The 53,498-nt window shown below is 73.6% G+C and carries 42 protein-coding genes and 5 pseudogenes; 27 read left to right on the top strand and 20 right to left on the bottom strand.

The window, feature by feature from the left end; genetic code table 11:
- The 12 genes and pseudogenes from ACFWP3_RS25890 to ACFWP3_RS25945 all read left to right on the top strand — a co-directional run.
- Nucleotides 1-1,145: pseudogene (locus tag ACFWP3_RS25890) on the top strand (hypothetical protein); the annotation flags it as partial.
- Nucleotides 1,130-2,740: an NAD-dependent epimerase/dehydratase family protein gene (locus tag ACFWP3_RS25895; protein WP_384225350.1), complete on the top strand. Its 1,611-nt coding sequence runs from the start codon at nucleotides 1,130-1,132 to the stop codon at nucleotides 2,738-2,740. The pseudogene ACFWP3_RS25890 and the gene ACFWP3_RS25895, both read left to right, overlap by 16 nt.
- Nucleotides 2,737-7,581, top strand: a complete 4,845-nt coding sequence (locus tag ACFWP3_RS25900) for an AMP-binding protein (RefSeq protein WP_384225352.1) — start codon at nucleotides 2,737-2,739, stop codon at nucleotides 7,579-7,581. The genes ACFWP3_RS25895 and ACFWP3_RS25900 overlap by 4 nt, the downstream gene beginning before the upstream one ends.
- Nucleotides 7,578-8,282, top strand: a complete 705-nt coding sequence (locus tag ACFWP3_RS25905; protein WP_384225355.1) for a formyltransferase family protein — start codon at nucleotides 7,578-7,580, stop codon at nucleotides 8,280-8,282. Before ACFWP3_RS25900 ends, ACFWP3_RS25905 begins: the two co-directional genes overlap by 4 nt.
- A gap of 10 nt (nucleotides 8,283-8,292) precedes the next feature.
- Nucleotides 8,293-8,496 (top strand): annotated as a pseudogene (locus ACFWP3_RS25910) (helix-turn-helix domain-containing protein); the annotation flags it as partial.
- A gap of 38 nt (nucleotides 8,497-8,534) precedes the next feature.
- Complete coding sequence (locus ACFWP3_RS25915; RefSeq protein ID WP_384225358.1) at nucleotides 8,535-10,109, top strand: ATP-binding protein; 1,575 nt, start codon at nucleotides 8,535-8,537, stop codon at nucleotides 10,107-10,109.
- 123 nt (nucleotides 10,110-10,232) lie between these two features.
- Nucleotides 10,233-10,787, top strand: coding sequence for a hypothetical protein (locus ACFWP3_RS25920; RefSeq protein WP_384225361.1), 555 nt, complete (start codon nucleotides 10,233-10,235; stop codon nucleotides 10,785-10,787).
- Between the two features lie 177 nt (nucleotides 10,788-10,964).
- Nucleotides 10,965-13,277, top strand: coding sequence for an FdhF/YdeP family oxidoreductase (locus ACFWP3_RS25925; RefSeq protein WP_384225363.1), 2,313 nt, complete (start codon nucleotides 10,965-10,967; stop codon nucleotides 13,275-13,277).
- Between the two features lie 173 nt (nucleotides 13,278-13,450).
- On the top strand, nucleotides 13,451-14,404 hold the full coding sequence (locus ACFWP3_RS25930; RefSeq protein ID WP_384225365.1) for a L,D-transpeptidase: 954 nt from the start codon (nucleotides 13,451-13,453) through the stop codon (nucleotides 14,402-14,404).
- Nucleotides 14,405-14,576: 172 nt separating this feature from the next.
- Nucleotides 14,577-15,398, top strand: a complete 822-nt coding sequence (locus ACFWP3_RS25935; RefSeq protein WP_384225368.1) for a M15 family metallopeptidase — start codon at nucleotides 14,577-14,579, stop codon at nucleotides 15,396-15,398.
- Between the two features lie 438 nt (nucleotides 15,399-15,836).
- A pseudogene (locus ACFWP3_RS25940) lies at nucleotides 15,837-16,097 on the top strand (hypothetical protein); the annotation flags it as partial.
- A gap of 219 nt (nucleotides 16,098-16,316) precedes the next feature.
- A complete protein-coding gene (locus ACFWP3_RS25945; protein ID WP_384225370.1) occupies nucleotides 16,317-17,615 on the top strand; it encodes a GNAT family N-acetyltransferase in 1,299 nt (432 codons plus the stop codon).
- A gap of 519 nt (nucleotides 17,616-18,134) precedes the next feature.
- Here ACFWP3_RS25945 and ACFWP3_RS25950 read toward each other — a convergent pair.
- Nucleotides 18,135-19,739, bottom strand: coding sequence for a phospholipase (locus ACFWP3_RS25950; protein ID WP_384225373.1), 1,605 nt, complete (start codon nucleotides 19,737-19,739; stop codon nucleotides 18,135-18,137).
- 427 nt (nucleotides 19,740-20,166) lie between these two features.
- On the opposite strand from ACFWP3_RS25950, the gene ACFWP3_RS25955 reads away from it, so the two are divergent.
- The 3 genes from ACFWP3_RS25955 to ACFWP3_RS25965 all read left to right on the top strand — a co-directional run bounded on the left by ACFWP3_RS25955 (nucleotide 20,167) and on the right by ACFWP3_RS25965 (nucleotide 22,278).
- On the top strand, nucleotides 20,167-21,231 hold the full coding sequence (locus ACFWP3_RS25955; RefSeq protein WP_384225376.1) for an MFS transporter: 1,065 nt from the start codon (nucleotides 20,167-20,169) through the stop codon (nucleotides 21,229-21,231).
- On the top strand, nucleotides 21,228-21,665 hold the full coding sequence (locus tag ACFWP3_RS25960) for a hypothetical protein (protein WP_384225378.1): 438 nt from the start codon (nucleotides 21,228-21,230) through the stop codon (nucleotides 21,663-21,665). Before ACFWP3_RS25955 ends, ACFWP3_RS25960 begins: the two co-directional genes overlap by 4 nt.
- A 196-nt stretch (nucleotides 21,666-21,861) precedes the next feature.
- The gene (locus tag ACFWP3_RS25965; protein WP_384225380.1) at nucleotides 21,862-22,278 is read left to right on the top strand and encodes a hypothetical protein; all 417 of its coding nucleotides are present in this window, start codon (nucleotides 21,862-21,864) and stop codon (nucleotides 22,276-22,278) included.
- 10 nt (nucleotides 22,279-22,288) lie between these two features.
- Here ACFWP3_RS25965 and ACFWP3_RS25970 read toward each other — a convergent pair whose 3' ends face one another.
- The 3 genes from ACFWP3_RS25970 to ACFWP3_RS25980 form a co-directional block, all read right to left on the bottom strand.
- Nucleotides 22,289-23,923, bottom strand: coding sequence for an alpha/beta fold hydrolase (locus ACFWP3_RS25970; protein WP_384225383.1), 1,635 nt, complete (start codon nucleotides 23,921-23,923; stop codon nucleotides 22,289-22,291).
- A gap of 135 nt (nucleotides 23,924-24,058) precedes the next feature.
- On the bottom strand, nucleotides 24,059-24,559 hold the full coding sequence (locus ACFWP3_RS25975; RefSeq protein WP_384225385.1) for a nuclear transport factor 2 family protein: 501 nt from the start codon (nucleotides 24,557-24,559) through the stop codon (nucleotides 24,059-24,061).
- Between the two features lie 29 nt (nucleotides 24,560-24,588).
- Entirely contained in the window at nucleotides 24,589-25,368 is a 780-nt protein-coding gene (locus ACFWP3_RS25980) for an SDR family oxidoreductase (RefSeq protein ID WP_384225388.1), read from the bottom strand.
- A gap of 165 nt (nucleotides 25,369-25,533) precedes the next feature.
- Between ACFWP3_RS25980 and ACFWP3_RS25985 the strand changes: the two are divergent.
- Nucleotides 25,534-26,367 (top strand): annotated as a pseudogene (locus ACFWP3_RS25985) (helix-turn-helix transcriptional regulator).
- Between the two features lie 51 nt (nucleotides 26,368-26,418).
- Here ACFWP3_RS25985 and ACFWP3_RS25990 read toward each other — a convergent pair.
- Nucleotides 26,419-26,967, bottom strand: coding sequence for a hypothetical protein (locus ACFWP3_RS25990; RefSeq protein WP_384225391.1), 549 nt, complete (start codon nucleotides 26,965-26,967; stop codon nucleotides 26,419-26,421).
- A gap of 156 nt (nucleotides 26,968-27,123) precedes the next feature.
- On the opposite strand from ACFWP3_RS25990, the gene ACFWP3_RS25995 reads away from it, so the two are divergent.
- The 5 genes and pseudogenes from ACFWP3_RS25995 to ACFWP3_RS26015 all read left to right on the top strand — a co-directional run.
- Nucleotides 27,124-27,555, top strand: coding sequence for a hypothetical protein (locus ACFWP3_RS25995; protein WP_384225394.1), 432 nt, complete (start codon nucleotides 27,124-27,126; stop codon nucleotides 27,553-27,555).
- 213 nt (nucleotides 27,556-27,768) lie between these two features.
- A complete protein-coding gene (locus ACFWP3_RS26000) occupies nucleotides 27,769-28,236 on the top strand; it encodes a hypothetical protein (RefSeq protein ID WP_384225397.1) in 468 nt (155 codons plus the stop codon).
- Nucleotides 28,237-28,359: 123 nt separating this feature from the next.
- The gene (locus tag ACFWP3_RS26005) at nucleotides 28,360-28,692 is read left to right on the top strand and encodes a helix-turn-helix domain-containing protein (RefSeq protein ID WP_384225400.1); all 333 of its coding nucleotides are present in this window, start codon (nucleotides 28,360-28,362) and stop codon (nucleotides 28,690-28,692) included.
- 451 nt (nucleotides 28,693-29,143) lie between these two features.
- The gene (locus ACFWP3_RS26010; RefSeq protein ID WP_384225402.1) at nucleotides 29,144-30,532 is read left to right on the top strand and encodes a hypothetical protein; all 1,389 of its coding nucleotides are present in this window, start codon (nucleotides 29,144-29,146) and stop codon (nucleotides 30,530-30,532) included.
- A gap of 124 nt (nucleotides 30,533-30,656) precedes the next feature.
- Nucleotides 30,657-31,031 (top strand): annotated as a pseudogene (locus ACFWP3_RS26015) (DUF721 domain-containing protein); the annotation flags it as partial.
- A 128-nt stretch (nucleotides 31,032-31,159) separates the two neighbouring features.
- Here ACFWP3_RS26015 and ACFWP3_RS26020 read toward each other — a convergent pair.
- The 4 genes from ACFWP3_RS26020 to ACFWP3_RS26035 form a co-directional block, all read right to left on the bottom strand.
- The gene (locus ACFWP3_RS26020; RefSeq protein WP_384225405.1) at nucleotides 31,160-32,494 is read right to left on the bottom strand and encodes an acyltransferase domain-containing protein; all 1,335 of its coding nucleotides are present in this window, start codon (nucleotides 32,492-32,494) and stop codon (nucleotides 31,160-31,162) included.
- A gap of 98 nt (nucleotides 32,495-32,592) precedes the next feature.
- Nucleotides 32,593-33,363, bottom strand: a complete 771-nt coding sequence (locus ACFWP3_RS26025; protein WP_384225408.1) for a 3-oxoacyl-ACP reductase family protein — start codon at nucleotides 33,361-33,363, stop codon at nucleotides 32,593-32,595.
- Nucleotides 33,360-34,379: a 3-oxoacyl-ACP synthase III family protein gene (locus tag ACFWP3_RS26030; RefSeq protein ID WP_384225410.1), complete on the bottom strand. Its 1,020-nt coding sequence runs from the start codon at nucleotides 34,377-34,379 to the stop codon at nucleotides 33,360-33,362. The genes ACFWP3_RS26025 and ACFWP3_RS26030 overlap by 4 nt, the downstream gene beginning before the upstream one ends.
- The gene (locus tag ACFWP3_RS26035) at nucleotides 34,376-34,651 is read right to left on the bottom strand and encodes a phosphopantetheine-binding protein (protein WP_384225413.1); all 276 of its coding nucleotides are present in this window, start codon (nucleotides 34,649-34,651) and stop codon (nucleotides 34,376-34,378) included. The genes ACFWP3_RS26030 and ACFWP3_RS26035 overlap by 4 nt, the downstream gene beginning before the upstream one ends.
- Nucleotides 34,652-34,950: 299 nt before the next feature.
- Here ACFWP3_RS26035 and ACFWP3_RS26040 point away from each other — a divergent pair, with 299 nt between their 5' ends.
- Nucleotides 34,951-36,972: an AAA family ATPase gene (locus tag ACFWP3_RS26040; protein ID WP_384225415.1), complete on the top strand. Its 2,022-nt coding sequence runs from the start codon at nucleotides 34,951-34,953 to the stop codon at nucleotides 36,970-36,972.
- A 3,030-nt stretch (nucleotides 36,973-40,002) separates the two neighbouring features.
- Here ACFWP3_RS26040 and ACFWP3_RS26045 read toward each other — a convergent pair.
- From ACFWP3_RS26045 to ACFWP3_RS26090, 10 genes are all read right to left on the bottom strand, one after another.
- Nucleotides 40,003-40,719 carry an indole-3-glycerol-phosphate synthase gene (locus ACFWP3_RS26045; RefSeq protein ID WP_384225418.1) on the bottom strand — a complete coding sequence of 239 codons (717 nt, stop codon included), beginning with the start codon at nucleotides 40,717-40,719 and terminating at the stop codon, nucleotides 40,003-40,005.
- Complete coding sequence (locus tag ACFWP3_RS26050; protein ID WP_384225421.1) at nucleotides 40,719-41,429, bottom strand: N-(5'-phosphoribosyl)anthranilate isomerase; 711 nt, start codon at nucleotides 41,427-41,429, stop codon at nucleotides 40,719-40,721. Before ACFWP3_RS26050 ends, ACFWP3_RS26045 begins: the two co-directional genes overlap by 1 nt.
- Nucleotides 41,426-42,562 carry an acyl-CoA dehydrogenase family protein gene (locus ACFWP3_RS26055; RefSeq protein WP_384225422.1) on the bottom strand — a complete coding sequence of 379 codons (1,137 nt, stop codon included), beginning with the start codon at nucleotides 42,560-42,562 and terminating at the stop codon, nucleotides 41,426-41,428. The genes ACFWP3_RS26050 and ACFWP3_RS26055 overlap by 4 nt, the downstream gene beginning before the upstream one ends.
- Nucleotides 42,563-42,587: 25 nt before the next feature.
- Nucleotides 42,588-42,962 carry an ectoine synthase gene (locus tag ACFWP3_RS26060; RefSeq protein ID WP_384225424.1) on the bottom strand — a complete coding sequence of 125 codons (375 nt, stop codon included), beginning with the start codon at nucleotides 42,960-42,962 and terminating at the stop codon, nucleotides 42,588-42,590.
- Nucleotides 42,963-43,017: 55 nt separating this feature from the next.
- Nucleotides 43,018-43,827: a tryptophan synthase subunit alpha gene (gene trpA, locus ACFWP3_RS26065; RefSeq protein WP_384225427.1), complete on the bottom strand. Its 810-nt coding sequence runs from the start codon at nucleotides 43,825-43,827 to the stop codon at nucleotides 43,018-43,020.
- Entirely contained in the window at nucleotides 43,824-44,891 is a 1,068-nt protein-coding gene (locus ACFWP3_RS26070; protein WP_384225428.1) for a hypothetical protein, read from the bottom strand. Before ACFWP3_RS26070 ends, trpA begins: the two co-directional genes overlap by 4 nt.
- Nucleotides 44,892-44,894: 3 nt before the next feature.
- Nucleotides 44,895-45,155, bottom strand: coding sequence for an acyl carrier protein (locus ACFWP3_RS26075; RefSeq protein ID WP_384225430.1), 261 nt, complete (start codon nucleotides 45,153-45,155; stop codon nucleotides 44,895-44,897).
- Nucleotides 45,152-46,708 (bottom strand): AMP-binding protein, encoded by a 1,557-nt coding sequence (locus ACFWP3_RS26080; RefSeq protein ID WP_384225433.1) that lies wholly within the window; start codon nucleotides 46,706-46,708, stop codon nucleotides 45,152-45,154. The genes ACFWP3_RS26075 and ACFWP3_RS26080 overlap by 4 nt, the downstream gene beginning before the upstream one ends.
- A gap of 71 nt (nucleotides 46,709-46,779) precedes the next feature.
- On the bottom strand, nucleotides 46,780-47,325 hold the full coding sequence (locus ACFWP3_RS26085) for a DUF1772 domain-containing protein (RefSeq protein ID WP_384225436.1): 546 nt from the start codon (nucleotides 47,323-47,325) through the stop codon (nucleotides 46,780-46,782).
- A 185-nt stretch (nucleotides 47,326-47,510) separates the two neighbouring features.
- On the bottom strand, nucleotides 47,511-48,344 hold the full coding sequence (locus ACFWP3_RS26090) for an NmrA family transcriptional regulator (RefSeq protein ID WP_384225439.1): 834 nt from the start codon (nucleotides 48,342-48,344) through the stop codon (nucleotides 47,511-47,513).
- A gap of 82 nt (nucleotides 48,345-48,426) precedes the next feature.
- Between ACFWP3_RS26090 and ACFWP3_RS26095 the strand changes: the two genes are divergently transcribed.
- The 5 genes from ACFWP3_RS26095 to ACFWP3_RS26115 all read left to right on the top strand — a co-directional run bounded on the left by ACFWP3_RS26095 (nucleotide 48,427) and on the right by ACFWP3_RS26115 (nucleotide 52,751).
- On the top strand, nucleotides 48,427-49,368 hold the full coding sequence (locus tag ACFWP3_RS26095; protein ID WP_384225442.1) for an AraC family transcriptional regulator: 942 nt from the start codon (nucleotides 48,427-48,429) through the stop codon (nucleotides 49,366-49,368).
- A 117-nt stretch (nucleotides 49,369-49,485) separates the two neighbouring features.
- Nucleotides 49,486-50,982 (top strand): FAD-binding protein, encoded by a 1,497-nt coding sequence (locus tag ACFWP3_RS26100; protein ID WP_384225445.1) that lies wholly within the window; start codon nucleotides 49,486-49,488, stop codon nucleotides 50,980-50,982.
- Nucleotides 50,983-51,036: 54 nt separating this feature from the next.
- Nucleotides 51,037-51,411, top strand: a complete 375-nt coding sequence (locus ACFWP3_RS26105) for a YybH family protein (protein WP_384225448.1) — start codon at nucleotides 51,037-51,039, stop codon at nucleotides 51,409-51,411.
- Between the two features lie 12 nt (nucleotides 51,412-51,423).
- On the top strand, nucleotides 51,424-51,852 hold the full coding sequence (locus ACFWP3_RS26110) for an acyl-CoA thioesterase (RefSeq protein ID WP_384225450.1): 429 nt from the start codon (nucleotides 51,424-51,426) through the stop codon (nucleotides 51,850-51,852).
- A 119-nt stretch (nucleotides 51,853-51,971) separates the two neighbouring features.
- Entirely contained in the window at nucleotides 51,972-52,751 is a 780-nt protein-coding gene (locus tag ACFWP3_RS26115; protein ID WP_384225452.1) for a 4'-phosphopantetheinyl transferase family protein, read from the top strand.
- A gap of 180 nt (nucleotides 52,752-52,931) precedes the next feature.
- Here ACFWP3_RS26115 and ACFWP3_RS26120 read toward each other — a convergent pair whose 3' ends face one another.
- On the bottom strand, nucleotides 52,932-53,192 hold the full coding sequence (locus ACFWP3_RS26120; RefSeq protein WP_384225454.1) for a hypothetical protein: 261 nt from the start codon (nucleotides 53,190-53,192) through the stop codon (nucleotides 52,932-52,934).
- Nucleotides 53,193-53,498: the final 306 nt, after the last annotated feature.

Consider the following 53,498-nt stretch of genomic DNA (forward strand, 5'->3'; position numbering starts at 1 on the left):
CCCATGGGCCCGGCGCCCATGGGCCCGGCGCCCATGGGCCCGGCGCCCATGGGCCCGGCGCCCATGGGCCCGGCGCCCATGGGCCCGGCGCCCATGGGACCGGCGCCTATGGGCCCGGCGTCCACGGGCCTGACGCCCACCGGCCTGACGCCCACCGGCCTGACGCCCACCAGCCCGGCGGCGCCGCCGTCCGCGGCACCGCCGTCCGCGCCGCCGCCGGCGAAGGGACCTGCGTCGGCCGGCCCGTCCCCGGCACCCGCGTCCTCATCGCCCCCGTCACCGACGGCCCGCTCGCCCGCCTGGACTCCACGACCGCCCTGCCCGCCGGGCGCGTCGGCGAGATCCTGGTCCACGGCGACTCCGTCAGCCCGCGCTACCACCGCGCACCGCACTCCGACGCCGCGCACAAAGTGACCGAGGAACGCCCCGAAGGCGAAGCCCCCCGGCTCTGGCACCGCACCGGCGACCTCGGCCGTCTCGACGACGAGGGGCGGCTCTGGTTCTGCGGGCGCGCCGCGCAGCGGGTCCGCACCGCCTACCGGGACCTGCACACCGTGCGCTGCGAGGGGGTCTTCAACGCCCACCCCCTCGTCCGGCGCACCGCCCTGGTCGGCATCGGCCCGTCAGGAGCACAACAGCCCGTCGTCTGCGTGGAGTTGGAGACCGGTACCGGGACGACCGGAACACCTCCCGACGACGCCGCGGCATGGACGGAACTGGTCGCCGAACTCCGCACGATGGCCGAGGCCCACGCCCCGACCACCGGCCTCCAGGAGTTCCTGCGCCACCCCGGGTTCCCCGTCGACATCCGGCACAACGCCAAGATCGGCCGCGAGGAGCTGGCCCGCTGGGCCGAGCGCCGGCTGACCCGGCCCGCGTCGTCCCCCGGCCGGCGGGCGCTGCGGATCGTACCGCTCGCCGGATGGGCGTACCTCGTCGGCGGGGCGGTGTGGGCGGCCACCGCGGGAGTACCCGACCTCCCGGTGCTGACGTGGCTTTGGTGGGCCGACGCCTTCCTCAGCGTCGGCGTCCACGCCGCACAGATCCCGCTCGCGCTGCCGCGCGGCCGGGCCGCGGGACACGGCACCGCCCACGTGGTCGGACGCACCATGCTCTACGGCGCGACCTGGTGGCGGTCCCTGTGAGGATCCTGGTCACCGGGGCATCCGGATTCCTGGGCGGGCACCTGGTCGACGGCGCCCTGCGCGAGGGCCATCAGGTCCGCGCCCTCGTACGGCCCGGCGGCGACGCCGTACGGCTGCGCGGCCTGCCCGGCGTCGAGGTTGTCACCGGCGACCTCACCGACGGCGGTTCGCTGGGGCGGGCGGCCGACGGCTGCGAGGCCGTGCTGCACAGCGCGGCGCGGGTCGTCGACCACGGCAGCCGCGCGCAGTTCGAGGCCGCCAACGTCACCGGCACGCTGCGGCTGCTGGCGGCCGCGCGGTCGGCCGGGGCGCGGCGGTTCGTGTTCGTCTCCAGCCCGAGCGCGCTGATGCGGGTACGGGAGGGCGACCGGCTCGGCATCGACGAGAGCGCCCCGTACCCCGAGCGCTGGTTCAACCTCTACTGCGAGACGAAGGCGATCGCCGAGCAGTACGTACGGGCCTGGGACGGGCCGGAGTTCACCACGTGCGCCGTGCGCCCGCGCGGCATCTGGGGGCCGCGCGACCACGCCGGATTCCTGCCGCGCATGGTCGCCGCGATGCGCGCGGGCCGGCTGCCGGACCTCTCCGGCGGCAAACGGGTCCTGGTGTCGCTGTGCCACGTCGACAACGCGGTGGACGCCTGCCTGCGGGCCGCGCTCGCCCCCGCCGGGCGGGTCGGCGGCAGGGCCTACTTCGTCGGGGACCGGGAGGAGACGGACCTGTGGCCGTTCCTGGCCCGGGTCGGCGCCCTCTTCGACTGCCCGCCGCCCGCCCCGCGCATCCCGCTCGTCCTCGGCCGCGCGATGGCCGCGGCGGTCGAGACGGGCTGGCACCTGCGCCGCCGCGGGTCAGCGGGCGGCCGTACGGACGAAAGCCCGCCCCTGAGCCGCTACATGATGGCGCTGCTGACCCGCTCGGCGACGTACGACACCACCGCCGCCCGCACGGACCTCGGCTACGCGGCCCCGCGCACCCAGGCCGACGGGCTGCGCGCACTGCGCGAGTGGGTGACGGCGACGGGCGGCGTGACGGCCTGGACCGCCGGTCCGGCCGCACGGCCCGCCCACCGGGCGGCGCGCCCCGCGGCCCGGTCCGCGTGGCCCGCCGCCCGGTCCGCTCCGGCCGGTTCCGGCGGCCCGGCCTCTTCCGGCGCACCGGCCTCTTCCGGCGCACGGGCCTCTACCGGCGGTCCGGCCTCTGTCGGCGGCCCGGCCTCTTCCGGCGGCGGCCCGGTGTCTGTCGGCGCACAGCCTTCTTCCGGCGGCCCGGCCGGTCCCGGGTCACCGGCCTCTTCCGGCGGTGGCCCGGTGTCTGTCGGCGCACAGGCCTCTTCCGGCGGACCGGCCTCTTCCGGCGGACCGGCCTCTTCCGGCGGCCCGGCCTCTTCCGGCGGACCGGCCTCTTCCGGCGGCCCGGCCTCTTCCGGCGGCCCGGCCTCTTCCGGCGGTCCGGCCGGTTCCGGGTCACCGGCCTCTGTCGGCGGAGCGGACGCCTCCGCCGCCTCCGCCACCACCACCGATTCCGCTGAACCCTCCTGCTCCGCACTGCCACGCACCGCACCCGACCCCACCGAACAAGGGACCACGCAGCCATGACCTCCCGTCAGGCGGGCACCGGCGCCGACACCGCCGCCACCCCCTACCGGCGCCCGGTGTCGCCCACCGAGCGCCTCTACCTCGCCGCCGGCGACGCCCGAGGGGCCATGGCCCTGCGCATCGTCGTCGAGGGCGACGGGGTGCCCGACCGCCGGCACTTCCAGGCGGCCCTGGCCCAGGCCGCCGAGGCCTGCCCGGGTTCGCGGCTCGTGCGCACCGGGGCGGTGTGGACCGCCGAGGGCCCGGTGCCGAGGGTGCGGTACGACGCACCACGCGCCGGCGACACGTCCACCGACTCGGCGCCGGGCACGGTCCAGTCACCCGCCGGACCCTCACGCCGAACGGAACCGCCGGGCTGCGAAGTCCTGATCGTGCCCGGCACGGACGCGAGTCCGACCACCCTCACCTTCAGCGCCTCGCACGCGGTGATGGACGGCCACGGCGCGCTGACCTGGGTCCGGGAGGTCTTCCGCGCCCTCCGCGGCGAACCGCCCCGCCCCGCCCTCGACCCGACCACCGACACCGACCTCCTCCACCACCTCGCCCACCCCACCCACCCCACCCACCGCCCTACCCCGACCCCGCCCCGCCGCTCCCCGCTCGGCCCGCCGAACGGCGGCCGGGCGCCCGGCGCCGCGTACGGCGGCGATGCCGACAGCGACGGGCTCGCGCGCGTACCTGCGGACGGCAGCGGCGCCCCCGCCCCCGCCAGTGGCGCCGGCGCGGCCGACTCCGCGCAGGGTGTCGCCCTCCCGCCCGCCCCCGCCAGGGGCGTCGGCGACGCGCTCGGCGTGGCCAACGGCAGCAGCCGCGCACTCACCCCCGCGGACGGCGACGCCCCCCCGCCCGGCCCCGCCGACGGCGACAGCCTCCCGCCCGCCCCCGCCGACGGCGACAGCCTGCCGCCCGACCCAGTCAGGGGTGTCGGCACTGCCAACTCCCCGCACGGCGCCGCCCTCCCGCCGGGCCCCGCCAGGGGCGTCGGCGGCGCGCTCGGCATGGCCAACGGCGGCGGCCGCGCACTCGCGCCCGCTGACGGTGGTGCTCGCGCGGCCGGCCCCGCCGAGGGCGACAGCCTCCCGCCCGACCCGGTCAGGGGCGTCGGCGGCGTGCCCGGCATGGCCAACGGCGGCGGCCGCGCACTCGTCCCCGCGGACGGTGGCGCCCGCGCGGCCGGCCCCGCCGACGGCGACAGCCTCTCGCCCGACCCCGCCAGGGGCGTCGGCGGCGCGCTCGGCGCGGCCAACGGCGGCACCCGCGCACTCGTCCCCGCGGACGGTGGCGCCCGCCCGCCCGGCACCGCCGACGGCGACGGCGACAGCCTCTCGCCCGACCGCGTCAGGGGCGTCCGCGGCCTGCCCGGCACGGCCAACGGCGGCAGCCGCCCACTCGCGTCTGCCAGCGGTGGCGGCCGCCCGACCCGCCCCGCCAAGCGCAGCGGCGGCGGCAGCCGCGCCGTGCGGACGCTGTGGCTGCGGCGTACGCTGCCCGGCCGGTACCCCGCGCTCACCGCCCGGCTCGCCCAGGCCCTGGCCGACGCCGCCCGGCTCGACACCCGGGTCATGGTCCCGGTCGACCTGCGCCGCCACCGCCCCGGGATCGCCGCCACCGGCAACCTGAGCCTGCCGCTGTTCCTGGACCTGCGCCCCGGCGAGGACTGGACGGCAGCGCACAGCCGCCTGCTGACCGCGCTGGCCGAGAACCGCGAACTGGCCGTCGGGTTCGAGTCGGCGCTCGCCCCGCTGCCGCTGCCCGTGACCGCCGCCCTGCTGCGCGCCGCCCAGGCCGCGGCGCTCCGTACCGACCGCCACCTCGCCTCGGCCGTCGTCTCCCACCTCGGCCGCCTGGACCCGGCGGACTTCTCCGGCGGCGGGTTCACCGCGTCCACGGTGTACGCGCTCCCGGTGCACGCCCCGCTGGTCCCGCTCTCCCTGGTCGCCGCCGAGACCGGCGACGCCACCGAGATAACGCTCGGCGTCCGCGGCGCGGGCCGGGACCTCGCGGCGCGCGCGGCCCGACTGCTGGACACGGCCCTGGCCGGCCTCCGGGCCGAGGCGGAGGCGGAGGCGGCGGGGGAGGGCGGCGCAGTCGAGGCGTCGCCGCCCGCAGATGGCCCGGCTTCTGGCACCGGGCCGGGTACCGGCAGGGGCCTGGCCGGGTTCTGCGGCGGGTCGGAGGGTGGGTCGGATGCAGGGGCGGCGGCGGAGGAGGAGGGTGGCGCAGTCAAGGCGTTGCCGCCCGCAGTTGGCCCGGCTTCCGGCATCGGGCCGGGTACCGGCAGGGGCCTGGCCGGGTTCTGCGGCGGGTCGGAGGGTGGGTCGGATGCAGGGGCGGCGGAGGAGGAGGGCGGCGCAGCCAAGGCGTTGCTGCCCGCAGATGGCCCGGCTTCTGGCATCGGGCCGGGTACCGGCAGGGGCCTGGCCGGGTTCTGCGGCGGGTCGGAGGGTGGGTCGGATGCCGGGGCGGTGGCGGAGGAGGAGGGCGGCGCAGTCGAGGCGTTGCCGCCCGCAGTTGGCCCGGCTTCCGGCACCGGGCTGGCCACCGCTTCCGAGCCGTCCCTCCACCCGGAGCCCCCCGAGGCTCCGGCAGCCCCGACCCCGGCCCCGATCCCGACTCCCGCCCCGCGAACCCCGACTCCGACCGCGACCCCCGCCTCGCCGACTCCGACCCACGCCTCGCCGACCCCCGCCCCGCGGACCTCGGCTCCCGCCCCGCGGACCTCGGCCCCCGCCCCCCGGAGCTCGGCCCCCGCCCCCCAGACGCCGACCGGCCCGGCTGCGCACCCGGCCGCCGCCGAGCTCACCGTCGTGGACGCCTTCCGCGCGCAGGCCGCCCGTACTCCCGACGCGCCCGCGCTCGACGGGCCCGAGGGCGTGGTCACGTACGCCGAACTCGACCGCCGCTCCGACGCGATCGCAGCCGGGCTCGGATGGCGCGGGGTGGGGCGCGAGGACCTGGTCGGACTCGTCGTCGACCGTACGCCGGCCGGCGTGTGCGCCCTGTGGGGCATCCTCAAGGCGGGCGCGGCCTACGTACCGCTCGACCCCCACCACCCCGGCGCCCGCATCCGGGAGATCCTCCAGGGATCGGGCTCCGCCCTCTGCCTGACCACCCGACACCTTGCCGGGGAGCTGGCCCCGTTCGTCCCCGGAACCCTCCTCACCGTCGAAGACCTCCTCGACGGAGCCATCGCCACCGCAGCGGAAGTACGGCCCGCCGCAGGCGACCTCGCGTACGTCATCCACACCTCCGGTTCCACCGGCCGCCCCAAGGGCGTGCAGATCGAGCACGGCAGTCTCATGGGCTTCGTCCGCTGGATGACCGCCGTCTGCCGGGTCACCGACCGCACCCGCTTCGGCTTCGCCTCCTCCTACGCCTTCGACATCTCCTGCTTCCCCCTCTTCCTGCCGCTGTCGGCCGGCGGTACGGCCGTCCTCGCCCCCGGCGCGCCCTCGCCCGCCACCCTCCGCGCACTCGTCACCGAACACCGCGCGGACACCCTGGCGCTGACCCCCTCCCACCTGGCCCTCCTCGGCCCCGCGGGCAGCTCTGGCCCCGCAGGAAGCTCCGGCTCCGCAGCCGCCGCCCCCGCCGCCGGAGGCAGCGCCGGCCCCGCGGCCAGCGTCGCCCCCGCAGGCAGCTCCGGCCCCGCAGCCGCCGCCCCCGCAGCCGCCGCCCCCGCAGCCGCCGCCCCCGCGGCCAGCTCCGACCCCGCGACCAGCTCCGACCCCGCAGCCCCCGCCCCCGCAGCCCCCGCCCCCGCGGCCAGCGCCGCCCCCGCGCCGCTCCCGCTCCGCACCCTGCTGCTCGGCGGCGAGCCCCTCACCCCCGCCGCCGTACGGTCCGCGCACGCCGCCTTCGGGTCCGGCTGCCGCCTGATCAACGGCTACGGGCCCACCGAGGCGACCGTCGCCGTGCTCGCCCACACCGTGGACGGCACCGAGACCGGCGCCACCGTCCCGATCGGCCTGCCCGGCCCGTACGCCCAGGTCGACCTCATCGCAGACGACGGCCAGACCATCGGCTCCGGCCCGGACGACACCGGCCGCACCGGCGAGATCGTCGTACGCGGCGTGCAGGTGGCCCGCGGCTACCTGCACCCCGCCGCCGACGAACCGTCCCCGGCCCACCCCTCGCCCTTCACCACCGCCCCCGACGGCGTCCGCACCTACCGCACCGGCGACCTCGGCCGCCGACTGCCCGGCGGCGCCATCGAGTTCGCCGGACGCATCGACGGGCAGGTCAAGATCGCCGGGCACCGCGTCGAGCCCGCCGAGGTCGTCGCCGCCCTCGAAGCCCACCCGGCCGTCCACCGCGCCGTCGTCGTACCCCGCCGCCGCCCGCACTCCACGGCGTACGTGCTCTGCGCGTACGTACTGCCACCCGCCGGCGGCCCCGCGGCCCACCCCGACCTGGCCGGCACCCTGCGCACGGAGCTCACCCGCACCCTCCCCCCGCACCTCGTCCCGGCCCACGTGACCGTGGTCGACGCCCTGCCCCGCACGGTCAGCGGCAAAACCGACCTCGACGCCCTCCCCGACCCCTTCGCCCGCACCACACCCACACCACCCGTCACCACGCTGGAGGCGCGCGTCCGGCACCACTGGGCGGAGATCCTCGGCGTCGACGGCACACTGCTGTCGCCGGACTCCGACTTCCACGCCCTCGGCGGCGATTCGCTGGCCCTCGTCGAGATGGTCACCGCCGTCTCCTCGGACCTGCTGACCCCCGCCCAGGCCCGCCGCTTCACGGACCGTCTCGACCGCCTCGTACGGGACCTGACGCTCGGCCGGCTCTGCGCCCACCTGGCCGCCGCCGCCCGCGAGGAGGCCGCCGCATGATCTTCGTAGGAGAAGGAGCCCTGCTCCGCCGGGCCGTCACCCACGCGGCCACCCGAGGCCACCCGGTCGACCTGGTCTGCTCCGCCGACCCGCTGGACGCCGCGGCCGCCGGCGCGCCCCACCTGGCGGCGGCCGACGTCAACGCCCACGCCCGCACGCTGGCCCGGGCCTGCACCGATGGCATCGTCTGGTCCGTCAACAACGGCCAGATCTTCCGCGAGCCCCTGCTCCGGGCCCACGGCCTGCGCATCGTCAACATCCACAACGGGCTGCTGCCCCGGCACCGCGGGCTGCCCTCCGTGGCCGTCCTGTTCGCCCTGTTGCACGGGGATCCGGAGTACGGGGCCACCGCCCACGAGGTCGACGCCGGCATCGACACCGGCCCGGTCCTGGCCGAACACCGCTTCGGCATCGGCCCCGAGGACCGCTACCACCAGGTCATGCTCCGCGGCATCCGCGCCTGCCACACCCTGTTCGAGCGGATCCTCCCGGCCGCAGCCACCGGAACCGCCCACCCGGCCCACCCCACCCACACCGCGGCCACGCCGGAACCGTCCGGCTACTACGGCCTGCGCGCCCTGGACCGCCTCGCCGCCTACCGCGACCACCCCGCCTTCGCCCGCGCCACCGACCTCGGCGCCTTCGCCCCCCACGCCCCCGAGGTCAACCGGGCCCTGCTGCGCCTGTCCGCACGGGCCTAGAACGACATTCCTGCTCTTCCTCACCGGCCACCCGGGCCGGGTCTACAACCGGCAGGATCTGCTGGAGCGCGTATGGGAGTACACCTTCCACGGTGACGTGCGCCTGGTCGACGCCTGCGTGATGCGGCTGCGCGGCCGGATCGAGGACGACCCCCGCCGGCCGGTGTACGTCCAGCCGGTACGGGGCTTCGGATACCGGTTCGGTCCCCTGTGAGCCGTACGGCCGCCTCCGGCCCCCGCCGGCTCCGGGCCGTGCGCGGGCTCCGTACCCGCCTGGTCATCGCCTTTCTGCTCGCCACCGCCTTCGGCTCCCTGCTGACCGCCGCGCTCACCTTCGGCCAGGCCCGCGCGGCCACCCTGGACAGGACCCAGAGCACGGCCCTGCGGGACCTGCGCGCCCAGCTCGGCTCCCTGGCTCCCGATCTGCGGATGCCGCCCACCGCCGAGGACCTGCGGACCCTCGTTCGCCAGCTGGATCTGGCGGGCGGCTCGCGGGGCTGGACCACCACCACCGCGTACGGGGACGCGCCGCCCGTGACGGGCGCGGCCGCCCAGGGCGCGACGGACGCACCACCGGCGGTGCCCGGCGCGCTCGTGGCCACCGTGCGGGACGGGCGGGACGGGCGGGAATCGGCGTACCAGCGCTTCGAGCACGCCGGGCACCCCTGGCTCGCGGTCGGCGTCCCGCTCGCCGCCACCCGGAGCGAGTCCGGAGACGGGTCCGGCAACGGGTCCGGGAACGAGTCCGGGAGCGGGTCCGGCAACGAGTCCGTGAGCGCCGACACCGACCGGAAGACCGAGTCCGCCGACGCCCCCGCAGCCGGCGAACAGCTCGCGGACCTGCGGGTGTACGCCGTCTTCCCGCTGACCGAGCAGGCCGCCGACATCGCCGCGCTGGTCACCGCCGCCCAGGTCGGCATCGTGCCCGCGCTCGCACTGGCGCTGGTCCCCGCACTGCTCGCCTCCCGGCGGGTCCTGCACCCGGTCCGGCGCCTGCGCCACGGTGCGCAGCAGGTCGCGGCCGGGCGCCTGGACACCCGTCTCGACGTCACCGGCCACGACGAACTCGCCCAGCTCACCGTCACCTTCAACACAATGGCCGCCAAACTCCAGGGCAACGAGACGGAACTGCGCCGGCTGGAGGAGAACGCCCGCCGCTTCTCCGCCGACGTCGCCCACGAGCTGCGCACCCCGCTCGCCGCGATGACGGCCGTCACGGAAGTCCTGGACGAGGACGCCGACTCCGGAACGCTCCCACCGGACACGGCCGACGCCGTACGGCTGGTGGCGGGGGAGACGCGGAGGCTGGCCCGGACCGTGGAGGACCTGATGGAGGTGGCCCGCTTCGACGCCGGCCGGGCCGAGCTCCAGGCCGAGCACACCGACCTGCGCACCGCCCTCGCCACCACCCTGAGGCTGCGCGGCTGGACGGACGACCCGCGGATCGTCACCGACCTGCCCGAGGCGCTGCCGGTACGGATCGACACCCGCCGCATCGACGTGGTGCTCTCCAACCTGATCGGCAACGCCCTGCACCACGGCAGCCCGCCCGTCACCGTACGGGGCCGCGTCCGTCCCGGGACCGCGCAGGCCGTGCTCACCGTCGAGGACACCGGCCCCGGCATTGCGCCCGGGGCGCTGCCGCACGTCTTCGACCGCTTCTACAAGGCCGACTCGGCCCGGTCGCGCTCCGAGGGCAGCGGCCTCGGACTGGCCATCGCCGCCGAGAACACCCGGCTGCACGGCGGCACGCTCACCGCCGTCAACGCCCCTGGCTCCGGAGCCCTGTTCACCCTGACGCTGCCCCTCTCCCAGGACCCCGAATGACCCGTACGCCCGCACCACCACCCCGTACCCGCCGGGCGCTCCGTACCCTCCGGGCGCCCCGTACCCTCAGGGCGGCCCCGTACCCGCCGGGCCGGCCGTACGCGCCCCGGCAGGCCGCCACCCGTGCCCGCCCCGCTCGCGGCGGCCCTGCTGGCCGCGCTGCTCACCGGCTGCGGCATCACCCCCACCGGCCCGGTGCCCGAGGGCGGACCCGCGACCGCCGTCATGGCGGGGGACGGGGCAGGACCCGTACGGCTGTACTTCGCCAGCCCGTACGGCATCCGGCAGGCCTCCCGCCCCGCCACCGGCACGGCCGCCCCGCAGCAGGTCCTCGACCTGCTGCTGGAAGGACCGACCGCGAACGAACGGGCCCGGGGCCTGGCCAACCACGTGCCCCCGCTGCCCAAGCCCCCGGTCGCCCCGGCCGGCACCGGCTCCGTCGACGTGTACCTCCCCCTGGCGGTGGCCACCGGCGAACTCGACATCACGGCCCTGAGCCAGATCGTCTGCACCCTGGCCCATGCCAAGACGCTCAGCGACGTCCCGCCCGACCAGGTGATCGTCAAGGTCCACGAAACCAGCGTGCGCACGGGGAACGCCTCCGACAAGGGCTGGCCCCTGCGCTGCGGCCCCCAGTCGATCGCGGTCCCGGCACACCAGGCCGCGCCCCCGCCGTGAGCGGTCCCGGCCGGGCCGATGGACTTTCGGCGCGCCGCGCACGGCCGTTCGGCAGGCGTACGGCCCTACCTCCGGCCCGTTCGGCGGCCCCGGCCGCCGCCGTAGCGTGGGAGGGCTGAGATCCCCCGGGCCCGTGAGCCCGCGGCGGGGCAGCGCCGACACCAGAGGAGCAGCACCATGACCGGCCGCGCCCCCGGGCCCGATCCCGTCCAGGACAGCCCGCGCATCAGCCCGCCCCCGCACCACGCGGTGGGCGTGCACGCGGTGACCAACGCGATGCGGATGGCGCAGCGGCAGATGGGCGTCGTACGCGGGGCCCGCGCCCTGCTGCGGGTCAACCAGCACGACGGGTTCGACTGCCCGGGCTGCGCCTGGCCCGAAGAGGGCAAGATCCACAAGGCGGAGTTCTGCGAGAACGGCGCGAAGGCCGTGGCCGAGGAGGCCACCCGCCGACGGGTCACGCCCGCGTTCTTCGCCCGGCACGCCGTCGCCGACCTGCTGGGCCGCTCCGGCTACTGGCTGGGGCAGCAGGGCCGCCTCACCCACCCCATGCTGCTCGAGGAGGGCGCCACCCACTACGCGCCCGTCGGCTGGGAACGGGCCTTCGAGATCATCGGCGAGGAGTTCGCCGCCCTCGGCTCACCCGACGAGGCCGTCTTCTACACCTCCGGACGCACCCCGAACGAGCCCGCCTTCGCACTCCAGCTCTTCGCCCGCCGGCTGGGCACCAACAACCTGCCCGACTGCGCCAACATGTGCCACGAGTCCACCGGCTCGGCCCTGGTCGAGACCCTCGGCGTCGGCAAGGGCAGCGTCTCCCTGGACGACATCCACCACGCCGACCTGGTGATCGTCGCCGGCCAGAACCCGGGCACCAACCACCCCCGGATGATGGCCGCCCTGGAGCAGACCAAGGACAACGGCGGCAGGATCATCAGCGTCAACCCGCTGCCCGAAGCGGGCCTGGAACGCTTCAAGAACCCGCAGCGCCCGCGCGGCGTCGTCGGCTCCGGCACCAAGCTCGCCGACCTGTTCCTGCAGATCCGGGCCGGCGGCGACCTGGCCCTGTTCCGCGCCCTGAACCTGCTGCTCCTGGAGGCCGAGGACGCCGCCCCCGGCACCGTCCTGGACCGCTCCTTCATCGAGGAGCACACCCTCGGGTTCGAGGAGTGGGAGAAGGACGCCCGCACCACCGACTGGGACGAGGTCCTCACCGCCACCGGGCTGCCCCGCGAACAGATCGAGCAGGCCGCGCGGATGGTCCTGGAGTCCGGGAGCGTCATCGTGTGCTGGGCGCTGGGACTCACCCAGCACAAGCACTCCGTGCCCACCCTGCGCGAGGTCGTCGACTTCCTCCTGCTGCGCGGGAACGTCGGCCGCCCCGGCGCCGGCGTCTGCCCCGTACGCGGCCACTCCAACGTCCAGGGCGACCGCACCATGGGCATCTTCGAGCGGATGCCGGAGGCGTTCCACGCGGCGCTCGACGCCGAGTTCCGCTTGACCTCGCCCCGCCGGCACGGCTACGACTCGGTCAACGCGATCAAGGCCATGCGCGACGGCAAGGTGGGGATCTTCGTCGGCATGGGCGGCAACTTCGTCGCCGCCGCCCCCGACACCCCCGTGACCGAGGACGCCGTACGCCGCTGCGCCCTCACCGTGCAGATATCCACCAAGCTCAACCGCTCGCACCTTGTCACCGGCAAGCGCGCCCTGATCCTGCCGACGCTCGGCCGCTCGGACGAGGACCGCACGGAGGCGGGCCCGCAGTTCGTGACCGTCGAGGACTCCATGGGCCTGGTCCACGCCTCGCGCGGACGGCTGAAGGGCGAGCCGGAGCTCCGCTCGGAGACGTCCATCGTCTGCGCGATGGCCCGCGCCGCCCTCGGCCCCGACGACGACGTGCCCTGGGAGGAGTTCGGCGTCGACCTCGACCGCCTGCGCGAGCGCATCGCACGCGTCGTACCCGGCTTCGAGGACTTCAACGCCCGCGTCCGCGCGCCCGGCGGCTTCGCCCTGCCGCACGCACCGCGCGACACCCGCACCTTCCCCACGCACACCGGCAAGGCCAACTTCACCGTCAACGACATGGTCGTCCCGCACATCCCCGAAGGCCGGCTGCTGCTGCAGACCCTGCGCTCCCACGACCAGTACAACACCACCATCTACGGCCTCGACGACCGCTACCGAGGAGTCCACGACGGCCGCCGGGTCGTCCTGGTCAACCCGGCGGACATCGAGGGCCTCGGCCTCGCCGAAGGCGCGTACACGGACCTGGTCTCCGAATGGCCCGACGGACGCGTGCGCAGGGCCGCCCACTTCAAGGTCGTCGCCTACCCGACCGCGCGCGGCTGCGCCGCGGCCTACATGCCGGAGGCCACGGTCCTGGTTCCGCTCGACCACACGTCGGACATCAGCAACACCCCGGCGTACAAGTCGGTCCTCATCCGCTTCGAGCCGGACTCCGGTCCCGAGGCGGTCGTGGTCATCTGAAACGCGGTGCATCCCCCCTCTAGAGGGGGGATGCACCCCGATGTTTGCCGTGGCGTCGTGATTGGTGAGGGTGATCTCCTTGCCGGCCGGCAGCATGGCGAAGCATCTCCCGCCATGTCCGCCGCTCCTGCGTTCACCGCTCTCGTGCGTCCGTCCGTGCGTCCGCTGCCGTCGTGGCCGCGGCGGCACTGCTCCTGGCGGGTTGCCGGGGCGGAGGCGGTGATGCGGGAACCGGTGCCGGGGACGAGGGAAAGGCGAAGGGGGCCACATCTGGCGCGAGCCCGCAGCCGAGCGCGCCTGCCAAGGTCACCACCGGTCCGGAACTTGACTTCGACCTGACCCCTGGCAACGGGAAAACGGTTGGTGTGGGCCACCCGGTGTCCCTCGAGTTCCGCAAGCCTGTGAAGAACAAGGCCGTTGTGGAGAAGGCCCTTACTGTGACCACTACTGTGACCACCGACAACAACACCGAAGGCTCCTGGGGCTGGGTCAAGACTCCCACCGGCTACGACCGTCTGGACTGGCGCCCCAAGGACTACTGGAAGCCGGGCACCAAGGTCCGGGTGCAGGGAGACCTCACGGTGGTGGACCCTGGCGACGGGCATTTCACCCGCACCCTCGACCGCGCCTTCACCATCGGCCGCGACCAGCGGATGCTGGCCGATCTGGACAAGCACACTCTCACCGTGACCCAGGACGGTCGGAAGGTGAAGACGTTCCCGATGACTGGTGGCGAGCCTGTCAAGGACCGCGCGTCACGCCCAGGGATATTCGTTGTCAAGACCCGGGAGAAGGAGGTCCGGATGACATCGGAGTCGGTGGGCGGTCCGAAGGAGTACGACACCCTGGTGCAGTGGGCCATGCGTTTCACCGACACCGGAGGCTATCTCCATGCCGCGCCCTGGGCGGAAGAGAAGGGTGACCTGGGGAAGAAAAACACCAGCGCGGGCTGTGTCGGCATGTCCGATACCAACGCCAAATGGTTGTTTGAAAACTCTCAGTTGGGTGATGTCGTCACCATCCAGGGCAAGGACGCCACCGGCCCTCTGGGAGGTGCGGGCAATGGCTACGCAGACTGGAACACGACCTGGGAGCAGTGGCAGGCACTGAGCGCGAATCACGCCTGACAGCGACCCGCCGATGGGACAGCGGCCCCTGCCCGGAATCCGGTACGGCGACGTTTCCACCGAGCTCCTGGAGCCGCCAGGGACTGCCGACACACGCGAATTCGCCACATCCCGCAGCGTGTCACCGAAAGACGACTGGCCAGGGCCGTGTGGCGGCGGGCTCAATGGGAGGATGTCCGTCCTCGCTCGTACCGTACGTGCGGCAGTCCTGTCCGCTGCCGTCGTCGTCGGCGTGTCCGCCGCCGCGCCCCCGTCCGATCCTGCGTCCACACCAGTGACGGTTCCCAAACCAGCCAGGGGGTTCGTCGCGCTCAGCGACGTCGACCCGACCATCCGCCAGGAGATCCGCTACCACACGCCGAACAACTTCGTCGGCGAGCCGATCAACGGTTACCTCCAGCCGACCTGCATCCTCACCCGACCGGCGGCTCATGCCCTGCAACGCGCCCAGCGCTCCCTGCTGCTCCAGGGCTATTCCCTCAAGGTCTACGACTGCTACCGGCCGCAACGCTCTGTCGACCACTTCGTCGCGTGGGCCAAAGACCTCGACGACCAGACAATGAAGGACGAGTTCTACCCGCGGGTCGACAAGAGCCGCCTGTTCGAAGACGGCTACATCGCCGAGCGGTCCGGCCACAGCAGGGGCAGCACCGTGGACCTGACCTTGGTCAAGCTCCCCGCCCGTCCCGTCCCGCCCTACGATCCGGACCGGCCGCTCATCCCCTGCTACGCCGCCCAGAAGGACCGCGCGCCGGACAACTCCGTGGACATGGGCACCGGCTACGACTGCTTCGACACCCTCTCCCATACCCTCGACCCCCGGATCCAGGGGGAGCAGAAGGCCAACCGACTCCTCCTGAAGAGCACCCTCGAATCGGCGGGCTTCAAGAACCTGCCGGAGGAGTGGTGGCACTACACCCTGCGCGGCGAACCCTTCCCCGACACCTACTTCGATTTCCCCGTGTCCAAGCGCAGCCTGAGCCTGGCCGGCTGAACCGGCCTTCCTCCGCAGGCCCGCACCCCACGGCCGACAGCGAGGCGGCGGTGGCGTGCAGCCGTCCAGCGGTCAGGTTCAGGCGCCGCACCATGGGGCAGAAGCACCGCGGCACCCGGGCCGGCGGGCGTGGAAGAACTACGTGGCCTCGGGCAGCGGGCCACACACCTTCGGCCTGGGCGTTGGTCCCTCGCGCGGGGTCCTTTGGACGGCCTCCAGCAAGGCTGCTGGTCCTAGAATTGGTCCGTCCTTCGTTGAATTCCGCCAGGCGCAGTGGGCCACCAACAGGGCCAGGCCCGCGAGGACCCCCTCGAACATGCCCACCGTCGCGATCGCGCCCGCCGTGACCACGAGGATCACCGCCTCGCCCCGGTGTTCCCGCCACAGCCCGCCCAGCCGGTTGAGCGGAAGGAGCCGTACGCCCGCGTGGAGGAGGCCTCCCACGACCAGTACAACACCACCATCTACGGCCTCGACGACCGCTACCGAGGAGTCCACGACGGCCGCGTGCGCAGGGCCGCCCACTTCAAGGTCGTCGCCTACCCGACCGCGCGCGGCTGCGCCGCCGCCTACATGCCGGAGGCCACGGTCCTGGTTCCGCTCGACCACACGTCGGACATCAGCAACACCCCGGCGTACAAGTCGGTCCTCATCCGCTTCGAGCCGGACTCCGGTCCCGAGGCGGTCGTGGTCATCTGAGCGTCCGGCGCACTTCAGGCCAAAGAACCAGCCCACCCCCACCCTGAATCAATGGTTGAACCGGCCGTTGTTTCTTCGATATCCAGGGTGGGTTGGAGTTGTTCTGGCGCAATCCATGGCATGGTCGGGTGGCGTGAAGCTGTCCCGCCCCCTTTGAACACCTGATTCCGGTTGCTAGAGATGGGCGGAAACCACCGGAAGATCAGGAAGGTGCCGAAGATGTCACCCACCGGCGAACTCGTCACGCACGGCTGCCCGCTGCCCGACTGGGACGTGCAGGCCCTGCCCCCCGACCAGTGGCAGCCCTTCTACGCGGCCGTGCTCGGCGCCTTCCACGAGCCCGAACCCGACGAGGTCACCGCCCTGTGGGGGAGCCTCGGAGAGCCGCGGCGCTGCCTGGTCGTGCGCGACCGCAGCGCCATCGTGGGCACCGCGGGAACCTTCTCCTTCCGCATGTCCGTCCCCGGCGGACGGATCGTGGACACCGCCGGCGTGAGCATGGTCAGCGTCCAGGCGGTCCGCCGACGCCGCGGCGTCCTCACCGCCCTGATGCGGCAACAGCTCGACTCGCTCCAGCGCGCGGGCGAGCCGCTCGCCGTCCTGACCGCCTCCGAAGCCCCGATCTACGGACGGTTCGGCTACGGCATGGCGGCCCGTCAGCTCTCCCTCGACATCGCGTCGCGTCGCGTCCGCCTCGCCACGCCGCCCGTCGACAGCGACGAGGTCCACCTGTCCCTGGAGGACCCGTACAAGGCCCTCGACGCGTGCGAGGAGCTCTACGCCCGCCTGTTGCCGCAGCGCCCCGGGATGATGGCGCGCGAGAACGGCTGGGAACTCGTGCCGCTCCTCGACCCGCCGGCCTGGCGGGAGAGCTCCGCCCCGGTGGAGTGCGTCATCGCCCGCGTGGACGGCAAGGTCGCCGGATACGCCCGCTATTCGGTCGCTGTCGAGTGGTCCAGGACGAACACGGCCGAGGGCACCGTCCGGGTCCGGGACATCGAGGCCGAAGACCCCCGCGCGTACGCGGCCCTGTGGCGGTTCATCCTGGAGACCGACCTCACCTCGCGCGTCATCGCCCCGAACCGCCCCGCCGACGAAGCCCTCCTCCACATGGTGTCGGACGTACGCCACTGCACCCCCACGGTCCTGGACAGCCTGTACGTCCGCCTGGTGGACGTCCCCCGGGCCCTGTGCGCGCGCACGTACGCCGCGCCGATCGACATGGTGCTGGAGGTCGGGGACGGATTCGCACCCTGGAACCAGGGCCGCTGGCGGCTCACGGGGGACGGCGAGGGGGCCGTGTGCACCCGCACCCACGACGCCCCCGACCTCACGCTGGACGCCGCCGCCCTCGGGTCGGCCTACCTCGGCGGGGTCACCTTCACGGAACTCGCCGCGGCCGGCCGGGTCCGCGCCCACCGCCCCGGAGCCCTCGCCTCCGCGACGGCCGCGTTCTCCTCGGCCGCGGCCCCGTGGATGCCGTTCGCCTTCTGCCGCTCGCTGCTGCCGCGCCTCTGACCCCCGGGTGCGCCCGCGCACCGGCCGACCCCGGCCCCGGGCCCGCTCTTCCCTCGGAGAGCGGGCCCGGGGCCGCGTCACGTGGTGAGGAACATTCACTCGCCACCTGCGGACGCGCGTGCCGTGCCCCGCGCTCGCACTGCCCGGCCCCGTCCGGCCGCGTTCACACCGGGCCCTTCGCGTTCACACCTCTTGTCCGCGGCGGGCCGGGCCCGTTGACCCCCGTCCGGCGCGCGGCGGAAGCTCGGACCAGCGGGGCAAGCCACCGAGCCCGGCTCTCGTCCGGTGCCAGCTCGGCCGTGCCGATGTCACGGCCGAGGGCGCCGGCGATGCTCTCAGGCCAGTCCGACCCCGTCGCCGGGTAGGTCCCCTCGATGACGGCGCCCATGACGGCCGACGGCCGGATGTGCGTCCACGGGATGTCCGAGCGCTCCACCGCCTTCTCGATCGCCAGCCAGAACCAGGTCTCCGGCGGGTACGCCGCCGCGTAGAGCGCGGAGGGCGGCCCCGTGCCGGCCGTCAGTCCTGGCAGAGGCCGCGGGTGTGGTCGTACGTCGCGGTGGCCTGCGAGTAGCGCCACTGCGGGTCCAGCAGGTCGCTCTTCAGCTGTGCGGCCGCGGCCGGGCTCTCGACGATGTACCCGAAGTCCTGGAGCCAGGACGGGTACAGGTTCTTGGAGCCGATGTAGAAGGCCGATCCGTCGACCGAGACCAGCTTGTGGTGCTGGGCGTACGGCATGCCGTCGGCCCAGGTCGGCGCGTCGGAGGCGCGGAACGTGGCCAGTTGGAGGTTCTCGCACAGGGCGGTCCGCGCCCGGCCGCCGTCACCGGTCAGGGCCGCCACCCGGCCGCGCAGGGCGTCGCTGACCTCGGAGAGCGACTTGATCTGCGAGTAGCCTCCGCTGCCGATCGTGCCGCGGTTCGCCGGGTCGCTCACGACGATGCGGACCTTCACTCCGGCGACGAGCTTCGCGGCGAGGGCGTCGTAGAGGCGTACGTCGTAGCGGGGCAGCGGCGGGCAGGTGGCGTGGATGTCCTGCTGGGAGATCTCGATGTGCGAGGTCGCGCTGGAGACCAGGGCGCGCAGGGCGCTCTCCTCCGGGTTGACGGTGTCGTAGTCCCGGTCCGCGTTGGTCCTGTCCGGCAGCCCGACCCCGCACTTGGTGTCGCCGGCCGTGGGCAGCACCGGGCGGAAGGAGGAGGCGGGGTCGTTCTGTCGGATGCCCACGCCGAGGCCGCCGACGGCGAGCGCGGGCACGTTCCCGCCGCCCTCCGGGGAGGCGGGCCGGGGCAGGGAGGGCATGCAGTCCGCGCCGGGCGAGGCCGCGAACCACACCGAGCTCCAGCTGCTCTTGTTGCGGCAGGTCCAGTCCCACAGGGTGTCCAGGTAGCGGCCGGCGGAGCCCGCGGCGGGCCCGGACAGCGCGAGGTCGACGTCGGCGACCGGGTGGGTGGTCTCCAGGTAGTCGTCCTTCCAGCTGTTGATGCCGCCGGTGATGACCGAACCGCCGTCCACGACGACCAGTTTGGAGTGGTTCCAGGAGAACGCGGTCTTCGAGGTGGTCATCGAGGCCACGTTCAGGGTGATGTTGGCCGCGGCGGCCGGGCCGAGCTTCGTGAGCAGCTCGTCCCGGTAGGACGAGGGGATCACGGTGGAGTGGTAGATGGGCGCGGCGCCCACCATGATGCGCACCTTGAGCCGGTTGCCCTTCTGGGCGGACTCCCTGAGGCCCGCGACGATCGCGTCCTGGTAGCCGCCGTTGGGGAAGGGCGCCAGCGTCGATATGTCCACGGTCTGCCGGGCCCCGGCGATGTCCTGGCGCATCTTCTCCAGGAGCCTGCGCGTCCCGGGCCGGTCGGCGCACGCGGCGTCGCCCCAGCAGCCGGGCGTCTGGAGCAGCCAGTCGGCGCCCCCGGGCGCGGAGGACCCGAGCCGGTTGCCGGAGGTGCGCTCCCACACCGAACCCTCCAGGCCCGGCGAGACCTGACGCAGGGTCTGCTCGACCGAGTCCAGGTGGGGGGTGGGCGCGTCCGCGGCGGAGGCGGGAGCGGCGGCGAGGAGGGAGAGACCGAGTGCGAGGGCCGGGGCGGAGGCGAGGGCCGTCGTACGGGCAGTGCGTGCCAATGTGGTTCCTTGACTGGGCAGGGCAGGGCAGGACAGGGGCCGAGTCGGGCAGGAGCGTGGCCGACCACGCCTCCGACCTTGATCGACTTGCGCAAGTTACCAATAGGTAGCCGTCTGTTCACTCACCGAGAGCGGGTTCTGGCCATCCCAATTCGGCCCGCTTTAGGTCGAGTTGTGCCCCGGAGGCCCTGCCGCACGGAACTCCCGTGCACGATCGCGACGTGACCGAGCCGAGTGGACAGGCGCGGACAGCAGTGGACAGTCCCCGCCTCCGCCGGCCATGGAACGTGGGCACCGCCCGACACGAGTCTGTGCGCCATGAACCTTGGACGTACGAAGGACAAGCAGGCCGCCTTGTCCCGCCCGGCCGCCCCACCCCGCCCCCGGGGCCGCGCTCGCGGCGCTGGCCGCGGCGCAGTTCACCGTCATGCTGGCCACTTCGATCGTGAACGTGGCGCTGCCTCAGATCCGGGCCGGGGTGGGCCTGTCGGACCGTGGCACCGCGTGGGTGGTCAATGCCTACGGTCTGGCGTTCGGGGCGCTGCTGCTGGCCGGGGGCCGGGCGGCCGACCTGCTGGGCCGGCGCCGGTTGCTGATCGCGGGCCTCGCCGTGTTCGCGGCAGCCTCCCTGGCGGCGGGACTGGCCCCCTCCCCGGGCGTACTGGTCGCCGCCCGCGCCGTGCAGGGCCTGGGAGCGGCCGCCATCGCCCCGGCCGCGCTCGCCCTGACCATGGACCTGTTCCCGCCCGGCCCCTCCCGCGGCAGGGCGTTGGGGGTGTGGGGAGCGGTCTCCGGCGCGGGCGGCGCGGCCGGCGTCCTGCTGGGCGGCGTTCTCACCCAGGCCTGGGGCTGGCCCTGGGTCTTCCACATCACCGCCCTCGGGGCCGTGCTCGTCCTCACCGCCGTGGCGGCGCTCGTACCCCGGGCCGCCGGCCGCGAGCACGGCCGCTTCGACTTGCTCGGCACTGCGACCGTCACCCTCGCCCTGACCTGCCTGGTCTGGGCACTGACCAGCGCACGCGGCGCCGGCTGGACGGACCCCGGGGTACTCGGCGCCCTCATCGCGGCCGCCGTGCTGCTCGCCGCCTTCGCCCTCATCGAGCGCCGCCGACCGGACGCCCTGATACCGCCGAGGCTGTTCGCCACCGGCCGCGTCGCCGCGGGCAACCTGCTGATGGCGCTCCTGGGTTCGGTATGGATCGCGCTGTTCTTCTTCCTCCCCCTCTACCAGCAACAAGTGCTCGGCATGAGCCCGCTCGCCACCGGCGCCGGCCAGCTCCCCCTCGCCGTGGCCAACATGCTCGGAGCCGTCGCGGGGCCCCGTATCTCCCGGCGCATCGGCCCCACCGCGACGGTGACCGCGGCCCTGGTCGTCGAAGCCGCCGGACTGCTGTGGCTGTCGCGGATCAGCGCCGACGGCAGCTACCTCGCCGACGTCCTCGGAGCGAGCGTCCTGGTCGGCCGCTCGGCCTCCCCGGCTGGCTCCCCATGACCCTTCTCGGGGCCGGCCTCGCCGCCGGCACCGTCCTGGCCACCCTCGCCGCGCTCCGGGCCCAGCACGGGGCCACCACCTCGGAGGTCCTCTCCGCCCGACTCCTCGGCGCCGCCTGGATCGCCGGGTTCACCGCCCTGTTCCTCGCGATCACCGGCCTGACGTCCGTACTCGACGCGCCGGAACTCCAGTCGGTCCTGTGGCCCGCCGGATCCGGCCTCATCGTCGGCCTGCTCTACATCGCCGAGGGCGCCGTACGCCGGAACGTGCTGCACTACGGCCTCGGCGTCCGGCTGGCCCTGACCTCCACCGCGGCGCTCTGGCTCGACGCCCCCGCCTTCTTCTGGACCCTCGCCCTCGCAGGCGGCGGCGCCTACGCCCTCGCCACCGCCCTCGAACACCGCCGCCTGCGCTCCCTCACAGGACACCCGTAGACCTGACGACCGAGCCCCGGCCGTCCGGGGCTCGGGCATCAGGCCCGGCAGAGGCCGCGGGCTTGGCGCAGCGCCCGATCCCGGAACAGGGAAGGAGAAGCGCCGTCGCGGCCCGTGTCGGCTGGTCCCGCCAACACGTTTCGACCTTGGCGGCAGCTCACCGGCGTGCCACGGCAACCGACGAAGTGGAGGCGGCGTGAGCACCGCTCCTGAACCTTCCCCCGGCGGCAGCGTCCCCCAGCCGGCCGCGACCGCGGAAGATCTGCGGGCCGCCCTGGCTCGGATCGCCCCGGACGCCGTGCCGACCTTCGACGCTGAACGGGCTACTGCTGTCGCCCGCGCTCGGGAGCAGTTCAGTGCTGCGCCGATGCGCCGTTTCCTGCGGCAGTGGGCCCTGTACGTGGCGATCGAACGCCACCCCTACCTCGCCGCGCTCCTGCGCAGCCTGGAGGCCCGCGCGGCGCGCGTCACCGATCCCGCCGAGGCGCGGGCGATCGCCGCCGAGATCGGCCACATCCTCGACAAGGCCGCCGCCGAGGCCGCAATCCCCACGGCGGAGCCCGACACGAGCGCGGGGCCGCGGCCGGAGTTCGGCCGCGGCCCCGTTCAGTAGCCGGCGCCGCTCAGCGCAAGGTCGGGATCACGTCGCGGGTCTCGTCGACCGTGAGGTCCGTCGTGCGCAGGGCTACCGAGCCCGGCGGGGGCTCGTCCGCGCAGACGGTGCTCCGCGGGGGCAGGGCCAGGCCGGCCAGGTAGTCCGTGACCAAGGCGCTGACGCACGCGCTCCGGTTGTACGCCGTGTGGCCCTCGGCGGCGAAGGTCAGCAGCCGGCCGTTCTCCAGCGTCCCGGCGAGCGCCACGGAGTCCTGGTACGGGGTGTCCGGGTCGCCCGTCGTGCCGAGCACCAGGATCGGGGCGGAGCCCGCCGCCCGGTAGGAGCCCTCGTACCGGCTCGGCCGCTCCGCCTGCCACTGCGCGCAGGCCGGGGCGTGGTTGTGGTCGTACGTCGGCGGCCCGAAGCCGATGGGGGCGCCCAGCAGCGGAGCGGTGGCGACATGGGCGCCGACCAGCCCGCCCAGCAGCACCCGGTCGGTCGGATACGCCCGGTCGGCGCACTCGACGGCCAGATTGACGCTGAGGAAGTCGAAGGACGCCGGCGAGGGCGGAGACAGCAGGAACGTCGCCTGCCGTGCCTGCGCCGCCCGCAGCGCCTGCCCCAGCTCGGGCCAGATCACCTTGCCCGCGTTGATGTTGAACATCAGGCGGTAGGCGAGGGTGTACCCGGTCGCCGGACGCCCGCTCGCGGTGATCACGGGGTCGGCGTCCAGCGCCCGCTTGAGCTGCTCGAACGCCTGCCGCGGCCGCCCCTCCCCGAACCCGCACGCGGCCGCCTCCCGCGCACACCAGTCCAGGAACCGCCCGACCGCCGCGTCCAGGGCCACGAACTGCGGCCCGTCGTAGGCGTACGGCACGTCGGCGTAGCGCCGCGGATCGTAGCCCCCGTCCAGGACCATGGCCCGTACGCGCCGCGGGAACTGCGCGGCGTAGACGGTGCCGACGTAGCTCCCGAAGGAACGCCCGTAGAACGACAGCGTCTCCTCGCCCAGGGCCTGCCGCAGCAGGTCGATGTCCTTGGCGTTCGAGCCGGTGCCGACGAACGGCACCAGGTCACCGGCCCGCTCCCGGCAGGCGGTGGCGAACTCCAGCCCCTGCCGGATGGCACCCTGCAGCGCGCCCGGCCCGGGAACACCGCGCGCGGAGTCGACGGCGGCGGTGTACTCCTGGTCGTTCCAGCACTCCACCTGCCCGCTGCGCTTCACCCCGCGCATGTCGTACCCGACGACGTCGAAGGCGTCGCGCAGGGAGGCGGGCAGCGCCTCGTAGCTGTTACGGGCGAAGTCCACCCCGGAGTTCCCCGGTCCGCCGGGATGCAGCAGCAGCACACCGGTGCGCTGCGTGCGGTCGGCCGCGAGCCGCCGGGTGACCGCGATCGGGATCGTCCGCCCGGTCGGCTCGCGGTAGTCCAGCGGCACCCGGGCGGTCGCACACTCGAACCCGTCCGCCGCACCGTCACACGGCCCCCACGACAGAACGGGAACGGGCGGAGCCACGGCCCCGGGAGGCCCCACGGCCGCGGCCTCCCGGGGCGCGGCCCCCAGGAGCGCGGTCACCGCGACCAGGGCGACGGATATCCGGGATATCCCGGATATCCGCCACCCCACTCGCCTGCGCACGTCATCAGCTGAACGGGTCTGCATAACGGCGATCCTCCGTTGGTTGCGCAACGGGCGCCAACGTAACCGCCGCCCACCGCCTGAGTCGTCCCACCAGGAGTTGCTTCCCCGTACCCCCAGAGGAAGCACCCGACTACAACCGGGGGCGTACGACTCGGCTCATTCCCGCACACCGCCGAAGAGAGGCTCCTCGCCCTCGGTCCACCAGACGCCCAGCGTCTGCCGGACCAGCACCCAGCCCCCCGCCTCCCGGCGGAACTCCCAGTCGTACGGCCCGCCCATGGCATACGGGGAGGCGGCCGTCCCGGGCGCGGGATCGGTCACGAACCACATGTAGCCGATGCCGGTGGCCCGGTCGCCCGACACCTCGAAGTGCGTGTTGAGGATGTGGTGCTGCATGGCCGGGTACGCGGCTTCCGCATCCGCCACCTTGGCCCGGATCGCTTCCCGCCCGCGGATCGTCCCCCACGGCCCGAACTCCAGCACCCCGTCCTCGGCCCAGCAGCCGGCCCAGCCCTGCCAGTCCCCCAGGTCCAGCGCCCGCCACCCGCGCATCATCAGCGCACGCAGGGCCTCCTTGTCCTCCAGGGTCCGCACCCTGCGCACCAGACCGGCGAAGTCGTCGGCGGCATAGGCCGTACGGGTCATGTCACGGGTCACGTCACTGCCTTCCGTAGCGGTGTGGCCGTTCACTGGGCACTCCCGGCGGGCCGGACCACGATCTCGTTGACATCGACCTGCGCGGGCTGGGAAACGGCGTACGCGATGGCCGCCGCGATGGCGGCAGCGGGCAGCGCGACCGCCCGGTAGGCCTTCATGGCCTCCCTGGCGGCGGGGTCCGCGATCCCGTCGGCGAGTTCGGACTCGGTCACGCCCGGGGAGACGAGCGTGACGCGGATGCTGCCGTCCGGGGACTCCTGCCGCAGCCCCTCCGAGATCGCCCGCACGGCGAACTTGCTCGCGCAGTACACGGCGGCCGTCGGCGAGACCTCGTACGCGCCGACGGAGGCGACGTTCACGAAGTGCCCGGCGCCCTGGGCCCGCATTACGGGCAGGGCGGCGGCGATCCCGTACAGCACACCCCGTACGTTCACGTCGATCGTCCGGTCCCACTCCTCGACCCGCAGCGCGTCCAGCGGCGAGAGCGGCATCACGCCCGCGTTGTTGACCATCACGTCCACCCGTCCGTAGCGCTCGCGGGCGGCGGCCACGAAGGCGTTCACGTCGGCGGCGTCGGTGACGTCCAGCCGTCGGTACGCCGCGCTGCCCCCGCCGGCGGTGATCTCGCCGGCCAGCGCGTCGAGACGCTCGGTGCGGCGCGCCCCGAGGAACACCCGGTGCCCGTCGGCGGCGAGCCGGCGGGCGGTCGCCTCCCCGATCCCGCTGCTCGCCCCGGTGACCGCCACGACCTTGCCCGCGTCTGCGCCTGCGTATGCCTGTGCCTGTGCCTGTGCCTGTGCGTCTGTCATCCCTGCTGTCCCTCTCGGTCAAAAGGCGGCGGGACAAGATGAGTTCGAGTACGCCCCGCTCGCAGCACCGAGTCTGGGCAGCCCGCGACGCACCGACCAGGACGGCTGCTGCCTGGGTGCACCACACCCAGGCAGCACCCGAAACGGTCGCCTAGCCTGACCCGCATGCCCGACAACCAGCTGGGAGACTTCCTCCGCGCCCGCCGAGCCGCCCTGCGCCCCCAAGACGTCGGCATGCCCGGCCACGGCGTGCGCAGGGTCCCCGGACTGCGCCGCGAAGAGGTCGCGGTCCTGGCCGACATGAACGCGGACTAGTACACGCGTCTGGAACAGGGCCGCGAACGCCACCCCTCGGCGCAGGTGCTCGAAGCCCTCGCCCGCGCCCTGCGCCTGGACCCCGACGCCTGCGCGCACCTGTACCGGCTGGCCGGGACGGCCCCGCCCGTCCCGCCCGCGCCCGCCACCCCGGACGAGATCACGCCCGCCCTGCGCCAGCTGCTCGACGCCTACCCGGCCGCCCCGGCGTTCGTCGTCAACCGGTCCCTGGACGTCCTCGCGGCGAACGCCCTCGCCGAAGCCCTGTACTCGCCCTTCGAGACCGCGGACAACCTGGCCCGCATGGCCTTCCTCGACCCGGCGGGACGCCGCTTCCACACCCGCTGGACCGACACGGCGCAGGCCGTCGTGGCCCACCTGCGCCAAACGGCAGGCCTCGAGCCCGACAACCCGCGCCTACGCACCCTCATCCGAGAACTCACCGCCCACAGCGCGGACTTCACCCGCCTGTGGAACACCCACGCCGTACGGGGCAAGACCTCGGACGCGAAGCACTGCCTCCACCCGGACGTCGGCCCGCTGACCCTCACGTACCAGTCCTTCGACGTACGCGAGGTCCCCGGCCAGCAACTCATCGTCTACCAGGCCGCCCCCGAATCCCCGAGCGCCCAGGCCCTCACCCTGCTCGGCACCCTCCACGCCACGACGACGCACTGGTCCTGAGACGACGGCGGGAGCGCCGACGGAGGAGCCCCGTCGGCGCTCGTCCGCCGGTCAGAGGGCGTTGCGCGAGACCTTGAGGATCTTGCACTCGATCTTGTCGGAGGCCTTGGCCGCCTTCGCGGTGTTGAACGCGAGGGCGCCGGCGTTGTCGTCCGTGTACTTCTGGCCGGGGGCCAGGTTCTGGGCGGTCGACAGGAGGTCTTCCTTCTTCTCGCCGTTGACCAGCACCTCGCCCTCGACGAGGTAGCTGTACCGGCGGTCACCGCTGTTGGTGTACTCGACCTTCACGTCGAGCTCCTTCAGGTCGTAGTCGCCGGTCTTCACCGCACAGGACGTCACCTTCGCGTCCTTGGTGATGTCCGGCTCGCCCTTCTTCGCGTCGCTGCCGCCCGAGGGGTTGACCTGCGCACTGTCGTACGACTTGTCGAGCTCCTTGCCGACCTCCTCGGCGGCCTCTCCGACGAGGAGGGTGCAGCCGCCGAGCAGGAGCAGCCCGAGCACGGCGGGGATGCCGCAGCCCAGCGCGACCTTCTTGCCGGTGCTCATCCCCGGCTTCGGGGCGGGGTACTGCGGCTGGGGCTGCTGCGGGTATCCGGACATGACTGGGCAATCCTTAGGAACGATGGAGTACCCGGGCCACAGCGATGCGGCGGTGCGGCAGGGGCCGCGTCATGATGACATAGGCGCGATCAACTTGCGCGCCTGTCTCACAAGCGTGCGATCAGAAGCCGGAGCGAGGGCGAGAGCAGGCAGCGCATGAGGATCAAGAACGGCGGAAGCGGGGTCACCGTGGAGGACTTCCCCGGCTACGAGGGCCACAGCTTCATCATCGGCTTCCCCGCGGGCGGCACGAAACCGAACGGCTTCTACGTCAAAGCCCCGGACGACCAGCCGGTGAGCGCGACCTGGCTGCGCCGCCTGCCCCTGGACCGCCTCCTGCGCGTGGCGGCCGAGGCCAGGGCGGCGGACATCGCCGACCAGGTACAACCGGCCCCCGCGACCGAGGGCCGCCCCTACGGCGGGGGCGACGACCACGTCGCGAAGGTCGCCGAGGTCTACCAGTGGGCAACCGAACGCAACATCCCACCCCGCCGCGCCATCGCCAGCCGCTGGGCCCGATCGGAGGCAACGGCAGGCCGCTGGATCGCCGAAGCCCGCAAAAAGGGCGCCCTCCCCCCGGCTGGGTGAGGCATGGCCCCACCGGGGTCAGGGGCCCGAGCACCCGCCCGACCGGCAGGGAAAGCGTCGCGACGCCCAGGTGACCACGATCCCGCTCTACGCCGACGCAGGCCAGGGCGCCGACGGTCACGTCGACGGACGCCGGGATTGGCGCAGGCCCGCCCGAAGCGCCCGTCACGGGCGGAGGGAACCGGTCCGGTGGGTGGGGGCATCTGGTGGGGCATGGGTTTCATGATCTTGCTCTTCGCGCTGATCTTCCTGGGCGGCTGGGCCGCGGCTCTCGCCGGGCTCGGGTACGCCTCCTCCGTGCTGTGGCAGAGCCGGCGTCAGCGGTGGGTACGGGATCACGGGCACCCGTTCGTCCGGCTGCTGGTCCCGCCCCCCGCGTACCTGCGCTTCGACAAGGCCCTCGCCGTGGCGGTGCTGCTGGCCGACCTGTGGCTGCTGTCGGGGGTCGTGCTGCTCGGCTCGGACGGCGTCTTCACCGAAGCGTGGATGGGCTACCCCGGCATGATGGACCCCGACGGAGAGGGCTACCAGGCGGGAGCCGTGGACCTGCTGCGCACCGCCGCCCTGTGGAGCGCCTCCGCCGCGATCCTCGCGCGGTGCTGGACCACGGCGGCCGTGCAGCTGACCGTTCTGCCGTTGTCGGCACTGTGGGTAGCCTCGTTCGACACCTATTACAGCTGACCTCCTGAGGGGTCACACGCGTGCCCATCCGGGCCTGTTCGTGAACACCCGATTTCAGTGGTGTCGGAGATCACGAGTTGAGGTATCTTTCGGAACATCATCACTGGAGGGGGAGGTTTCTCCGTGTCAGATTTGGATCTCAATGCGTCAGTTGACGCTCTGGTCGATCGTGAACCGGACCTTCCCCTTCCCGCCGTACGACGGCAGCTGCGCCTCGCGGACGATCTGACGCAGCGCCAGCTGGCCGACGCCCTGCACGTGAAGCCGCTGACGATCCTGCGCTGGGAAGGCGGGCAGACCGAGCCGCGGCGCCCGTGGCGCGATGCGTACGCCCGCCTTCTCCAGCGGCTCGCCGAGAAGCACCCCGAAGCCGCGCAGGTCACCGATCTCGGCGCGGCGCGCGGGTCGTCTCCGGGCATGCCGACGCCGCCTTCGGATTCAAGGGGGTCGGGATGACCTAGCCGGCCATCAGCCGCGCGCTCCGGTGAGGACTCGCCATCCTCTGGACTCGCGCGGCCCGTGTACCGCCTGATGCATCACCAGGGCGGTCCGCTCGGACATCGGCTGCAACCGGTTCCGAGCCGCGGCTCATCAAGCCGCTTTCATCGATCCGGCCCCTCATCAGGGCCGTCTTACTTGCTGTTCCTGCGTCAGCCCCGGCCAAGGGGCTCGCGCAGTTGTGCCGTCCCCCACACGAGCCAACGAATTCAGGGCCCCGGCCAAGGGGTCCGTCTTTGCTGATCCATCTGGAAGGTCGGTACTCGTCATAGTGCCCGATGTTGTGTCCTCTGAAAACCCGGTTGCTGTCCGTTTCGCTCCTGTTCGAGCCGATCGCGCTCCGCGCATGGCGGGATCCCTACCCGAAAAGCGGAACTCCTTTACCTTTCTATGGGACGCCTTACCTCCCGTGGACGTCTCCGCGGGGACGGTGTTCACGGAGTTCACGCAGGTAAGGGGCGACGCGCAGTCCGTCGAGCGCACCGGGTCGCGGCGGGCCGAACCGCGGGCGTGGCTGCGGTCGGTGGTGTGGCTGGTGGGTGCGGGTCCGCACCCGCAGGCGGGCCCCTCGACGGTGAAGGTGGCCGAGGACCTGGCGTCCCGGATGGACTTCTCGCTGAGCCTGGTCCTGTACGACCTGGACGGCACGGTGGCGCGAACCGGCCTGTCGCGCGCGACGGTCAAACGCCACGTACGGTACCTGCGCGAGCTCGGCGCCCTGGTGTGGGTACGGCACGGCTCGAAGCGAAACCTCCGCCTGCCGGGGCGCGCGTACACGGCGACGGCCACGATCTACGGCGCGGTCATCCCCCCGGTCTACGACGCGGCGATGGGGCACCGGCTGGTCGGCAGCGGCTACCACGCCCGGGTGTGCGGGGTGACCGAGGCCGGCCGGGCACAGGCGGTGGGAGCCGCCCGTGCGGCGGCGAAGCCGAATCGGAAGCCGAATCGGAAGCCGAACCGGAAGCCGAATCGGAAGACCGAGCGGAAGCAGGCTGCCGGCGAGCGCCGTCGCGCGGGCCGTGAGCCCCATTCTCTTGGGCGCTACCCGCAGAGTTCTTCTGCGGCCGGTACTTTCCCTCCCCCTGAGAAGAGCCGCAGGCTGAACCGCTTCGGCACCCGTCTGCGCTTGGCGGTGCAGCTGATCGCACAGGTGACCTGGCTGCGCGGCTGCTCGGTCCGCCGTATCGCCTGGGTGGCCCGCCATGTCGCCGATGCCGGATGGTCGGTCGTCGACGTCCTGGCCTGGCTGTACTTCCGCGGCGGTACGGCGATCGGCCACGTCCACCGGGCCTCCGGGCTGCTCGCCACGCTGCTGGCCGGTGCGGAGGCGGCGCTCTCCACCCCCGAGAAGCGGAATTCGTTGGTGGAGGACTGGCGCAGGTCCCAGGAGGCGATGCGCCGTCACCGCGTCCCGTACGTCCGCCACCAGCGCGAGGCCTTCGACGGCGACTGGCAGGCCCCGTCCGACCCCGCGGTCCGACAGCACGTCATCGACGCGTACGCGACGGCGTTCCGACCCGCCGGTCACACCTCGCCCGGCGGCGCGGACGATGGCGTTCCGCAGCCCCAGTACACGTCCATCCGGTGGGAGGACCTGGACCGGGAGGAGCTCGCCGAGGGCCGCGCGCTGGTGGAGCGGCAGCTGCTGGCGGGCGATCCGTCCACGGTCGTCAACGCGGTGCACCTGATGGGACGCCCCATGGCCGAGCGGCTCTACGGCGCGGACCTGGTCCACCGGGCCGAGCAGCTGATGAGGCTCGCCCACAGTCCCCGGACCACCCTCGGCAGCCGGTAGGAGGCGCCCCACCATGACCATCAGCCCCAACACCCCGAACACTGCCGGTACTTCGTCCCGCACGCCCGGCTTCGGCACGGACATGGCCCGCATGGCCCTCCAGGCCGCCCGCGCCGCCGCCCGCATGCGCGGCGACCGCGCCGGCGAATCCCGTACGCCCCGTGCCCGTACGTCCCGGCCCGGCTTACGGACCGGCGCCCGGCCCGGCCCCCGCGACGGCAGGGAGCCGGCCGCACTGGGTGTCGTCACCGAGCAGTTGTTCGCCGACCGCGTGTGGGAGCTGGCCGCCGTCGGGGCGAGCGTGCTCGGTCAGTGGCCCGCCATCGCGGCCGCCGTCGCCCCCACCCTCGCCGAGCACGTCACGGTCACCGCCTACAACCCCCGCACCAGGGTGCTGACCCTGTGGCCCGACTCCGGGGCCTACCGGACCCAGCTCCGCCTCGCCACCGACCGCATCCTCACCGCGGCCCGGGAGATCACCGGGACGCGAGCCGTACGCAGCATCGTCGTCCTCAACCCCGATATGCCGCCGCCGCTCCCGGTCCGGGTGGTGCTGCGGCGGCGGCCGAGGGCCGGTCAGGACGAGGGCGACGGGCTGCGGTGTCCGCGCGAGAAACCCACGCCCGGTCAGAGGTCTGCGCGTACGTCTAGTGCGTCGGGTACGTCGCGTACGAGGTCGTGCCCCTCGCACCACAGGGCCGCGGAAGTCTCGAGAACGGCGAACCGGTCGGAGTACTCGGCCCCGAACCGGTCCGACCGGTCCGACCGGTCGCCCGGCAGCATCGACAGCACCGCGCTCCCCCCGCCGCGCACCGCACGCTGCCGCACGGCCAGGGAGGCCAGGACGCGGCCCGGCCCGCACTCGACGAGCAGCCGGTCCCCGTCGTCGAGCAGCGCGGTCAGCGCGGGCCCGAAGTGGACGGGGTCGGCTATCTGCCGGGCCCAGAACCGCGCCGAGCCCGCCTCCTCGGCCGTGAGCAGCCGCCCGGTGTAGCCGGACCGTACGGGGAACCGCGGCGGCCGCGGCAGCGCGTCGAAGGCCAACTCGGCCGCGGCGACGGCCGGTTCCATCGCCGGGCTGTGGAAAGGAGTGGTGGCCGGGACCGGCCGGAGCGTCACCCCGTCGGAGGCGAGGCGGGCCGCCACGACGGCCAGTTCGGCGCGCGGCCCGGCCAGCATCGTGCGCCGTACGGCGTTCACGGCCGCCACCGCGACCTGCCCGGACAGGTACGGGCCGAGCTCCTCGGCGGACGCCGCCACGGCGAGCATCCCGCCGGCCGGGATCCGTGCGGCGGCACGCACCCGGCCGCGCACCAGCGCGACGGCCTCCGCGACGCTGAACACCCCGGCCAGGGTCGCCGCCACGACCTCGCCCGCACTGTGCCCCAGGGCCTCGGCCGGCGTGACGCCCCAGCTCAGCAGCAGTCGCCCCAGCCCGTGGTCGACGGCGAACAGCAGCGGCTGGGCACGGCGCCCGTCGTCGATCGGGATGGCCGCACCGGCGACGGCGGAGAGCCAGTCGGCGCGGATCGCCTCGCCCTCGGCCCCCCACGCCCCCAGGACCTCGTCGACGCCCGCCCGGAACACGGGTTCGTCGCGGTACAGCCCGGTCGCCATCCCGTGGTGCTGGGACCCCTGCCCGGGCAGCAGCAGGACGACGGGCCGGGGCCCGCCCGCCGGGACCTGCCGCACCGGGGCGGCCGCGAGGTCGTCGAGGGCGCGGGCCGCCGTGGTGACCACCGCACCGCGCACCGGCCCCGGAACCGGAGGCGGTACCGGAACCCCGGAGCGCAGCGCGTCGACGACCCGGGCACGGGCGGCGCGTTCACCCGCCGGGTCCGCCCCCGCCCAGCACAGCAGCCGGGGAGCAGCCGCCCCCGGCGGGAGGCCGGTGACCGCCGTCCCGGTGACCGGCGTCCCGACGACCGCCGTCCCGCTGACTGTCTTGCCAGTGACCGTCATGTCGCTGTCCTCCCGCACGGTCGGGTGGCCGGATGGCCGAGTGGTGGCCGGGTGGCCGGATGGTGGCCGGTTGCCCCTCAGGTGTCAGGTGTCAGGTGTCAGGTGAGCGAGATCCCGCCGTCGACGCTGAGCACCTGCCCGGTGATGTAGCCGTTGTCCAGGAAGACACCGATCGCGGGCGCGACCTCCTCGGGGGTGGTCAGCCGCGGCACCGGCAGGTTGGCGGCGAGGCTCTGGCGGAACTTCTCCGTGGCGTTCGCCGTCATCCGCGTCTCCATGAACCCGGGCGAGACGGCGTTCACCGTCACCCCGCGCCGGCCGCACTCGGTGGCCAGGGTGCGCGTGAGCGCGATCACCCCGGACTTGGAGGCGGCGTAGGCGGTCTGGCCGGACGTGGCGACCAGGGCCGACGGCGACACCACGTTGATGATCCGCCCCCACCGCCGTTTGAACATCGACGGCAGCACGGCACGGCACACGTGGAAGGTGCCGACCAGGTTGGTCTGGACGACCTCGCTCCACACCTCCGGCGACTGGCTCATCAGCAGCGCGTCCTTGCGGACGGCCGCGTTGCTGACGAGGATGTCGACCTCGCCCAGCTCCTCGACGACCCGGCGGTGCATGGCGCCGACCGATTCCCAGTCGCCCACGTCGGCCTGGACGACGATCGAGTCGTTCGTGAGGCGCTCGCTGACCTCGCGGGCACCGTCCTCGGCGCGGTTGTAGTGGAGGGCGACGCGGCACCCGAGCCGGTCGAGCTCGACGGCCACGGCGGCGCCGAAGCCCCCGGACGCGCCGGTCACCAGGGCGACCGGCTTCTCCGGGCGCGGCGCCGAGAGGGGGCGGGCTTCCGCTGCGGTCCCGGTCATGACGCCCACTCCGTCGGTTCGCCCGCACCCCACTCGATCAGCGCGGTGAGCCACACCATGCCGGCACCGAACGCCGCGAACATCACGCGGTCGCCCCGCTTGATGCGCCCGGCGTCGAGCGCCTCGGCGAGGGCGATGGGCATCGAGGCCGCACCCGTGTTGCCGTAGTACTCGATGTTCGTGATCAACCGCTCCCGGGGCACGTTGCTGCGCTCGAGGATCGAGTCGATGATGCGCATATTGGCCTGGTGCGGCAGCAGGTGGTCGATGTCCTCGGCCTTGAGGTTCGCCGATTCGAGCGTCCGCTTCACCGAACCGACCGTGAAGCGGACGGCGTTGAGGTAGATCTCGTTGCCCTTGATCTGCGCGTAGTGCTGCTTGTCGCGCAGCGTCGCCTCGCTGGCCGGCAGCCTGCTGCCACCGGCCGGGATCTTGAGGCTGTCGACCTTGGTGCCGTCGCAGCCCATGTCCCACGCCTGCAGCCAGCTGCGGTCGTGGGGCGCCAGGACGACCGCCCCGGCCCCGTCGCCGATCAGCACGCCCAGGTCCCGGTCCTCGGGGTCGACGACGAGCGAATGCGTGTCCGTGCCGATCAGGAGGATCGGGCGGGGGTCGATCGCCATCAGCCCGGCCGCGACCACGAAACCGTAGGCGAAGCCGGCGCATTCGGCGTTCACGTCGTGGGCGCCGCCCGCCGTGCCCAGCTCGTTCTGCACGAACGCGGACGTCGCCGGCGACAGCTGCTCGGGGGTGCCCGAGGCGAGGATGAGGTGCGAGATCTGGTCGGGGCGCAGCCCGGCGTGCTCCAGTGCCCGCCGGCCCGCCTCGACCGCCAGCGAGGCGGTGGTCTCGCCCGGCCCGACGATCCGCCGCTCCCGGATGCCCGTACGCCGCACGATCCAGTCGTCGTCCACGCCCAGCCGTGCGGAGAGGTCCGCGTTGGTGAGCCTTCCCTCGGGCAGGTACTTGCCCCACCCGATGATGCCGATGCCCGACACCCGCGGCTCCGCGGTCACTCGCCGCCGGTCGCGGAGGCGACCGGGGCGACGTCGTGGGCGGCCAGCAACTGCTGGTGGATGCTCCGGAAGGTGACGGTGTCGTTGATGCTCTCGACGATCGACTCGTCCACGCCCAGGTCCGGGTACCGCTCCTGCATGTCGTAGACCCACTCCATGAGGTCGAGCGAGTCGACGCCGGACGTGGTCAGCGGGGTGTCAGGGTCGAACCCCTCGACCCGGCTCACGGCCATCAACCGTTCGACGGACACTTCGAGCGAGGGAAGCAGCATGGCGACTCCTGGTAGTTGTGATCGGCCTGTGGGCCGCACCGTACGAGTACCGGCGCAAGCGATTCGCAAGCCCGACTGCACGGGAACGCGACCGCGGCTCAAGCGGCCCGCCGGCCGCGGCGGACGCGTTCGCACTGGTCGGCGCCAGGATCGTCGCCCCAGGAGCGCAACGGGCGCGCAAGCGTACGGGCCGGCGATACCAGCGCGGTCCCACGTGCGGGGGCCCGGCCCCGGCACCCGGCTGGTACCACATGGCCGGACTCTTACCCCCACACAGCACTTGCAGGGGGACAAGTTTGATGGACACCGAGATCGAAATACTGGGGCCGATGGCCGTGCGCTGCGCCGGCACCGTGCACCACCTCCAGAGCGCACAGGCCCGGGTGGCGTTCGCACGCCTCGTGCTCGCCGGCCCCGAGGGCGTGACGCGGGACGAGCTGGCCGACGTGATCTGGCCGGGGGAGCTCCCGCCCACCTGGGCATCGGCCCTGCGCACACTCGTCAGCCGGCTGCGCACCTTCATGGCGCCGCTGCCGGCCGAGTCGACGAACCCGCTGGCCAAACTGGGCGGGCGCTACGTGCTCGCGCTGCGCGAGGACGTACTGGTCGACGTGGAGGACGCGACCCGGTCGGTCACCGCGGCCCAGGAGGCCTTCAACACCGGCGACGTGACCACGGCCGCCCGGCTGGCCACCCGGGCCGCGGACCGGCTGCGCCTGCCGTTCCTGTCCGAGCACGAGGGCGACTGGATCGCCGGATGGCGCGAGCGCCTCACCGAGTACCTGGTCACCGCCCTGGAGATCGCCAGCCGGGCCGCGCTGGGCTCGGGGGACCACGCGCGGGCCGCGCTCCTCGCCGAAGAGGCGACGGCCCGGGCACCCGAACGCGAAAGCGCCCACCGCTGCCTGATGGCGGTGCGCGAGGCCATGGGGAACCGGGGCGAGGCTCTGCGGGCCTACCAGCGGCTGCGCCGGTACCTCGCCGAAGAGCTGGGCGTCGACCCGTCGCCCGAGACCGAGGCCGCCTACCTGGCACTCCTCGGCCCGTCGTCCCCCGCCTCCCCGTCGGGCGCGCCCGGCGCCGGACCCGCCGCCGGACACCGCCCGGTCCCCTTCACGGGCCGCCGGCAGGAGATGGCGACGCTGGCCGGAGCCTGGGCCCGGGCCGCGCGCGGGCGCCGGCAGTTCGTCCTGGTCACGGGAGAGTCGGGCATCGGCAAGACGCGGCTGCTGCGCGAGGCGGGCGCGGCGATGGCCGCCGAGGGCGGGCTGCTGCTCGTCGGCCGGTGCGACGAGAACGCGATGGTCCCGTACCAGCCGCTCGTGGAGGCCCTGGACAGCTACGTCGCCTCCTCGCCCGACGACCCGCTCGACGCCGTCTGCCCCTCGGCCCGGGGCCCGCTGCGCCTGCTGCTCCCCTCGCTCGGGGGGCCGTGCGCGCCCGGCGAACTGCCCGAACAGCCGGTCTTGTTCGCGGCGTTGACCCAGCTGCTGCTGGTCGCGGCGAGCGAGCGGCCCTGCGCCGTCCTCATCGACGACGCCCACTGGGCCGACCCGCAGACCGTGGAGCTGGTCCGGCACCTGCTGCGCACGACCGCCGAGGCCCGGCTGTGCATCGTCGTCGCGGCCAGGAACGACCTGCCGACCTCCGCCCAGCGCCGCGTACGGACCGGCCTGGACGAGGCGATGCTCCGGTTCGAGCACGACGGCGACGGGGCCGAGGTGGTCCTCGGCGGCCTCGACCTCGCCGCCACCCGCACGCTCATGCACGACCTGATCACCGGCACCACCCCCACCCCCACCCGCACAACCACCACAACCAGAGCCGCAACCACCCGCCCCGGCGCCACCGCCGCCGGCACCGAATCCACCGCCGCCCGCCTGGTCCGCCGCGCGTACAGCCGCAGCGGCGGAAACCCGTTCATGCTCCTGGAGATGCTCCGGCACCCCGCCGGTCTGTACGCGGTCCCCCCGGCCGTCGCCCGGCTGGTGGCGGCCAAGCAGGCCGCCATCGGCCACGACGCCACCCGGCTGCTCCAGGTCGCGGCCGTCACCGGCCCGTCCGTCGCCTTCGACGCGGCGGCGGGCGCCGCGGGCCTGGACGTGCTGGCCGCCCTGGACGCGCTCGAGACGTTGCTGCAGGTCGGAATCCTCGCCGAGGGCTCCCAGCACCCCGACCGGCCGGCGGTCTACGAGTTCCGCCACGACGTCGTCCGCCAGGTGGTCGACGAACAGGTGAGCGACGCCCGCCGCCGCCACATCACCTCCCGGCAGCGGCAGGTGGCGGGCCCGCGCAACTCCCCGCATATTCACTCAGGGTGACGGTTCGTCATCCATGAGTTCGTGTTAACCTACAACCCGACCAAACGGGCATGACGGTGGGGGTCCCGGGGTCGCCGGTTCAGCTGGCATGAGAATGGGGACAGCCTCGGATGGCTCGCGCGCCTTTCGTCCCGCGTCAGCGGTTGGTGGAAGACATGCTCAACGCGAGGCATTCGGTCCTCGTCGAAGCGGGTGGCGGATTCGGCAAGAGCGCCCTGATCGGGCAGGTGCGGGCCCGCGCCGGCGGCGGCGTCGAAGTGCGGCTGCCGCGCGACCACCCGGTCACGGTCGACGAACTGACCTCGGCGATCGTCGACGCGGCCGGCCAGCCCGCCGGCTGGCCGCGCACCGCGGCCGCCGGCCGGGTCGCCGAACTGCTGGCCGCGTCGACGGGCCCGGGCCTCCTGGTCGTCGACAACGCCGAGGCCCTCACCGACGACGCCGCGTCCTGGCTGGCCGACCTGGCCAAGGACGGCACACCGCCCCTGCGCGTCATCGTCAGCAGCCGGCTGCTGCCGGCGCCCCTCGCGGCCATGGAGTTCTGGGGCACCGCCGAACGCTTCAACACCCAGGACCTGCGCCTCACCCAGGAAGAGGCCACCGCCCTCGCCCGCATCGAGCTCGGAGACGAGGACGGCGAACGGCTCGCCGCCACCCTGCACGACCTATCGGGCGGCTGGGTGGCGCTGCTGCTCGTGATGCTGCGCCGGCTCGCCCGGTCCGCCGACCGCATGGCGGCCGCCACCGTACTGCTCCGCCACCCCGGCCTGATCCGCCAGCTCATGGACCACTACGCCGCCGACCTCGACCCCGCCGACCGCTACCTGCTGACCCAGGTGGCCGCCTTCCCGATGGTCAACGACAGCCTCGTCGAAGGGCTGGGCCAGCCGGGCCTGCTGCGCCGCCTCATCCGGGCCGGCATCCCGTTCGCCGTCGGCGCCGACGGCTGGTCACGGCTGTGCAGCGAGTCGAAGGAGACACTGGCCGCGATCGCACCGCTCGACCCGGCCATCGCCCAGCGGGCCGCCCCGCTGCTGACCTCCCAGGGCGCCGAACTGGCCGCGGCCAGCCTGCTCGCCGACAGCGGCGACCCCGAGCAGGCGGCCACGCTCATAGCCAAACTGCCCACCTCGCGCATCAACCAGCTCGACCCGGTCGAGTTCATCCACCTGATGGCCCGCCTCGGGCCCGCGGCCGAAGCCGCGCCCCAGGTACTGCTGCACCTGGCCCGCACCCACCGCAACGTCGGCCAGCTCGCCGAGGAACGCGAGGTCATCGGCCGCGCCCTGCGCGTCGTACGCGAGCAGAACAACGACGACGACCTCGCCGTCGAAGTCGAGAGCGAATGGCTGATCCAGCGGGCGCTGCTGCGCGACCCCGGCGTGCTCGCCCAGGTCGAGCGCCTCCTCGAAGGGACCGCCGAAGGCACCCGCGCCCAGGCCAGCCTGCTGGAAGCGCTGGGCGTGGCCCTGTCCGACCGCCCCGACGGCCCGAGCCTGCACCGGGCCGAGAACGCCATGCGCCAGGCCGCCATCACCTGGGGCGAACTGGGCGAGCCCGCCCGCGTCGCCGCGGTCCAGCGGGGCCTCGCCACCCAGGTCCTGGCCGCCCTCGGCAAGACCGGCGAGGGCGCCGTACTGCTGCGCCGGCTCGGTGCCACCAGCGACACCCAGTTCGACCGCATGCTGTGCCTGGTCATGGAGGCCCGGCTGCTGGCGCTCGGCGGCGAGGCCGAGCGGCCGCTCGCCATCCTCGACGACGCCATGCGCCTCGCCGAACTACTGCGCATCGACTGGGTGGCCGGCCACGCCGCCTGGACCCGCCTCATCGTGGCCGCCAACGACCAGGACATGTCCGGAGTCCTCGAACAACTGGCCCGGGCCGAGGCCCACCTCGGCCAGATGATGATCCGCGACAGCGGCGGACTGCGGTTCCTGTGCGAGGCCGCCGACGCCTGCGCCGTGGTGGGCGCCGACGCCGCCTCGGCCCGGCTGCTCGCCGCCGCCCGCGAGCACCGCGTCGAGGACCCGGTGACCCTGGCACTGACCGAGGCGTTCATCGGCGCCCGCCGGGGCGAGCCCGAGGCGGCCGTGGTCCTGCAACGCATGCTCGAGAACGGCGAGATCGCGCCCTGCCTGCGCTGGAAGGCCGAACTGCTGACGGGCTACGTCCGCCACGCCGCCGGCCACATCGACGCCGCCGACCAGCGCCTGCTGATCGCCCTCGACCGGGCCGCCAGCCTCGGCCACCCCGACCTGCTCGACCGCCGTGAGCGCCGCGTCGTCGGCGTCCTGCGGTCGGCCATCCGGCTGCCCCCGGCCGTCGTCACCGGCGCCCTGACCAGCGGCGCCGGCTACGAGGTGCGGGTGCTCGGCGGCTTCGAGGTCCGCCAGGGCCACGCCGTGCTCCACGGCTCGGGCCGGGCCAGCCAGCTGGTCAAGCACCTCGTGCTCGCCGGCGGGTCCGTCCGCGTCGAGACCATGGTCGAGATGCTGTGGCCCGGCGAGATGCCGGGGGTAGGCCAGCGCCGCCTGAAGAACGTCGTGACCCGCGCCCGCGCCACCTACGGCTCGCTCGTCAACCGCCGGGGCCAACTGCTGTGCCTGTCCTCGTGCAAGGTCGACCTGCACACCTTCGAGGACCTGGCCCGGGCCGTCGCCGCCACCCAGGACAACGAGCGCATCTCCCGCGCCCGCGTCGCCGTCGCCGCCTTCGCCGGGCCGTTACTGCCCGACGACCTCTACGACGACCGCATCGCCCAGCGCCGGGAGGTCGTCCGCCAGCGGGTGCTCGGCCTGATCGACGTCGTGCTGACGGCCGCCCTGGAAGAGGGCGACATGGAAGAGGCGATGGAACGCGTCGAGTCGGCCATGGAGCTCGACCCGTACGACCAGGAGCGGCCCCTGCGGGTCGCCCGGGCGCTGGTCGTACGAAGACGCTACCTCGAGGCCAACGACCTCGCCGCCCGGGTGATCGCCGCAGCCAACGAGCTGGGCGTCCCCTTCGCCGTCGAGTGGGAGGAGCTCTCGCTCAGCCCACTGGACGGGGCACGGCCGACACACGACGCAGGCCGTCCAGCTCCTCGCACCACGACTCGAGACGGTTGGCCCGCAACAGGCCCGTCCCGACCAGCAGTCCGGCGAAACCGGCGGTGAGCAGCCCGGCTGCCACCCGAGGGTCGTCGATGCCACTGGCGCTGACGGGACACGGCGACCCCGTCAGCCGGACGGCCGGCAGCAGCCGGGTGCTGCGGCCGAGGTCCGCGTCCCCGCGCTCACGCACGCGGATGTCCTTGTTGTTGACGGCCACCACACACCCCTCGCAGGACGGCAGGGCCTCGATCTCGGCCGGGCCGGCCACCTCGATGAACGGGGTCAAACCGAGCGCCAGCGCCCCCTCGGCCAGCCGGGCCAGCGCGGCCTTCGGCAGCAGCGCCGCCGTCAGCAGCACCGCGGACGCGCCGAGTTCGACGGCCGCCCGCAGCTGGCCGGGGTTGGTGATGAAGTCCTTCTGCAGGACGGGCAGTTCGGTGAGCCCGGTCACCTCGGCCAGCAGGCCCGCGTCACCCCCGAACCAGCGGCCGGTGACCACCGACAGGCACGGCGCCCCGGCGGCCTCGTAGCGGGCCACGATCTCGGCGGGCGACCGGTCGCGGAACAGGTCCTCGCCGTCGGCCGAACGGGGCTTCAGCTCCATGATCACCGGAAGGTCGGCGCCCAGCAGGGCGTCCATGAACGACGGCGCCATCAGACGACCTCCTCCACGTCGGGGACGGCACTCCACTGCCGACGGATGCCCGCGACGCTCTCGGCGCAGAACGCGCCCGAAGCGTCCCGCGCCGCCGTGTCCACGTCGACTCCGGCGAACTGCGGGTGGGCGGCGACCTTCTCGTAGCGCAGCCGGTTGCCGGCCGAGATGCCCCCGGCGAGCAGGAACGGCCGCGTGACCGACTCCGCCAGGTCGATCACCACATCGGGTTCCAGCGACAGGCCCGTGCTCCCGACCCGCCCCTGGGCGCTCGTGGCGTCGAACAGGAACACATCGGTCCCCGCCCGCTCGTACGAGGCCAGCAGCGGGCGCTCGACACAGGCGTCGCCGGTGACGTGCAGGACCTTGACCACGGTGACCTCGGGCCGGCCCCGCTTGAGCGCCGCCACCACGGCCGGCGGCTGGTAGCCGTGCAGTTGGAGCCAGCGCACCCCGGCCGCGCGGGCGGCGTCCAGGATCGCGGCCGGATCCCGCAGGAACGTGACCATCATCGGCTCCGGCGCCGGCCGCGCCGCGGTCAGCTCCAGGGTCCGGCAGGCCTCGGCCAGTTCGGCGAAGCGGCCGGCCGGCAGGTCGGCGGGGCCGCCCGGGACCCCGTGCCACAGGCCGATCAGGTCGGCTCCCGCGGCCCCGAGCAGGGCGATGTCCTCGCGGCTGGTCGCGCCGCACACCTTGAGCAGCACGGTCACAGCCCCAGCAGCGAGGAGATCCGGTTGTACTGGATCTCCGTCGTGCCCGAGTAGATGGTGCTGCCCACGGCGTTGGCCAGCTCACGGTCGAGGCCGTACTCCGACATGTAGCCGTTGCCGCCGAAGACCTGGATGGCCGCCAGCCCCGAGGCCACGTTGGCCTCACTGGTCAGCAGCTTGCTGATCGCCACGTCCATCGTGACGTTCTCGCCGGCGACGAGCCGCTCGGCGGTGTCGTACAGCCAGCGGCGCGCCGTCTCGACGCGGATGCGCATGTCGACCAGCTTGTGGGAGATCGCCTGGTACGAGCCGATCGGCTTGCCGAACTGGGTGCGCGTGCGGGCGTATTCGAGGCAGCGCTCGTACCGGTGCTGCATCTCCCCGACGTTGATGACGAAGGAGCAGAGGATCTCCCACTTCATGACGTGCTCGAGCAGCAGGTAACCCCGCCCGATGCCGCCGATGGCCCGGTCGGCGGGCACCCGCACGTCGTCGAAGTACAGCTCGCTCATCGGCGAGGACGTGAGGCCCATCTTCTTGAGCGGCCGGCCGGCGGAGAAGCCGGGGGTGTCCGTGTCGACCAGGAAGGCGGTGATGCCGAGCGGCCCGCCCTCGGGCCGGGTGCGGGCGTAGACCACGACCACGTCGGCGATCGGCCCGTTGGTCACGAAGCTCTTGCTGCCGTTCAGCACGAAGTGGTCGCCGTCGCGGACGGCGCTCGTCCGCATGCTCAGGGCGTCCGACCCCGTGTCGGGCTCGCTGATGGCGTGGGCGCCGATCAGGTCGCCCGAGCACACCCGGGGCAGGTACCGGTCCTTCTGCTCGTCGGTCCCGAAGTGCTGGAGCGCGACCCCCGTACTGCACATGGTGGTGGCGGCGGAGAAGCTCAGGCCCCCGTCGCGGCACCCCTTGCCCAGGGCCTCCAGCACGAACATGGTCGTGAGCAGGTCGACGCCGGCCCCGCCCCGGTCGGGGTCGAACGGCAGGCCGAGCACTCCCGAGGAACGGAGGAGCTTCCATGCGTCCCACGGGAACCCGGTCTCGGCGCTGTCGTGCTGGTCTTCGGCAAGGTCGCGGCACCACCGCTCCATGCCCTCGCGCAGTGCGAGCTGATCTTCGTCCCAGGTACGCATGTCCGTGTCCCTTGTCCTTGATCCCTTAGTACGCGGAAGCGCTGGAGGCGTCGAGGCTGTGCTGCTCGTCGCCCCGCAGGGCCGGCGAGAACACGCACACCAGGCGCAGGTCGGTGTCCGGGTCGGCGATGAGGTGGTGCGCCTCGTGCTGGTCGAGCGCGTAGAGCGTGCCCGGGGTGATCCGGTACGAGGTGCCGTCGGGGGCGATGACCTCGCCGGCGCCGTCGATGCAGTAGCAGGCCTCCAGGTGGCGGCGGTACTCCAGGAGGGACTTCGTACCGGCACGCACCGTGGTGTCGGTGACGGAGTAGCCGAGCCCGTCGGACGCCAGCAGGAAGCGGCGGCTCAGGCCGTTGCCCCAGTCGACGGTGGTGACGTTCTCCAGGTTGCGCACGATCATCGGATCGCTCCTCTCAAGGGGTGGGGAAACTCAAGGGGTGGGAAACCGGCCCCCGTCACAGCGACGGGGGCACGCGGTGGGAAAGGTGGTGGGGACGCAGGCCGGCGACGAGAACGGAGAGGTCGGCGACGACATCGCCGCCCCCGGCCAGCGAGGCCTCCGCGCGGGCCACGACGGTGCTGCCGACGACCGCCGCGTCCGCGCCGGCCGCGTGCACCCGGGCGACATCGGCCGCCGTGCGCACCCCGAAACCGGCGGCGATCGGCGCGTCGGTCAGCGCCCGCAGCGCGTCGACGGGGCCACGGAGCGCGTCCGCGTCGGGCGCCGGGCCCGCGCCGCTGGCACCGTAGTGCGTCACCAGGTACACGTACGCCGAGGCGTGCGCCGCGGCCTCGGCCACGACAGCCGGCGGCGAGGACGCGTAGCAGGTGGTGACCACGGGCAGCCCGGCCGCCGCGGCCCGGTCGTAGAAGTCCGGGCGGACCCGGGGCGGCGCACCGTGCAGCAGCGCCCCGGCCGCCCCGGACCCGGCGATGGCCGTGACGACCTCCGCCATCGAACGGGGGCGGACCGTGTGCGCCCAGTCGGCGAGGACGACCACCCGCAGGTGGCGGTGGCGGCCGCGGGAGCGCTCGACGAAGGCGAGGGCGTCCTCCAGGCCCGTCCCGGCCGCGAGCGCCCGGTCGGCGGACCGCCGGATCACCGGCCCGTCGCTGATCGAGTCGGGGAACGGCACGCCCAGTTCGAGGACGTCGACCTCGTGCTCGTCCAGCATGTCGGCGATGTCGTCGAGCACGTCGAACGGCGGGTCGCCCGCGTTGAGGAACAGGGCCAGGCCCGGCGGGCGGGGGAACAGGTCAGTCACCGGAGGCCCCCTCGCCCACCAGCACCGCAGGCCCCCTCGCCCACCAGCACCGCCGGCGCCTGCGCACCGGCCCGTACGGCGTCGACCAGGTCGCGCACCGCGCCGTCCCGCATCGCCGCCATCGCCGAGGCCATGGCGGGCCGCCACCGCGACTCGCGTTCGGCCGCGATCACCAGGGCGGCGGCGTTGAGGGCGACGGTCTGGGTCGCCACCTCGCCCGCCCGCCCCGATACGACGTCCAGGAAGTGCTCGACGACCCGCTCGGGTTCGGACACCGCAGCCAGGTCCGCCAGGGTGCCGTCGGCGGTGCCCAGGCTGTCCGGGTTCAGCCGGACAGGCCCGCCCGTACCCCGGTGCACGAGGTTGTCGGCGAAGCCGATCAGCTCGTCGGCGCCGATGTCGTTCGTGCACAGCCAGACCTCGCGGTCCTCGACCGCCTCCGCCAGGGAACGGGCCAGCGGCAGCAGCGCGGGGCTCGACAGCCCCGTGAGCTGGCGCGTGCCCGGCAGCGCCGGCAGGAACGGGCCCAGCACGTTCAGCACCCGTCCGTAGGTCCGCATGGGCACCGGCATGACGCGCCGGGCCAGCACGGTCAGCTCCACCGGGTACACGAAGTAGCCGGCGAAGGCGATGCCGTGACGGGCCAGCGAGGCCGCCGTGTCCTCGTACGACTTCGTGAGCGGCACGCCGAGCCGGTCGAGCAGGTCGACCGAGCCGTACTTGCCGGCGTGCGCCCGCGACCCGGTCTTCACGATGCGCGCCCCGAGCGCGGCGGCGACGAAGGCGGCGGCGGTGGACACGTTGAACGTCGATGCGCCGCCGCCCGTGCCGACCACGTTGACCGCCCCCGGGAAGGGGCGCACCGGCCCGGTGCGGCGCGCGCGCAGCGACCGCACCAGGCTGGTGAACGTCTGGGGGGCGACCGCGTCGAGGTCGAGCGCCGCCATCAGCGCCGCCGGCTCGCCGGCGTCCAGCGTGCCGGCGCTCAGCTCGTCCCAGAACGACGACCACGTCGCGGTGTCGACCGGGCGGCCGGCCCGCAGGGCGGCGAATGCGTCGTGCACCGGTCAGCTCGCCTCGGCCGGCACCGAAGCCCGCGCCACGAAGGCGTCGATGGCGTCGATGGAACGGAAGTTGTCCGGGTCGAGGGCCGCGTCGTCGACGACGACGTCGAACTCGGTCTCGACCCAGGCGATGAGCTTGAGCAGCCCGAGGCTGTCGACGACCCCGTTGGCCAGCAGGTCGTAGTCGGTGGCGAGCTCCGACGCCTGGACGTCGGGGATGAACTCCTGGATCAGGAAGCTCTTGATCGGGGCCTCGTTCTTCATCGTGCGGGTTCCTTTCTGACGGCGGTCGCCTCGGGGCGAGGCGACCTGAGAATCCGGTCGAGGGCCTGGCGGTCGACCTTGCCGGTGGACGTGCGGGGCAAGGCGGTCTCGGACAGGCGCAGGGTCGAGGGGATGGCTGCCGTGGGCAGGTGGCGGGCGCAGTGCTGGCGCAGGCCGAGCGTCCCCACGCCCGCCCCCGGCACCCGGCGCAGGACCGCGTGCAGCAGATGGCCCGCGACGGGGTCGGGGACGGCGAGGACCACGGCCTCGGCCACCTCCTCGTGGTCGAGCAGCACCTGCTCGACGACCGCGGTGTTCACCCGCGTGCCGCGCACCTTCACCTGGAAGTCGTTGCGCCCTTCCAGGTGCAGGACGCCGGCGCCGTCGCGGCGCACGAGGTCGCCGGTGCGGTAGAAGCGGGCCGCGGCGCCCGGCGGAAGGGCGGCCGGGGTGTCCACGAACGGGCTGGGCGCGGCCGGGTCGGTGCCGAGGTAGCCGGCGGACTGGAACGGCGTGGCGACGACCAGCTCGCCCCGTCCCGGACCGGTGACCACGGCGCCGTCCTCGTCGAGGACGAACGCCTCGACGCCGGGCAGCGCGGTGCCGAGCGGGACCCCGTCGGCCGGCAGCGCGTCCCGGTCCACCTCGTGCACGAAGCTGTCGTTCGTCTCCGTGCAGCCGTAGACGTTGTAGAAGCGGCCGTTGGGGAACACGGCGGGCAGCCGGGCCAGGCACCGGGCGGGCATGTGGTCGCCGGTGAACAGGGCGTGGCGCACCGACGCGAGCCGCCGGCCCGCGTCGTCCGCGGCGTCGGCCAGCAGCTGGTGGGCCATCGGCACGGCCTGTACGACGGTCACGGCGTTGTCGTCGATGGCGTCGAGCAGGTGGCGCCCGTTGGTGGCGGCGTCCGGGTCGACCAGGACGACCTGGCCGCCGTGGTGGAGCGTGGCCCAGACGTCGAGGAAGCAGAGGTCGAAGTTGAGCGGGGCGTAGTTGAGGGTGGCGGCCCCCGGGCCCAGGTCGAACCGCTCGGCGGCCCAGTCGGCGAAGCGCTCGAAGGCGCCCGCGGTGAGCGGCACCAGCTTGGGCAGTCCCGTCGACCCCGACGTCGTCAGTACGAAGGCGATGTCGTTGGGGTCGTGAGGGCCGCGGGGAGCCGGCGCGGCGCCGGCCCGGGCGGGGGTGGCGGGGGCGGGCGCCGCGCCGGTGCGGGCGGGGCCGGGGTCGTCGGCACGCAGGACGTGCCGGCAGCCGGCCCGGGCCAGGAGGCGTTGCAGCGTGGCGTCGGGCAGCGTGGCCGAGGGAAGGACCACCGGGAGGCCCGCCCGCAGGCAGGCCAGCACGAGTGCGATGGTCCGGGGGGTCTTGGTTGCGGGCACGCCGATCGGTTCGCCGCCGGTCGTGTCGAGCCGTTCGAGGCGGGCCGAGGCCTCGGTGACGAGGTCGGCCAGTTCGCCGTAGGAGATGTGCCGGCCCCTCGCCACGAGAGCCGTGGCGTGGGGGCGGGCGTCCACCTGCCGGGCGAACGATGTCCAGAGCCGGGTGAGTTTCATCTCCGGCATCGTGGGGGCGCCCCCGCAACATCACCGCAAGGACCGCCCCCGCACCCCGCCGCGACGGGTGGTCAGGACGCCGGGACGCGCTCGCGGAGCTCGGGGGCGGCGGAGCGGGCCTTCGAGCGGCCGAGCAGCACCAGGGCCCAGGAGAAGGCGGCGAAGGACGCCGTGTTGGCCAGGGCGCGCACGGTGTTCCACGCCACCCACTTGTCCTCGACGGCCTCGCGCAGGCCCGCGAGGTCCTGGATGCGGGCCGGGTCGCCCGCCGCGGCCAGTTCGTAGTTCAGGGGGACGTGGACGCCGGCGGTGACCGCGAACATCGCCAGGTAGCCGGCGGCCCCGGCGAGGACCCAGGCGCGCAATGCCTTGTCGGCGGAGCGCCGGTGCGTGACCGCCGCCACGACGGAGCAGGCCAGCCCGCCGAGGAAAACGGGCACGAACACCGGGTTGAGGATCACCTCGTTGATGTTCTGCATGACCTCGACGAAGGTCCGGTCGTCGCTGCGGGCCAGCGCCGGCGTGATCGCGTACGAGACCGATGCGAACAGCCCCGCGGTCAGTCCCGAGGTGAGGGTGGCGGCGACGAGGACGCCCGTTGGGCGGAGGCGGCTCACGAGCGGCCCCCGTACGGTTGCGCGGTTGCGTGGTTCTGCATCGTCTCTCCCGGGATCCGGATGGTTTCGCGAAGGGTGCCGTGCGGGGGAGAGGGCACGGGCGGGGGAGTCCGCGGTGCGCCGTGGCGCACGACCGGGACTCCCTCGCCCCGTGCTCAGACCGGGCACCCGGTGCAACCGCCTGCTTAGGAGGCGTTCCACACGCCGGTCGGGGCGATCTCGGCCACCCAGTCCGCGAAGTCGCGCGGCTTGCGGTGCAGGGCGCGCTCGACTCCGTCGGCCAGCGAGCTGTTGCGGCCGTCGAAGAACTCCGAGATGAGCGTGGCCAGCGGGTCGGCGAAATCGCGCGGGGCGCCGTCGGCGACGATGGCGTCGGCGAACTGCTCCCGGGTGATCGGCTCGTAGCGCAGGGTGCGGCCCGTCGCCCGGGCGATCTCCGCCACGCCTTCGGCGAAGGTCCACAGGCGCGGACCGGTCAGCTCGTAGCGCTGGCCCGCGTGGCCGGACTCGGTCAGCGCCGCCACCGCGACATCGGCGATGTCGTTGGCGTCGACGAACGGGTCGGCGTTGTCACCCGCGGGAAGGGCCAGCACGCCCTGGCGCAGCGGCTCGAGGAACACGCCCTCGTCGAAGTTCTGGTTGAAGGAGGCCGGGGCGACGATCGTCCACTCGACCGGAAGGCTGGTCACGGCCTCCTCGCAGCGGACGGCCTCCTCCTGGTTGCGGGCGGACAGCAGGACCAGGCGCTGCACCCCGGCGTCGACCGCCAGCCGGGCCACCGTACCGATCGCGTCGGCGGCACCGGGCCACTCGACCTCGGGGTAGTACATCAGGTAGGCGGACTGGACACCGGTGAAGACGCCGGCCCAGGTCGAGGGGTCCTCCCAGTCGAACGCGGGCGAACCGGTGCGGGAGGCGACGCGGACGTCCACACCCCGGTCCGTGAGCCCCTTCACTACCCGGCGGCCGACCCGGCCGGTACCGCCGAGAACCAACGTCGTGTGCTTGTCAGTTGTCATGCCTGAAGTCTGAACGTCAGGAATCTGGACGGTCCATGGTTGAGGTGCCAGCATCCATGTCCAGTCGTCTAGTCTTGCGCGGGTGGACGCACTCTCAGGGTTACTCGAAGGGCCGCGGGCCAGCGGCGCATTCCTCCTCCGCATCCTCCTGGACCCCCCGTGGTCGATCCGGGTCCAGGACAGGTCACCGCTCTGCCTCGCCGTCATGCTCAGCGGCGGGGCGTACGTCGAACCCGACCACGGCGAACCGGTACGGCTGCGCCCCGGCGACGTCGCCATCTTCCGCGGTCCGGACCCCTACGTGATGAGCGACGAACCGGCGACCCCGCCGCAGGTCATCGTCCACCCCGGCCAGCAGTGCGTCACCCCCGAGGGCGTCGAGCTGCGCGAGCGGATGTCGCTGGGCGTGCGCACCTGGGGCAGCAACCCCGAAGGGTCGGTGCAGATGGTGCTCGGCGTGTACGAGGAGGTCGGCGCCGTCGGCCAGCGCCTGCTCGACGTACTGCCGCCCCTGCTCGTCGTCTCCGACGACACATGGGACTCCACGCTCATCCCGGTCCTGGCCGGCGAGGTCACCAAACAGGGCCCCGCCCAGGGCGTCGTACTCGACCGCCTGCTCGACCTGCTGCTCATCTCCGTCCTGCGGGTCTGGTTCGACCGCCCCGAGACCGAGGCCCCCGCCTGGTACCGGGCCCACACCCACCCGATCGCCGGCGAGGCACTGCGCCTGTTCCACGAGGACCCGGCGAACGACTGGACACTGGCCCGGGTCGCCTCCGAGGTCGGCGTGTCACGGGCGACGCTCGCCGAATGCTTCCGCAACGCCGTCGGCACACCGCCCATGACCTACCTGACCGAATGGCGCCTGGCCCTGGCCGCCGACCTGCTGCGCCAGTCCGACGCCACGCTGAACGTCGTGGCCCGCCAGGTCGGCTACGGCAGCGGGTTCGCCCTCAGCTCGGCCTTCAAGCGGGTCTACGGCGTCAGCCCGCAGGAGCACCGCAGCGCGGCACTGGCGCACTGAACGCGGCGGCGGCCCGGCCGGTGCGCCGGGCCAGGCGGGGCTTGCGCCGGGCCAGGCGGGGCTTTGCGCCGGGCCGCACTTGCGCTCTCATTGCGCTCGCGGGCGTACCAACAACGCATGCATACCGAGCTCTCACGCCGGAAGATCCTGTCCGGACTGGTCGTTGTCGGAGCGGGCGCGGCGATCGCGGGGTGGGACCCCGGCGCCCGAGCGTGGGCCGCCGCCCCCAGTTCGACGCCAGGCCTCCGCCAGGTCCCCGCCCTCGACGGCACCCTCCTCCTCCCCGCGGACGTGTCCGCGTTCACCGAGGACTTCGGCCACCTGTTCACGCGGCAGCCCCAGGCCGTCCTCACCCCCGGCTCGGTGAACGACATCCAGAAGGTCGTCCGCTACGCCCGCAACAACCGGATCCCCGTGGCCGTCAACGGCCAGAGCGGCACCGGCACCGAGGGCCGCCACTCGCACTCGCACTACGGGCAGGCCCTGGTCGAGGGCGGCATCGCCATCGACCTCAAGCCGCTCAGCCAGATCCACGGCATCGCGCAGGGCATCGCCGACGTCGACGCCGGAGCCACCTGGTCCACGCTGGCCCTGCAGGCCCTCGAAACGGGCCAGGCACCGCCCGTCTACAACGACTTCGCCCACCTGTCGATCGGCGGCACGCTCAGCGTCGGCGGCCTCGGCGGTACCAGCCAGCGCTACGGCTCGCAGGCCGACAACGTGGAATGGCTCCAGGTCGTCACCGGCACCGGCGAACTGGTCACCTGCTCCCGCACCCACCGCCGCGCGCTGTTCGAGGCCGTGCTCGTCGGCGGCGGACAGTACGCCGTCATCGTCCGGGCCGGCATCAAGCTGATCCCGGCGCAGACCACCGCCCGCTCGCTCGAGTTCACCTACACCGACCGGGACGCGTTCCTGCGGGACTCGCTGGCCATCATGCGGGCCGGCGTGGTCAACGACCAGAACGGCTACGCCGAACCCAAGCCCGGCGGCGGCTGGACCTACCGGCTCGCGCTCGGCATCTTCTACTCGGCGCCCGCCCAGCCCGACGTCGCCGCCGTGCAGGCCGTGCTCTCGCCGCAGGCCACCGCCGGCCCCTCCGCCGACCTGCCGTTCCGCGACTGGCTGCTGCGCTTCGACCCGAACTGGGCGGCCCTCAAGGCCGCCGGCTTCTGGGGCAGCCAGAAGCCCTGGCTGATGATGTTCGTCGGCGCCGAGAAGACCCCGGCCTACCTCGACACCGTGCTCGGCGAGCTGACGGCCACCCAGATGGGCCCCGGCCCGGTCCGGATCTCCCCGATGGACGCCCGCTCCCTCACCCGGCCGAACTTCGTCCTCCCCAAGCGCCGCACGAACGAGTTCTTCGAGGTCAGCCTCATCCGGATCCCGGCCCCCAACCACCCGGACGTCCCCGGCCTGCTGGACCAGAACCGCCGCTTCTACGACCGCGCCGTCGGCCTCGGAGGCAAGCGCTACCTCGTCGGCTCGGTGCCCTCCCTGACCCGCGCCGACTGGCGGGCCCACTACGGCTCGCGGTGGGCCTCGCTCAGCGACCTCAAGCGCAACTACGACCCCGCCTCGATCCTCACCCCGGGCCAGGGCATCTTCGCCTGACGCTGACGCGCCGACCCGCCCACCCCAGCCCCACCCCCAGCAAGGAGCACCTCCATGCCGGCCCAACGCCCGGAAGACATACCCGGCCTCATCGCCGAGGCCTTCAACACCAACGACCAGCAGGCCATGCTCGACCTGTACGAGCCGAACGGCATCCTCGTACAGCCGCCGGACGGCGCCCAGGAGATCGGCCTCGAAGCCGTCTCCAAGGCCCTGACCCCGATGTTCGCCGCCATCAAGAGCGCCGAGATCACCATGACCAGCGCCCTGCGCTCCGGCGACATCGCGATGACCCACGCCGACTGGCACCTCGTCGGAACCCACGAGGACGGCAAGCCGCTCGACCTCAGGGGCAAGGGCACCGTGGTCTCGCGGCAGCAGCCCGACGGCACCTGGCGGATCGTCTTCGACGATCCGGTCGGGGCCTGAGGGCGGGCCGGCATGGGACAGCCCTTCAGTGTCCGCGTCCAGGCGCGGGCCTACGAGACCGACCGGCAGGGCCATCTCAACCAGGCCGTGTACATGCAGTACGCGGAGCACGCCCGCTGGGAGTTCCTACAGGCCGCCGGCCTCACCCCGGACGTCCTGTCCGACGCGGGCATCGGCCCGGTGCTCCTCAAGGCCTCCGTCCGCTTCCAGCGCGAACTGCGCGCCGGCGACGAGGTCGACGTGGGCTGCGCCATCAGCGGAGGACAGGGCAAGCTCGTCGAGCTCACCCAGCGCTTCCTCACGCCCGACGGGATCTCGGCCGCCCGGATCGACTGCGTGATCGGCCTGCTGGACCTCACCACGCGCCGCCTGCTCCCGGACCCGCGCGCCACCCTGCGCGAACTGGCCAAGCAGCCGGACGTACTGGGCCTCGACGCCTGACCGAGTGCGACAGCCGTGGAGCACGGCCGCGGGTTGCGTCCCCGCGACCGTGCTCCACGCACCCGCTTCCCGGCGGCGCCACCCGAACGGAACGCACACGGAGAGCAGAGCAGCCGCCCATGCCCCCGACCGCACCCCAGAGCACGCTTCCCGCACACCGCCTCGCCGCTCCCCGCATCCCCGGCCTGATCACGGCCATGGGCCGGGCAGACCCCCCGGACGGCGAGGACACCTGGCGGTCCGTGATGTCCCCCGCCGAACTGCACCGGGCCGACACCTACCGCTTCGACGCCGACCGCAGGCAGTTCCAGTACGCCCGCTGGCTGCTGCGCACCGAACTCTCCCGCCTCGCCCCCGTCCCCCCGCAGGACTGGGAGTTCGACCTCTCCCGCAACGGCAAGCCCGCGATCCACCCCCGCTTCGGCCTCGACGTCGAATTCAGCCTCTCCCACTCGGGCGGCCTCTGCCTGCTCGCCCTCGCCCCCGGCCGCCGCCCGGTCGGCATCGACATCCAGACCTGCGACGCCCTGACCGACCCGGAAAGCGTCAGACGCCTCATGGCCAGATGCCTCTCCCCGCAGGAACGCACCACCGTGGAGCAACTGCCCGCCCCCCACCGCCGCGACGCCGTAGTCCAGCTCTGGACCCTGAAGGAGTCCTACGCCAAGGCGGTGGGCATAGGCGTACGCCTCCCGTTCAACCAGATCACCTTCGCCCCGGACACCAACGGAGACCCCGCACTCCAGCCGTCCCCCCACGTCCCCCACCCCACCCACTGGACCACCCACACCCCCCAGGCCCCACGGGGCTTCCGCATCGGAGCCTGCGTTGGGTCGGCCGATCGCGCCCTTCAGGCCAGGCCGCGGCTCGGGCAGGGCGGGAGCGCGTCAGCGAAGTAACCGGCGGGACGCGGCACGGCACGCCGTACGGACAGGGGAGCGGCGCTCAGAGGGAGCAAGCCGGAACTGGTCTTCGAGCCCTAGGCGAGGGAAGGCAGCGGAGCTCTGACAGCTCCGGCGGTGCGTCCGCATTCGTGCCGCAGTTCTTCGGTCAGGCGAGGTAGCCGCTGAGGTCGACGATCACATGGGCGGACCCCAGCCGAGGTCGGCGATCTCCACCTTGCCGTCGGCGCCCACCGGCACGGTCACCAGGTTGGCCACTGTTCGGCCGGTCGTCCAGTTGAGGTTGGACGAGTCGGGGCGGGTGGTGCCGGAGGGCCAGACGGTGAGGTGGCCGTCGGACTTCGGGTCGGTCACCGTCACGTTGAGCACGACCGCCTTCGCGTCGCTGAGTTCGGGGCGGGCGGAGAGGTCGAGCACGGTGCTCCCGCGCGCGGGCACGGCGCTGGTGGACGCCTTACGGTCGGTTCCACAACCACCCTCTCATGGGAGAGCACAGGAGGAGGGGGCAACGTGGAACCGGCTCCGCGCAGCTACCTTCACGAGCTGGCGAGCCTGGGAATCCGACCGGCCCCTCCGATCGTCGGGAAGCATAACAATGGCGTTTTCCATCCGCACAGGCGTTCCCGCTGTCCCGACGCGTGCGGCGGGCGGAGCCGCGGCCGGCAGGGCACCCGTGTCCGCCGCCGGCCGGTTCGGGGTGTGAGGTCCAAGAGGACCTCACACGGCTCGGGGCGCAGGTGGTCC

The sequence above is a fragment of the Streptomyces sp. NPDC058525 genome (genome assembly GCF_042719495.1).
GTDB lineage: Bacteria > Actinomycetota > Actinomycetes > Streptomycetales > Streptomycetaceae > Streptomyces.

Excerpts from the sequence above, each read along its gene's own strand:
- ACFWP3_RS25995 (WP_384225394.1), top strand. The coding sequence starts at position 27,124 with ATGAGGATCAAGAACGGCGGAAGCGGGGTCACCGTGGAGGACTTCCCC.
- ACFWP3_RS26055 (WP_384225422.1), bottom strand. The coding sequence starts at position 42,562 with ATGCGTACCTGGGACGAAGATCAGCTCGCACTGCGCGAGGGCATGGAG.
- ACFWP3_RS25980 (WP_384225388.1), bottom strand. The coding sequence starts at position 25,368 with ATGACAGACGCACAGGCACAGGCACAGGCACAGGCATACGCAGGCGCA.
- ACFWP3_RS26090 (WP_384225439.1), bottom strand. The coding sequence starts at position 48,344 with ATGACAACTGACAAGCACACGACGTTGGTTCTCGGCGGTACCGGCCGG.
- ACFWP3_RS26040 (WP_384225415.1), top strand. The coding sequence starts at position 34,951 with ATGGACACCGAGATCGAAATACTGGGGCCGATGGCCGTGCGCTGCGCC.
- ACFWP3_RS26025 (WP_384225408.1), bottom strand. The coding sequence starts at position 33,363 with ATGACCGGGACCGCAGCGGAAGCCCGCCCCCTCTCGGCGCCGCGCCCG.
- ACFWP3_RS25900 (WP_384225352.1), top strand. The coding sequence starts at position 2,737 with ATGACCTCCCGTCAGGCGGGCACCGGCGCCGACACCGCCGCCACCCCC.
- ACFWP3_RS26045 (WP_384225418.1), bottom strand. The coding sequence starts at position 40,719 with ATGGCGCCGTCGTTCATGGACGCCCTGCTGGGCGCCGACCTTCCGGTG.
- ACFWP3_RS26105 (WP_384225448.1), top strand. The coding sequence starts at position 51,037 with ATGCCGGCCCAACGCCCGGAAGACATACCCGGCCTCATCGCCGAGGCC.
- ACFWP3_RS26075 (WP_384225430.1), bottom strand. The coding sequence starts at position 45,155 with ATGAAGAACGAGGCCCCGATCAAGAGCTTCCTGATCCAGGAGTTCATC.
- ACFWP3_RS25990 (WP_384225391.1), bottom strand. The coding sequence starts at position 26,967 with ATGTCCGGATACCCGCAGCAGCCCCAGCCGCAGTACCCCGCCCCGAAG.
- ACFWP3_RS26020 (WP_384225405.1), bottom strand. The coding sequence starts at position 32,494 with ATGACGGTCACTGGCAAGACAGTCAGCGGGACGGCGGTCGTCGGGACG.
- ACFWP3_RS25925 (WP_384225363.1), top strand. The coding sequence starts at position 10,965 with ATGACCGGCCGCGCCCCCGGGCCCGATCCCGTCCAGGACAGCCCGCGC.
- ACFWP3_RS26115 (WP_384225452.1), top strand. The coding sequence starts at position 51,972 with ATGCCCCCGACCGCACCCCAGAGCACGCTTCCCGCACACCGCCTCGCC.
- ACFWP3_RS25945 (WP_384225370.1), top strand. The coding sequence starts at position 16,317 with ATGTCACCCACCGGCGAACTCGTCACGCACGGCTGCCCGCTGCCCGAC.
- ACFWP3_RS26000 (WP_384225397.1), top strand. The coding sequence starts at position 27,769 with ATGGGTTTCATGATCTTGCTCTTCGCGCTGATCTTCCTGGGCGGCTGG.
- ACFWP3_RS26060 (WP_384225424.1), bottom strand. The coding sequence starts at position 42,962 with ATGATCGTGCGCAACCTGGAGAACGTCACCACCGTCGACTGGGGCAAC.
- ACFWP3_RS25960 (WP_384225378.1), top strand. The coding sequence starts at position 21,228 with ATGACCCTTCTCGGGGCCGGCCTCGCCGCCGGCACCGTCCTGGCCACC.
- ACFWP3_RS26080 (WP_384225433.1), bottom strand. The coding sequence starts at position 46,708 with ATGAAACTCACCCGGCTCTGGACATCGTTCGCCCGGCAGGTGGACGCC.
- ACFWP3_RS26035 (WP_384225413.1), bottom strand. The coding sequence starts at position 34,651 with ATGCTGCTTCCCTCGCTCGAAGTGTCCGTCGAACGGTTGATGGCCGTG.
- ACFWP3_RS25955 (WP_384225376.1), top strand. The coding sequence starts at position 20,167 with ATGCTGGCCACTTCGATCGTGAACGTGGCGCTGCCTCAGATCCGGGCC.
- ACFWP3_RS25970 (WP_384225383.1), bottom strand. The coding sequence starts at position 23,923 with ATGCAGACCCGTTCAGCTGATGACGTGCGCAGGCGAGTGGGGTGGCGG.
- ACFWP3_RS25935 (WP_384225368.1), top strand. The coding sequence starts at position 14,577 with ATGTCCGTCCTCGCTCGTACCGTACGTGCGGCAGTCCTGTCCGCTGCC.
- ACFWP3_RS26110 (WP_384225450.1), top strand. The coding sequence starts at position 51,424 with ATGGGACAGCCCTTCAGTGTCCGCGTCCAGGCGCGGGCCTACGAGACC.
- ACFWP3_RS26100 (WP_384225445.1), top strand. The coding sequence starts at position 49,486 with ATGCATACCGAGCTCTCACGCCGGAAGATCCTGTCCGGACTGGTCGTT.
- ACFWP3_RS25905 (WP_384225355.1), top strand. The coding sequence starts at position 7,578 with ATGATCTTCGTAGGAGAAGGAGCCCTGCTCCGCCGGGCCGTCACCCAC.